We start from the raw sequence: 54,647 nt of genomic DNA, 5'->3' as shown, positions 1-54,647 counted from the left end.
CCTGATCCGATGACCATCCCCGCCCTTGCCCCCCTGCACGACACCGCCCTCGAAGCCTCGCTGCGCGCCCGCATCGACGGCAAGACCAAGCCGCTCGGCGCGCTCGGCCGGCTGGAGGCGCTGATGCTGCGCCTGGGCCTCATCCTCGGCAGCGAGACCCCGAAGCTGGAGCAGCCGCAACTGATCGTGTTCGCCGGCGACCACGGCCTCGCCGCGCGCGGCGTCTCCGCCTACCCGAGCGACGTGACCTGGCAGATGGTCGAGAACTTCCTGGCCGGCGGCGCGGCGGTGAGCGTGCTGGCCCGCCAGCAAGGCCTGGCGCTGACCGTCGTCGACGCCGGCGTGGCGCACGACTTCGCGCCGCGCGCGGGCCTGGTGAACGCGAAGATCGCCCGCGGCACCGCCGACGCGCTGGAACAGCCGGCGATGACGGCGCAGCAGTGCGCCGATGCGATCGCCGCCGGCCGCGAGATCCTGCGCCAGCGGCCCGGCAATGCGCTGCTGCTGGGCGAGATGGGCATCGGCAACACCTCGGCCGCGGCGCTGCTGCTGGCGCGCCTGGCGGGCCTGCCGATCGAGGCCTGCACCGGCCGGGGGACAGGTCTTGACGACGCGCAGCTGGCGCGCAAGACGGCCATCCTCGCGCAGGTGCTGGAGCGCCATGCCGGCGCGGTGGCGCCACTGGACGCGCTGGCCGCCCTCGGCGGCTTCGAGATCGCGACGATGGTGGGCGCCGTGCTGCAGGCCGCGCTGGAGCGCCGCGTGATCGTCGTCGACGGCTTCATCACCGGCGCCGCGGTGCTGGTGGCCGCGAAGCTGCAGCCGGCGGTGCTGGAGCGCTGCGTGTTCGCGCACCGCTCGGACGAGAGCGGCCACGCGCGCATGCTGGACGCGCTGCAGGCCGAGCCGCTGCTGGACCTGGGCCTGCGCCTGGGCGAGGGCTCGGGCGCCGCGCTGGCCTGGCCGCTGCTCGAGTCCGCCTGCCGGATCCTGGCGGAGATGGCCAGCTTCGCCTCCGCCGGAGTCAGCGAGAAGGCCTGACGGTGGTGCAGCAGCTGCGCCTGTTCTTCATCGCGCTGCAGTTCCTGACGCGCTGCCCGGTGCCGCGCTGGGTGGGCTACGAGCCGGCCTGGCTGCAGCAGAGCGCGCGCTGGTTTCCGGCGGTGGGGACGCTGGTCGGCGCGGTGGCCGCGGGCGTGCTGTGGGCCTCGCTGCAGCTCTGGCCGCCGGCCGTGGCCGTGCTGCTGAGCATGGCCGCCAGCGTCTGGCTGACCGGCGGCTTCCACGAGGACGGCTGGGCCGACAGCTGCGACGGGCTCGGCGGCGCGGTCAGTCGAGAACGGGCGTTAGCGATCATGAAAGACTCGCGCATCGGCAGCTATGGCGCGCTGGGGCTGACCTTGATGCTGGGGCTGAAGGCAGCCTGCCTGGTGGCGCTGGCGTCGGTGCAGCCGGCGCTCGCCGTCGCTGTGCTCGTCTTCGCTCATACGGCTTCGCGTGCAGCGGCCGTGACCCTGATGCGGCTGCTGCCCTATGCGGGCGATGTCGAGCATGCCAAGGCCAAGCCGCTCGCGACCCAGGCGGATGGCGTCACACTGGCCGTCGCGCTCGGCTGGGCGCTGTCGATCGGCTTGCTGCTGGTCCCGGGAGCGCGCCTGTGCGCCGCCCTGCTGGCCATCGCTGCCGTCGTGCTGTGGATGCGCCGCTGGCTGCGCCGGCGCCTGGGCGGCTACACCGGCGACAACCTCGGCGCCTGCCAGCAGCTGGCCGAGCTGGCCGCCCTGCTTGCCTTCGCCGCAAGGTGAGCGAGCTGCTGGCCTGGCGTCATCCGCGGCCCGAGGGCGCGGCCGGCCGCTGCATCGGCGCGGGCACCGCCCTGCCGGTGCATTGGCGGCGCGCCAAGCGCCTCGCCCGCCGCATCCAGCGCCGCGCACAACGGGAGCGCCTGCCGCATGTCGCCGCCTGCTCGCCGCTGCGGCGCTGCGCCGACGTCGGGCGCTGGCTGCGCCGCTGGGGGTGGCAGGTCCACCTCGACGCCGGCCTGATGGAACTGGACTTCGGTGCCTGGGACGGCCGGCACTGGGAGCAGATCGACAAGGCGGCCATCGACGCCTGGGTCGCCGACTTCGCCGGGTACGCCCCCGGTGGCGGCGAATCGCTCGCCGCGCTGCTGGGGCGCGTGCAAGGCTGGACACCGCCCCCCGCCTGCCGGATCGTCATCGGCCATGGCGGCTGGATGCTGGCATGGCGCTGGCTGCACCAGCGGGGCCAGGTCTTGCCCACGGCGGCCGAATGGCCGCGGCCCCCCGCCTACGGCGCTTGCTGGAGCCCCAGGCCCTGAGCCGCCTGCTGCAGCAGCTCCCGGCAGCGCTGCAGCTCCGGCCCCACATGCCGGTCGATGCGCCGCACCCAGGGGCTGGTGAGCACCGCCACCGCCTCGCCGTACAGGCCCATCACCGGCATCGAGATGTCGGTGATGCCGTAGGCCTGCTGGCTCTCGCCCAGCCACAGGCCGACGCGCCGCACCTCCTCCAGCGTGGCCTCCAGCTCGGCGCTGCCGATCGGCACCTCGCCGTCCAGCGCCACATGGGCGGCCAGCATCTCGGCCCGGTGCTGCGGGCTCTGGAAAGCCAGCAGGGCATGACCTGACCCCGTGTCGATCAGGCTCACCCGCGCGCCCAGCGGGATGGACATGCCCCAGTTGCCGGGGCTGGGCGTCTGGGCCACCACCGTGAGGTTGCCGCGGTCGTACACGCTCAGGTGGCAGCTCTGCTCGGCCGCCTTGGCGTAGGCGTCCATCAGCGGCTGCGCGCGGGCCACCAGCCGGTCCACCGGCGGGTGGCGGTGTCCCAGCACATAGAGCTTCAGGCTCAGCGAATAACGGTCTCCCTCGACGGAGCGCAGCACGTACTCGCGCGCCACCAGCCGCTCCAGCATCCGGTAGATCTCGCTGGGCCCGCGGCCCATCGCCTTGACGATCTCGGCGCGCGTGAGGCCGTGCGGCTGGCTGGCCAGCAGTTCGAGGATGTCCAGGCCCTTGTCCAGGGCGGGTGCACGGTAGCGGTCGGGTTCGGCAGTCATCGAGGGGGATTGGAAAGCCCATTCCCGCGGCCTTCACCAAGGGTTAGCCCCGAGTCATTTCATCGAACTCGGCCCTACATTATTTTCCTATGAACATTTGATTCATATTTAAACCTGCGAGACAGCGGGCCGGAGACAAGCAATGAGACTGCAAGGCAAGACCGTCCTGATCACGGCCGCCGGCCAGGGCATCGGCCGCGCGAGCGCGCTGGCCTGCGCCCGCGAAGGCGCCCGCGTGTTCGCCACCGACATCAACCCCGACACGCTGGCTTCGCTGAAGGCCGAGGCGCCGTCCATCGAGACCGGCCTGCTGGACGTGCGGGACACCAACCAGATAACGCGTTACGTGGCCGGGCTGCCCGCGCTGCAAGGCCTGTTCAACTGCGCCGGCTTCGTCCACCACGGCGGCATCCTCGATTGCGCGGAGGCCGACTGGGACTTCAGCTTCGACCTCAACGTGAAGGCCATGTACCGGATGATCCGGGCCGTGCTGCCGGCGATGCTGGAGGACATGAAGGCGAGCGGCCGGGCGGCCTCCATCCTCAACATGGCCTCGATGGCGTCTTCGCTGAAGGGCTTCCCCAACCGCTTCGTCTACTGCGCCAGCAAGGGCGCGGTGATCGGCCTGACCAAGGCGATCGCCGCCGACTACGCGAAGCTGGGCCTGCGCTGCAATGCGCTGTGCCCGGGCACCGTGGACACGCCCTCGCTGCGCGGCCGCATCGCCGCGGCGGCGGACCCGGTGCAGGCGGAGAAGGACTTCATCGCGCGCCAGCCGATGGGGCGGCTCGCGACCGTCGACGACATCGCACCGCAGGTCGTCTTCCTGCTCAGCGACGAGTCGAAATTCGTGACCGGACAGGCGGTCGTGGTCGATGGTGGCGTGCTGATCTGATTCGCCATGCAGCGCATCGACGCGCATCAGCATTTCTGGCAGATCGCCCGCGGGGACTACCGCTGGCTGACGCCGGACGTGCCCGCGCTGCAGCCGATCTACCGCGACTTCCTGCCGGCCGACCTGGAGCCCCTGGCCTGGCCGCAGGACGTGGCGCAGACGGTGCTGGTGCAGGCGGCGGACAGCACGGCGGAGACGGACTTCATGCTGTCTCTGGCGGGGCGTCACGCGACGATCGGCGGCGTCGTCGGCTGGGTGGACCTGAGCGAGCGCGATTCGGTCCGCACGCTCCAGCGCTGGGCGCGCGAGCATCCGCGCAAGTTCAAGGGCGTGCGCCCGATGCTGCAGGACCTGGCCGAAGCCAACTGGATCGCCGAGCGCCCGCATGCCGACGTGATCGCCTGCCTGATCGACCTCGGCCTGCGCTTCGACGCGCTGGTGCTGCCCCAGCACCTGCCCGCCCTGCTGCAGTTCGTGCGCCGTCATCCGCAGCTGCCCATCGTCATCGACCATGCCGCCAAGCCGCGCCTGGACGAGGGCTGGGACGCCGTCTGGGCCCATGCCTGGCGGCGCGACATGGCCGCGCTGGCCGCGCACCCGCAGGTGCACTGCAAGTTCTCCGGCCTGCTGACCGAAACCCGCTCGGCGGAGCCGCTCGCCGCGATCCGGCCGGCCTGGGACGACCTGCTGCGCTGGTTCGGCCCGCAGCGGCTGATGTGGGGCAGCGACTGGCCGGTCGTCAATCTGGCCGGCAGCTATGCGGGCTGGATTTCAACGGCCGGTGAATTGATCGCCACCCTGCCGCTGGAGGCGCAGCAGCGCGTCTGGCACGACAACGCAGCGGCCTTCTATGGACTGGAGCCGCGGCCATGAGCCTGGTCCAGATGAGGAACGTCAGCAAGGCCTTCGCCGGCGTGCGCGCGGTCGAGGGCGCGCAGTTCGAGCTGCGGCCCGGCGAGGTCCATGCGCTGATGGGCGAGAACGGCGCCGGCAAGTCCACGCTGATGAAGATGCTCGCGGGCGTCTACCAGCGCGATGGCGGCGAGATCCTGCTGGACGGCAAGGCCATCGACGTGCGCTCGCCGCGCGAGGCGCTGGACCTCGGCATCTGCATCGTCCATCAGGAACTGAACCTGATGAACCACCTGAGCGCCGCGCAGAACATCTTCATCGGCCGCGAGCCGCGCAAGCCCGGCGGCTTCTTCATCGACGCGAGGAAGCTCGACGCGATGGCCGCCACGATCTTCGAGCGGATGAAGCTGCGCATCGAGCCCGGCGTGCAGGTCGGCGCGCTCACCGTGGCGCGCCAGCAGATGGTGGAGATCGCCAAGGCGCTCTCCTTCGACTCACGCGTGCTGATCATGGACGAGCCCACCGCCGCGCTGAACGAGGCCGAGGTGGCCGACCTGTTCGCCATCATCCGCGAGCTGCGCGCCCAGGGCGTGGGCATCGTCTACATCTCGCACAAGATGGACGAGCTCAAGCAGATCGCCGACCGGGTCACCGTGATGCGCGACGGCCGCTACGTGGACACCCGGCCGATGGCCACGACCAGCATGGCCGACGTCATCTCGATGATGGTAGGCCGCGAGCTGGATTCGGCACCGGTCGACCCGCCGGACACCGCGACCAACGAGGTGGTGCTCGAAGCCCGCGGCCTGACCCGCGGCAAGGCACTGCGCGACGTGTCCTTCAAGCTGCGCCGTGGCGAGATCCTCGGCTTCGCGGGCCTGCTCGGCGCCGGCCGCACCGAGACGGCGCGGGCCGTCTTCGGCGCCGACGTCATCGAGGCCGGCGAGATCTTCATGCACGGCAAGCCGGTGAAGATCCGCTCGCCGCGCGATGCGGTGCGCCTGGGCATCGGCTACCTCTCCGAGGATCGCAAGCAGTTCGGCCTGGCGACCGGGCTGGATGTGCAGAGCAACGTCGCGCTGGCCAGCATGAAGCGCTTCCTGGACTTCGGCGCCTTCGTCAACGGCCGGATGATGCGCACCGTCGCCCAGGGCTTCGTCAAGCAGCTGGCCATACGCACGCCCTCGGTGGCGCAGACGGTGCGACTTCTTTCCGGCGGCAACCAGCAGAAGATCGTCATCGCCAAGTGGATCCTGCGCGACTGCGAGGTGCTGTTCTTCGATGAGCCGACCCGCGGCATCGACGTCGGCGCCAAGGCCGAGATCTACCGGCTGCTCGATGCGCTGGCCGCCGAGGGCAAGGCCATCGTGATGATCTCCAGCGAGCTGCCCGAGGTGCTGCGCATGAGCCACCGCATCGTCGTGATGTGCGAAGGCCGGGTGACCGGCGAACTGCCCGGCCGCGGCGCCACACAGGAACAAATCATGGAACTGGCGACAAGACGATGAGCACCCTGCCCGACACAGTCACGGCCCCCGCCGCGGTCCCCGCGGCAGGCCGCTTCCACCTCTCCTCCGCCACGCGCCAGAAGCTGCTCGCCTTCGCCAGCCTGATCGCGCTGATGGTGTACTTCTCCTTCGCATCGGACAACTTCCTGCAGACGGACAACATCGTCTCGATCCTGCAGGCCACCGCGGTCAACGGCGTGCTCGCCATCGCCTGCACCTTCGTGATCATCTCGGCCGGCATCGATCTCTCGGTCGGCACGATGATGACCTTCTGCGCGGTGATGACCGGTGTGGTCCTGACCTACCACGGCATGCCGCTGCCGCTGGGCGTGCTGGCGGCGATCTTCTTCGGCGCGCTGTGCGGCTTCGTCAACGGCTTCGTGATCGCGAAGCTGAAGGTGCCGCCCTTCATCGCCACGCTGGGCATGATGATGATGCTCAAGGGCCTGTCGCTGGTGATCTCGGGCACCAAGCCGATCTACTTCAACGACACGCCGGGCTTCACCGCGATCTCGCAGGATTCGCTGATCGGCGAGCTGATCCCCGCGCTGCCGATCCCCAACGCGGTGCTGATCTTCTTCATCGTCGCGGTGCTGGCCAGCATCGTGCTGAACACGTCCATCCTCGGCCGCTACACCTTTGCCCTCGGCAGCAACGAGGAGGCGGTGCGGCTGTCGGGCGTCAACGTGGTGTTCTGGAAGATCGTCGTCTACTCGCTGTCCGGCGCGATCTGCGGCGTGGCGGGCCTCCTGATCGCCTCGCGCCTGAACTCGGCGCAGCCGGCGCTGGGCCAGGGCTACGAGCTCGATGCGATCGCGGCGGTCGTGATCGGCGGCACCTCGCTCTCGGGCGGCAGCGGCACCATCCTCGGCACCATCATCGGCGCCTTCATCATGAGCGTGCTGACCAACGGCCTGCGCATCCTCTCGGTGGCGCAGGAATGGCAGACGGTGCTCACGGGCGTGATCATCGTGCTGGCCGTCTACACGGACATCCTTCGCAAAGGCAAGACCTGACCCTTTCTGTTTCTCTTGCAGTCCCCGCGCCGGACGGCATCCGGCCAACACCACAACCACCGGAGACTTCGATGAACAAACGCAATCTGCTGACCCTGGCGCTGGCCGCGGGGCTCGGCCTGGCCGGCGGCGCCGCCCAGGCCCAGGACACCTACATCCCGCTGATCTCCAAGGGCTTCCAGCATCAGTTCTGGCAGGCCGTGAAGCAGGGCGCCGAGCAGGCGGCTGCGCAGTACAAGGTCAAGGTCACCTTCGAGGGCCCGGAGACCGAGGCGATGGTGGACAAGCAGATCGACATGCTCTCCGCCGCGCTGGCCAAGAAGCCCGCGGCCATCGGCTTCGCCGCGCTCGACAGCCAGGCCGCCACGCCGCTGCTGAAGAAGGCACAGGCTGCCAAGATCCCGGTGATCGCCTTCGACTCGGGCGTGGACAGCGATGTGCCCGTCACCACCGCCACGACCGACAACAAGGCCGCAGCGGCCCTTGCCGCCGACAAGATGGCCGGCCTGATCGGCGACGAGGGCGAGGTGGCGCTGGTGGTACATGACCAGACCAGCCGCACCGGCATCGACCGCCGTGACGGCTTCGTCAACCAGATCAAGGCCAAGCATCCGAAGATCAAGATCGTGGACGTGCAGTACGGCGCCGGCGACCAGCTGAAGTCCACCGAAATCACCAAGTCGATACTTCAGGCCCACCCGAAGCTCAAGGGCATCTTCGGCGCCAACGAGGGCTCGGCGATCGGCGTGGTCAATGGCGCGCGCGAGACCAAGCGCAAGATCGTCATCATCGGCTACGACTCCGGCAAGCAGCAGAAGGACGCGATCATGAGCGGCGCGATGGCCGGCGCGATCACGCAGAACCCGGTGGGCATCGGCTTCAAGACCGTGGAGGCGGCCGTCAAGGCGCTGAAGGGCGAGAAGCTGCCCAAGATCATCGACACCGGCTTCTACTGGTACGACAAGAGCAATATCGCCGACCCGAAGATCGCCGCCGTCCTGTACGACTGATCCGTTTCCTGTTGTCCTTTCACGGCGGGCGCAGTGTCCGGCGCGCGTCCGCCCTTTTTGTCCAACCTTGAAGTAAGACATCCATGAAGCTCCTCCGCTACGGCCCCAAGGGCCAGGAACGCCCCGGCCTGCTCGACAGCGCGGGCCGCCTGCGCGACCTCAGCGCCCATGTGCGCGACATCGCCGGCCAGGCGCTGACGCCCGCCGGCCTGGCCGCGCTGCGCGCGCTGGACCCGGCGAGCCTGCCGCTGGTGGAGGGTTCGCCCCGCACCGGCCCCTGCGTCGGCGCCGTGGGCAAGTTCATCTGCATCGGGCTCAACTATGCGGACCATGCGGCCGAGTCCGGCATGCCGGTGCCGGCCGAGCCGGTGGTCTTCAGCAAGTGGACCAGCGCGATCTGCGGGCCCGACGACGACGTGGAGATCCCGCGCGGCTCGGTCAAGACCGACTGGGAGGTGGAACTGGGCGTGGTGATCGGCCAGGGCGGGCGCTACATCGAGCCGGCCGATGCGATGAAGCATGTGGCCGGCTACTGCGTGATCAACGACGTGTCCGAGCGCGAGTACCAGCTCGAGCGCGGCACGCAATGGGACAAGGGCAAGGGCTGCGACACCTTCGGGCCGATCGGCCCCTGGATGGTGACCGCCGACGAGATCCCCGACCCGCAGCAGCTGGATCTCTGGCTGGAGGTGGACGGCCACCGCTACCAGAACGGCAACACGCGGACGATGGTCTTCGGTGTCGCTGAACTGGTCAGTTACCTGAGCAGGTTCATGAGCCTGCAGCCGGGCGACCTGATCTCCACCGGCACGCCGCCGGGCGTCGGCCTCGGCATCAAGCCGAACCCGGTCTACCTGCGCGCCGGCCAGCAGATGAAGCTGGGCATCCAGGGCCTGGGCGTGCAGACCCAGAAGGTGGTGAGCGCGACATGACGAAGATCACCTCGATGCGCGTCCACGACGTGCGCTTCCCCACCTCCGAGCACCTCGACGGCTCGGATGCGATGAACCCGGATCCGGACTACTCAGCCGCCTACGTCGTGCTGGGCACCGACACGCCGGGCCTCGAAGGCCACGGCCTGACCTTCACGATCGGCCGCGGCAACGAGATCTGCTGCGCAGCGATCCGCTCGATGGAGCGCCTGGTCGTGGGCCTGGAGCTGGACTGGATCGCCGAGAACATGGGCCGCTTCTGGCGCCATGTGACGAGCGACAGCCAGTTGCGCTGGATCGGCCCGGACAAGGGCGCGATCCACCTCGCCACCGGCGCGGTCGTCAACGCCGCCTGGGACCTCTGGGCCAAGGCGGAGAGGAAGCCGGTGTGGCGCCTGGTGGCCGAGATGTCGCCCGAGGAACTGGTGCGCTGCATCGACTTCCGCTACATCACCGACTGCATCACCCCGGACGAGGCGCTGGCGCTGCTCAAGGAGCGCGCCAAGGGCAAGGATGAGCGGATGGCGGACCTGCTCGCCAATGGCTATCCCTGCTACACGACCTCCGCCGGCTGGCTGGGCTACCCGGACGACAAGCTGCGCCGCCTCGCCCAGGAAGCGGTGGACGCCGGCTTCAACCATGTGAAGCTGAAGGTCGGCCGCGACCTGCAGGACGACATCCGGCGGCTGCGCATCGCCCGCGAGGTGCTGGGGCCGGACCGCAACCTGATGATCGACGCCAACCAGGTCTGGGACGTGGACCAGGCGATCGAATGGCTGGGCCATCTCGCCTTCGCCAAGCCCTGGTTCATCGAGGAGCCGACCTCGCCGGACGACATCGCCGGCCACAGGAAGATCCGCCAGGCGATGCAGGGCCATATGCAGGTGGCCACCGGCGAGATGTGCCAGAACCGCATCATGTTCAAGCAGCTGATCATGGAGGGCGCGATCGACGTGGTGCAGATCGACGCCTGCCGGCTCGGCGGCGTCAACGAGGTGCTGGCGGTGATGCTGATGGCGGCCAAGCACGGGCTCAAGGTCTGCCCCCATGCCGGCGGCGTGGGCCTGTGCGAGTACGTGCAGCACCTGTCGATGATCGACTACCTGTGCATCGCGGGCACGAAGGAGGGCCGCGTGATCGAGTACGTGGACCATCTGCACGAGCACTTCGTCGATCCCTGCGTCATCCGCGGCGCGGCCTACATGCCGCCGGAGCGGCCGGGCTATTCGATCGAGATGAAGCCGGCCTCGCTGGCGCAGTACGCCTTCAAGGGCTGAGGGCGGGATGGACCTGCATCTGCAAGGCAAGGTGGTCCTCGTCACCGGCGGCGCCGCCGGCATCGGCGCGGCCATCGCCGCCGGCCTCGCGCAGGAAGGCGCAGTTCCCGTCGTGCTGGACCGCAAGGCCGCGGCCGACCATGAACACCACCAGCTCGACCTCACCGACGAAGCCGCCTGCGCCGCCGCCGTGCAGGCCACGCTGGCCCGCCACGGCCGCATCGACGGCCTCGTGAACAACGCCGGCGTCAACGACGGTGTGGACCTGTCGGCCGGCCGCGCCGCCTTCATGCGCTCGCTGGAAGCGAACCTGATCCATTGCTATGTGCTGGCGCACCTGTGCCAGGACGCACTGAAGGCGAGCCGCGGCGCCATCGTCAACATCGCCTCCAAGACCGCGCTGACCGGCCAGGGCCGCACCAGCGGCTATGTGGCGGCCAAGGGCGCGCTGCTGGGGCTCACGCGCGAGTGGGCGGCGGCGCTGGCCGGCGACGGCGTGCGCGTCAACGCGGTGCTGCCGGCCGAGGTGATGACGCCGATGTACCAGCAGTGGCTCGCCACCCTGCCCGACCCCGCCGATGCGCTGCAGCGCATCACCGAACGCATCCCCTTCGGCCACCGCATGACGCTGGATCGGGAGATCGCCGACACGGTGCTCTTCCTGCTGTCCGAGCGCTCCTCGCACACCACCGGCCAGTGGCTGCATCCCGACGGCGGCTACACCCACCTGGATAGGGCATTGCGCTGACCGGGCCGGTAGCGGCTTTCCTCGTTCCGTGCACATAATCAGTTATGCCCGTGGAGTGAGGGAGGACCATGACCGACATGGATTTCGCCGACGAGCTGCTGGACGACGAGGAAGCCCCTGCGGTACCCGTCCAGACGCTCGATCCCTGGATCGTGATGATCGTCGACGACGACGCCGCGGTGCACCAGGTGACGCAACTGGTCATGTCCGGCTTCGAGTTCGCCGGCCGCAAGCTCAAGTTCATCGACGCCTACAGCGGCACCGAGGCGCGCGAGCTGCTGAAGGACCGCGACGACATCGCGCTGATCCTGCTCGACGTGGTGATGGAGACCGACCACGCCGGCCTCGACCTGGCCCGCCACATCCGCGACGAGCTGAAGAACCGCCACGTGCGCATCGTGCTGCGCACCGGGCAGCCGGGCCAGGCGCCCGAGGAAGACGTCATCAAGACGTATGACATCAACGACTACAAGGAAAAGACCGAGCTCACCAAGCGCAAGCTGATCACGGTCTTCTACGCCTCGCTGCGCTCCTACCGGGACCTGATGATCATCGAGCAGTCGCGCGCCGCGCTGCGCCGCTCGATCGACGCGATCACCCGCGTCTACGACTCGCAGAGCATGCGCCACTTCGCCTCGGCAGTGCTGGAGCAGTGCTCGCAGCTGCTGGGCTACGAAGGCGGCGGCGGCCTGTGCGCGCAGGTGAGCGCCTATGCGGCCTCGCATGTGGAGGGCAGGCTCAAGGTGCTGGCAGCCACCAGCGAATACTCGCGCCTGGTGGTGGACGACACGATGGGCAGCCTGCCGGCGGAGGTCAAGGCCGCGCTGGATGCCGCGCTCCAGAGCAAGCGCAGCCGCTTCGACGGCAGCCACTTCGTCGGCTACTACCGCAGCAGCAGCGGCAACGAGAACCTGCTGTACATGAATTTCGCCGGCGAGGTCGATGAGACGACTCACGAGCTGCTGGAGATCTTCTGCGCCAACGTGGCGATCACCTACGAGAGCCTGCTGCTGCGCGAGGAAGTGCAGGAAACGCAGCGCTCGACGGTCTACATCATCGGCGAGGCGGTCGAGCGGCGCTCGAAGGAGACCGGCGCCCACGTGCGCCGCGTCGGAGAGCTGAGCGCGCTGCTGGGCGAGGCTTCGGGCATGACGCCGGCCGACGTGGAGTTCATGCGCCAGGCGGCGCCGCTGCACGACGTGGGCAAGATCGGCATCCCGGACCGGGTGCTCAACAAGCCCGCCAAGCTCGACGCCGAGGAGTGGGAGATCATGCAGACCCACGCCCGCATCGGCTACGAGCTGCTGTCCAAGTCCGACAAGCGCATCCTGCACCTGGGCGCCGTCATTGCCCACGAGCACCACGAGCGCTGGGACGGCGCGGGCTATCCGCGCGGCCTCAAGGGCGAGGAGATCCACATCGCCGGCCGCATCGTCGCGCTGGCCGACGTGCTGGACGCGCTGGTCAGCAAGCGCTGCTACAAGGGCGCCTGGGACTTCGACGAGGCGCTGGGCTACCTGGCCGAACAGTCGGGCAAGCAGTTCGATCCGACGCTGGTGAAACTGCTGCTCGAGAATCTCGATCCGGTGCGCGGCATCTACGAGAAGTACCCGGACGCGCCGGCCTCCTGATCAGGCCAGCAGGGCCTTCACCAGGTCCAGCTGCCGGTCGACCTTCTCCGTGCCGAGCTCCAGGCTGGCCTCGATGCGGCTCAGGTGGTCGCACATCGACGCCACCGCCGCCTCGACCTTGCCGGCCTTGCACAGCTTCAGGAAGTCGCCATGCTCGTCGGTCGAGCAGTGGGGATCGTTGGACGAGTGGTAGAGCATGGCGATCAGCGAGCTGCGCGCCACCAGCTCCTGCACCAGCTCGGCCAGCGTCTTGTTGCCGGCCGCCTGGGCCAGCGCCACGTGGAAGTCGCCCAGCAGCCGCTCGCGCGCCGACGTGCCGGTGGCCACCGGCTGGCGCGACAGCGCGCTGCGCTCGAAGCGGATGTGCTGCTCCAGCGCCTGGTAGTCGGCCGGCTTCGCGTTGGCGATGAACAGGCGCACCACCTCGCTCTCCAGCACGCGGCGCACCGCGAAGACCTCGCGCGCATCCTGCACCGAAGGCTGGCAGACGAAGGCGCCCTTGTCCGGGATGATCTCGATCAGCTTGTCCTTGGACAGCGTCAGCAGCGCGGCGCGCACCTTCGTGCGGCTGACCGAGTAGACCCGGCCCAGCGCCTCCTCGCGCAGCCAGGTGCCGGGCGGCAGGCGCTTCTCGACGATGGCGGTGGCGATGTCCTGGGCGATGCTGTCGATGGAGGCGGCGTTGGCCGGGGCCGCGGGAGCGGCTTCCTCTTCAGCGACGGGTTTCTTGGTGCGAGGCATGGCCGGAATTGTCGCCCAGCGTGAAGCCGGACAAGGCGCCCGTGTAGGCCTTGGGCAGCGGTGTGGCCAGTTCGCCGCGCTTGCTGGTGTTCAGCCGCAGGGCGGCCAGAGTCTCGGCGAGCCGCGTGGCGGCCGCCACGCCGTCGACCACCGGCACGCTCAACTGCTGCGTTATGTGAGCGCACAGGTCGGCCATGCCGGCGCAGCCTAGGACGATGACGTCCGAGCCGTCTTCATCGAGCGCGCGCCGGCATTCGTCGACGATGCGCTCGCGCGCCTTCGAGCCCGGTTCCTCCAGCTCAAGCACCGGCAGTTCGCAGGCCCGCACATTGGCGCAGAAGCGCTGCATGCCGTAGGCCTCGGCCAGGTGCCAGGCCTGGCCGATCGTGCGCGAGAGCGTCGTCACCACGCTGAACCGGCTGCCGATCATGCTGGCCAGGTGCATCGCCGCCTCGGCGATGCCGACCACCGGGCCCCGCGCCAGCTCGCGGGCCGCCTTCAGGCCCGGGTCGCCGAAGCAGGCGATCACGTAGGCGTCGCAGCCTTCCTCGCGCTCGCCCTTTGCGATCTCCTGCAGCAGGCCCGGCACGGCCAGCGCCTCGTCGTAATGGCTCTCGATCGAGGCCGGCCCCATCGCCGGGCTGACCGCGATGATCTCGGTGCCGGCGCTCGCCACGCTGCGCGCGCACTGGCCGATCTTGTCGGTCATGCTCCAGGTGGTGTTGGGGTTGATGATCTTGATGCGCATATCACTTCCTTGCGATGGCCCCGTAGATAAGCAAGCCCAGGGCCATGCCGATGAACCAGGCGTAGTTGGCGGCGCCATGGAGAGCCGGGATCAAGACGCACAGGATGGGCACGATGGCGGCCGGCACCAGCGCCTGGATCGCCTTCGGGTTGTAGCCCTTGCTGTACCAGTACTCGCCCTGCTCGCTCATCGAGTACAGCGCGTCCACATTGATCTTCTGCTTGCGCACCAGGTAGAAGTCGGCGATCAGGATGCCGAACAGCGGGCCGATGAAGGAGCCCAGGATGTCCAGCGTGTAGTGGATGACCTCGGGGCTGTTGTAGAGGTTCCAGGGCGTCAGGAAGATGGAGCCGACCGCGGCGATCATGCCGCCGGTGCGCCAGGAGATGTGCTGCGGCGCGACGTTGGAGAAGTCGAAGGCCGGCGAGACGAAGTTGGCCACGATGTTGATGCCGATGGTGGCGATCATGAAGGTCAGCGCGCCCAGCACGACGGCGGTGGTGCTGTCGATCTTGCCCACGGTGTGCACCGGATCGGTGATCAGTTCGCCGAACACCGGCAGCGTGGCGGCGGTGGTGATCACGGTCAGCAGCGAGAAGAAGATGAAGTTGATCGGCAGACCCCAGAAGTTGCCCTTCTTCACCGCCAGGAAGCTCTTGCCGTAGCGGGAGAAGTCGCCGAAGTTCAGCATCGGGCCGCTGAAGTAGCTCACGACCAGCGCGATCGCCGAGATCATCACCGGCAGCGCGTCCCAGCCCTGGAACTTCACGCCGCCCAGGTTCAGGTCGATATTGCTCCAGCCGGCCTTCCAGACCAGCCAGCCGCAGAGCACCGTCATCACCACGTACACCGCCGGCCCGGCCCAGTCGATGAACTTGCGGATCGCTTCCATGCCGTGCCAGAACACGAAGGCCTGCAGCACCCACATGAACATGAAGGCGCCCCAGCCCAGCGTGGACAGGCCGGCGAAGCCGTGCTGCTGCACATCCGCATAGGGTGCCAGCGCGGGCAGCATGTGTAGCGCCAGCACCATGAAGGCGGCGGAGGCGAGATAGGTCTGGACCCCGTACCAGGCCACGGCGATCAGGCCGCGGATGATGGCCGGGATGTTGGCGCCCAGCACGCCGAAGGGCGCCCGGCAGACCACCGGATACGGCACGCCGGTCACCTGGCTGGGCTTGGCCACCAGGTTGCAGAAGAACTGCACGATCACGATGCCCACCAGCAGCGCCACCAGCACCTGCCAGCTCGACAGGCCCAGCGAGAACAGGCTGCCCGCGGTGATGTAGCCGCCGACGCTGTGCACATCGGACATCCAGAAGGCGAAGATGTTGTACTGGCCCCAGGTCTGGGTGGCCAGCGGGGCGAGATCCTCGTTGGTCAGGCGCGGGTGGTAGCCGGGCTTGATGACGGCGTTCGACGCCGCATGGGTGGAGACGCTGGCCGGCGCCGCGTGCCCGTTTGCCGGGGCCTGACTGACAGCTGTGTTCATCGCATGATCCTCTCGTCCGAGGGTTGGAAAACTAATGCATCCGAAATTTGTATACAAAGATAGAACACAAATTTCGGGCGCGCCAGTGCCAACCACTCGGGAGAAACCCGAGCGAGCGATGACTACAGACTTACTTGGCCGCCGTCAGCCGGAGGTACTTGCCCATCAGAGTCTCCCGACTCTCGATGTGCTCCGGATTGGTCGGAATGCAGGCCACGGGGCACAGCATCACGCACTGCGGCTCGTCGAAATGGCCGACGCACTCGGTGCACTTGTCCGGCGCGATCTGGTAGAACTCCGGCCCCATCGAGATGGCGTTGTTCGGGCACTCGGGCTCGCAGACGTCGCAGTTGATGCATTCGTCGGTGATCATCAGGGCCATGATCAGGACTCCCGCCGGGCCGCCCCAAGGGAGGCCTGCGCCCCCTTGGGGGGCAGCGAACGAAGTGAGCGTGGGGGCATCATCTCAGCCCTCCTCTTTCACCCGTTCGTGCAGGCGCTGAAGCACCGGCGGCGAGACGAACTGCGACACGTCGCCGTCCAGCCGCGCGATCTCGCGCACGAAGGTGCTGGAGATGAACTGGTACTGGTCCGAGGGCGTCAGGAACAGGGTCTCCACCTCGGGCATCAGCTTGCGGTTCATGCCGGCCATCTGGAACTCGTACTCGAAGTCGCTGACCGCGCGCAGCCCGCGCACCACCACCTTGCCGCCCCGCTCGACGATGAAGTTGCGCAGCAGGCCCTCGAAGGGGATCACGTCCACATTGCCGTAGCCGGCGCAGAGTTCGCGGGCCATGGCCAGGCGCTCGTCGATGCTGAACATCGTCTTCTTGTGGTGGCCCACCGCCACCGCGACGATCAGCCGCCCGAACAGGCCGCTGGCGCGGCGCACCAGGTCTTCGTGGCCCAGGGTCATCGGGTCGAAGGTGCCGGGGTAGACGGCGGTCAGCGGGCTGGGCGTGGTGGAACTCAAGGGGGGAACTCCTGGGCAGGGATGTGAATTATCGGGCCTGAAGGCAACCGGCCGCTGCGCCATGGGTACTCAGCAGCGCCGCAATCGCGGTGCCCACAAGAGGAGACGACCCATGCGCACTTCCCTTTCCCTGCTGGCCGGCGCCTTGCTGGCCGCCGGGCCGGCCCTGGCCCATACCGACATCTACACGACCACGCTGCACCCGACCAGCGGCACCTTCGCGTCCGGCAGCGGCTCGGCGACGATCACGATCGACTGGGACGACGCGACGATGCGCGTGCAGGCTGACTTCGCCGGCCTGTCCAGCCCGGCCACCGCCGCCCACATCCACTGCTGCACGACGAACCCCGGCATCGTCAGCGGCGCCATCGTCGCGACGACGACGCCGACCTTCCCCGGCTTCCCCACCGGCACCAGCGGCAGCTACGACGTGACCTTCAGCCTGGACAACGCCGCCACCTTCAACAGCGCCTTCATCAGCAACACCGTGTTCGGCGGCAACGGCAGCCTGCCCGGCGCGGTCACCGCCTTCGGCATCGGCCTGAACGCCGGCAAGGCCTATCTGAACATCCATACGGCCAACGTGCCCAGCGGCGAGATCCAGGGCTTCCTGGCGCTGGCGCCGGTGCCGGAGCCGGCCACCTATGGCCTGATGGCGCTCGGCCTGCTGGGCGTGGGCGCCGCAGTGCGCCGCCGCGCCTAGCTAGGCAGTAGCGGCCTGGCGCGCGAACAGCTGGAAGTGCACCGCGCCGGCGCGGCCGGACTTCCAGCGCTCGAAGCCCGTGGGCGGCTCGAGCAGTTCCGGCGCCTCCAGGTAGATCAGGCCGCCGTCGGCCAGCAGCGGCGCGGCGGCCTGCAGGGCCGGCTCGAACAGGTCCTGCCCGAATGGCGGGTCGAGCATCACCATCTCGAACTGGCCGGGCGTGGCGCGCCGCATCCACGCCAGCGCGTCGGTGCATTCGATGCCGAGGTTCTCGGCCTTCAGCCGCACGGCGCTCGCCTTGAGGCTCTTGGCCAGGGCCGGATCACGCTCCAGCAGCAGCACCTTCTCGGCGCCGCGAGAGGCGGCCTCGAAACCCAGCGCGCCACTGCCGGCAAAGGCATCCAGCACGCGCCAGCCGGACAGATCCTGGCCCAGCCAGTTGAACAGCGTCTCGCGCACGCGATCGGGCGTCGGGCGCAGGCCCGGCCTGTCGGCGACCGGGAGCTTGGAGCGCTTCCACTGGCCGCCGATGATCCTCACCTCACTCATTGGCGAACCGGGATGCCTCGCGCCGACATCAGGGCTTTTGCTTCGCCCACCGTGTGCTCGCCATAGTGGAAGATGCTCGCGGCCAGCACCGCATCGGCGCCCCCCTTCTGCACGCCATCGGCCAGGTCGTCCAGCGAGCCGACGCCGCCGGAGGCGATCACCGGCACGCTGACCGCGTCGCTGACCGCGCGGGTCAGCGCCAGGTCGAAGCCGCTCTTGGTGCCGTCGCGGTCCATGCTGGTGAGCAGGATCTCGCCGGCGCCATAACGGGCCATCTTGACGGCCCACTCGACCGCATCCAGGCCGACGTTCTTGCGTCCGCCGTGGGTGTAGACGTCCCAGCCGGATCCGTCCGCCCGGCGCTTGGCATCGATCGCCACGACGATGCACTGCGCGCCGTACTTGTCCGACGAGGCCCGGATCACGTCCGGGTTCGCCACCGCCGCCGAGTTGAAGCTGACCTTGTCGGCACCGGCATTCAGCAAGCGCCGCACGTCAGCCACCTCGCGCACGCCGCCGCCCACCGTCAGCGGAATAAAGACCTGCGAGGCCACCGCTTCGATGATCGGCAGGATCAGGTCGCGTCCGTCGGAAGTGGCCGTTATGTCGAGGAAGGTGAGTTCGTCGGCACCCTGCTCGTTGTAGCGGGCGGCGATCTCCACCGGATCGCCGGCGTCGCGCAGCTCGGTGAAGTTGATGCCCTTGACGACCCGGCCGCCGGTGACGTCCAGGCAGGGAATGATGCGTTTGGCGAGCACTGCTGCGATTACCCGCCGTTGAGTTCGTCGGCCCGTGCCTGCGCGGCGGCCAGGTCCAGGTCGCCGGTGTAGATCGCGCGGCCGCAGATCACGCCCTCCACGCCCTCGTGCTCGACGGCGCACAGCGCCTCGATGTCGGCCATGTTGGACAGGCCGCCCGAGGCGATCACCGGGATGCTCAGCGCGCGGGCCAGCTTGACGGTGGCGTCGATGTTGATGCCGGTCAGCATGCCGTCGCGGCCGATGTCGGTGTAGATCACGCCCTCGATGCCGTAGTCCTCGAACTTCTTGGCCAGGTCGATCACCTCATGGCCGGTCAGCTTGCTCCAGCCGTCGGTGGCGACCTTGCCGTCCTTGGCGTCGAGGCCGACGATGATGTGGCCGCCGAAGGCGGTGGCCGCGTCCTGCAGGAAGCCGGGGTTCTTCACCGCGGCGGTGCCGACGATGATGAAGGACAGGCCGTCGTCCAGGTAGCGCTCGATCGTGTCCAGGTCGCGGATGCCGCCGCCCAGTTGCACCGGGATCTCGCTGCCCACCTCGCGCAGGATGGCCTTGATCGCCGTCTCGTTGACCGGCCTGCCCGCGAAGGCGCCGTTCAGGTCGACCAGGTGCAATCGTCGAGCGCCCGCGTCCACCCAGCGCCTCGCCATTTCGGCCGGGTCCTCGCCGAAGGTGGTGGATTCATTCATGTCGCCTTGTTTGAGGCGCACGCAACGACCGTCTTTCAGGTCAATGGCAGGAATCAGCAGCATGGCCGAATGGGTGTCAGTCAGGATTGAGGGTTAGGGACGAAAAGCGGCAGACCGGGATGGAGGTGGAGATCCTCAAGGCTTCCAGTGCAGGAAGTTTCGGTACAGGGCGAGGCCCAGCGCAGCACTTTTCTCGGGGTGGAATTGGGTGGCAAAAATGTTATCCCGCGCCACCGCGCAGGTAAAGCGCTCTCCGTACTCGGTATCGCCAGCCGTGTGGTGCGGCTCCGACGGTAGCGCGTAGTAGCTGTGCACGAAATAGAACCAGGACTCGTCGGGCACGCCGGCCCAGACCGGGTGCGACCGGGCCTGGCGCACGCGGTTCCAGCCCATCTGCGGCACCTTGTAGCGGCTGCCGTCGGGCTGGGTCATGCCGTCGAGCTGGAAGCGCCTGACCACACCCGGGATGAGGCCCAGGCCCGGCGTGTCCTGCTCCTCGCTGTGGTCCAGCAGCATCTGCATGCCGACGCAGACGCCCATCAGCGGCTTGTTGGCGGCGGCGTCGAGCACGGCCTCCTTCATGCCCGAATCGGCCAGCTCGCGCATGCAGTCGCGCATCGCACCCTGGCCCGGCAGCACGACGCGCTCGGCGGCGAACACGTCCTCGGCCTTCTGCGTGATGACCACGTCCACGTCCGTGCCCGCGGCCGCGTGGATCACCGCCTGCGAGACCGAGCGCAGGTTGCCCATGCCGTAGTCGACGACGGCGACGGTCCTGACGTGTGCCCCTCGCCGAACGAGTACGTTCGGCGGTCCCCCGAGGGGACCCGGGCCTACTTGGGACGGCCCGGCGCTCGGCCCGGTGCTCACAGCGATCCTTTCGTCGAAGGAATAACGCCGAGACTGCGCGGATCCAGCGTCATCGCCATGCGCAGCGCGCGGCCGAAGGCCTTGAACATCGTCTCGGCCTGGTGGTGGGCGTTGTGGCCCTTCAGGTTGTCCACGTGCAGGCTCACCAGCGCGTGGTTGACGAAGCCCTGGAAGAACTCGTAGGTGAGCTGCGTGTCGAAGGCGCCGACGCTGCCGGAGGTGAACTTGCAGTCCATCTCCAGGCCGGGGCGGCCGGAGAAGTCGATGACCACGCGCGAGAGCGCCTCGTCCAGCGGCACGTAGGCGTGGCCGTAGCGGGTCAGGCCCTTCTTGTCGCCGACCGCCTGGGCCACCGCCATGCCCAGCGTGATGCCGACGTCTTCCACCGTGTGGTGGCCGTCGATGTGCAGGTCGCCCTTGGCCTCGATCTCCAGGTCGATCAGGCCGTGGCGGGCGATCTGGTCCAGCATGTGGTCGAAGAAGCCAATGCCGGTGTTCAGCTTGGACTCGCCGCTGCCGTCCAGGTTGACGCGGACGCGGATCTGCGTCTCCTTGGTGTTGCGGCTGACTTCTGCAATGCGGGGGGCGTTCATAGCGATTCCTTCAGGGCGGCCAGCATCGCCGCGTTTTCCTCTGCCGTGCCGATGGTCAGGCGCAGGCAGTTGGCCAGCAGCGGGTGCAGGCCGGAGACATTCTTGATCAGCACGCCCTTGGCCTTCATGCCGGCGAAGCAGCGGGCGGCGTCCGGCACGCGCACGAGGATCATGTTGGCCTCGCTCGGGAAGGCCTTCACGCCGGGCAGTTGCGCCAGCGCCGCGGCCACATGGCCACGCTCGTTGCGGATCGCCTGGGCCTGGCGCGCGTATTCGTCCGCATGCGCCAGCGCGAACAGGCCGGCCTCGGCATTGAGCACGCTGATGTTGTAGGGCGGGCGCAGCTTGTCGATCTCGCCGATCAGCGCGGCCCGGCCCATCAGATAGCCGATGCGCACACCGGCCAGGCCGAACTTGGACAGCGTGCGCATCACCAGCACGTGCTCATGCTTCTTCATCAGCGCCATCGAGTCGCGGGCGGCGAAGGGCTGGTAGGCCTCGTCCATCACGACCAGGCCCGGCGCGGCCTCGACGATCGCCTCGATGGTGGCGGCGTCCCAGAGATTGGCGGTCGGGTTGTTCGGGTAGGCGAGCCAGATCACCGCCGGGCGGTGCTTGTCGATGGCAGCGAGCATCGCCTCGCGGTCCAGCTCGAAGTCGGCCGTCAGCGGCACGCCGGCGAAGGCGATGCCCTGCAGCTTCGCGCTCATCTCGTACATCACGAAGCCGGGCACCGGCGCCAGCACCGTGTTGCCGGGCAGGTCGGCGGCCAGGGTCAGCAGGCTGATCAGTTCGTCCGAGCCGTTGCCCAGCATCAGCTCGAAGCCTTCGGGCAGGTCGACATGCGTCTTCAGCACCAGCCGCAGGTCCTCGGCGCGCTGGGCCGGATAGCGGTTGATCGCGGCTTCGGCCAGGCGGGCGCCCAGCTCGGCGCGCAGCGCATCGGGCAGCGCGAAGGGGTTCTCCATCGCGTCGAGCTTGATCAGGCCGCGGCTGTCCTGCACCGCGTAGGCATGCATGCCCTGCACGTCGGCGCGGAGGAAGGTCTGCATGCGTTCAGTCAGCGGGGGCATCGAGGATATCCAGTGCAGCGATGAAAGGATTGATGATCTGCACGCCGTCCACCGACAGGCCGTGCTGCATGTCTTCGGAGAGCACGAAGCGGCAGCCCAGGTGCTGGGCCGAGGCGACGATCAGCGCGTCCCAGTAGTTCAGCTGGTAGCGGCTTTCGATGGCCCACGCGGTCTCGACGGTGGCATGGTCGATCTGCCAGGGCCGCCAATGCTGGTAGCGCCGCACCTCGGCGCGCGCATCGCCCGCCGAAATGGCCGTGGAGAACTTCTTGCGTGCGTTGCTGTAGAACTCGTTGAGCACCTGCACGCTGATGCGGCCGCAGCGGCGCGTCCAGCAGGCCGTGATCCAGGCCTGAGCCGTGTCCCGCTTGGCTGGCTCCTTCTCGTCGAAGCAGTACAGCAGGACATTGGTGTCGACCAGGACCGTGGCGCTCAACGACGGCTCCGGTCGTAGATCTCCTCGCGGGTCGGATAGGGCCCGTCCGAGCTGTGGCCCCAGCTCTTGAACTCCAGCGCCTCGCGCATCGCGCGCTCATAGGCGTCGTCGTGCCGCATCTTCTCCGCCAGCATCTCGCCCACCAGCCGCGACACGCTGGTGTTGCGCCGGGCCGCCTCCAGGCGGGCCCAGTCGGCGACGCTGTCTTCCATGGAGATGGTGACGTTCTTCATGGGCCGAAAGATAACACGAAGTTCGTGTTACACGAACTTCGTGTTCATTTCTGACTTATGACTAGGCGCCGAAATGTGATGCCGCCCAGCCTCCGACGCCCCACACAATCCCGCCGATGAAGACCCGCCTGACTGCTCTCGTTGCGGCCCTGCTGCTGGCCGCCTGTGCCCTGCCGCCGCCGCCGCGCGCAACCCTTGACCCCGTTCCGCTGGCCGAGGCCGACCAGGCCGTGCAGGCGATGATCGACTCGAAGCAGATGCCCGGCGGCGCGCTGTGGATCGAGCAGATCGGCGTGGGAAGCTACCACCGCGCCTACGGGCAGCGCGCCGTCGAGCCCCTGCCCGAGCCGCTGGACGAGCAGACGATCTTTGACGCCGCCTCGCTGACCAAGGCCGTGGTCACCTCCACGCTGGTCCAGGTGCTGCGCGAGCAGGGCAAGCTGGACGTCGAGGCGCCGATCGCCCGCTACCTGCCCGATTGCACCGCGCTGGGCCCGAACATCACCGTGCGCCAGTTGCTGACCCACAGCTCCGGCCTGCAGCCCGACCTGCCCGGCAACGGCGACCAGATCAAGAACGGCCCCTGGCACGGCATCGCCGATGCGCTGCGCCTCACCTGCGCGCTGCCGCCGCAGGCGCCGCCGGCCACGCAGTTCAAGTACTCGGACCTGAACTTCGTCCTGCTGGGCATCATCGTCGCCCGCCAGGCCGGCGAGCCGCTGCAGGACTTCGCCCAGCATGCGCTGTTCGAGCCGCTGGGCATGAAGCACAGCGGCTACCTGCCGCTGGAACGCTTCCCCGCGGCACGCATCGCCCCGACCGAACGCCAGCCCGATGGCTCGATGCTGCGCGGTGTCGTCCACGATCCGACCGCCCGCACCATGGGCGGCGTGGCCGGCCACGCGGGCCTGTTCACCACCACCGCGGACCTGGCGCGCTTCGCCCGCATGCTGCTGAATGACGGCGTTATGGATGACGGCCGCCGCCTGCTCAGCCACGAGAGCGTGGAACTGCTGACGCTGCCGCAATCACCCGCCGGCCTGCCCCAGCGCGGCATGGGCTGGGACGTGGACACCGCCTTCTCCCGTCCCCGCGGCGAGCTGTACCCGAAGGGCGCCAGCTTCGGCCACACCGGCTTCACCGGCTGCGCCTTCTGGCTGGACCCGGGCAGCAAGAGCTTCTACATCCTGCTGGCGAACCGGGTGCATCCGGGCGGGCCGACGAACACGCTGCCGCTGTATGCGCAGCTGGGGACGCTGGCAGCCCGCGCAGCCGGGTTGGCGGCTCGCTGAGCGACACTGCGCGGCATCATGGCGCTGCGCGACCTCGACCCGGACAAGCCACACGAAATTGCCCTCGTCGCAGAGCGCATGCAAGCGACGCTGATTGAGGTCGAGGGGGTGCCGCTCTACGACTTCGAATGGCTGGCTGCCCGCGTGCGCTGGCATTTCGAGCCGGGCCGCGTCGCGCGCGTCGTACTTGGCCTTGACGAGCATGGCGACATCGTCGGGCACACCTTGTTCCGCATCGAACCCGACCCGGACGGCGGCTCGTTCGGTCTCGTCACGACCAGCTATGTGCTTCCCTCAGCCCGGCGCAGTGGCCTGGCCAGCGCATTCCTGCGGGAAGCCCTGGTCTGGTTCCGCGAGCAGGGTCAGCCGCTTGCCGCCACCTGGACCTCGGCCGCCAACGCGCCGCTGATCGCGCTCTACGCACGACATGGATTTGCCGAGGATCAGCGCGGGCCGAACGACCTGACCGGGACGATGATGGTGCGACTGGCGAAGCCGCTGCGCTGAGGGCTCAGCGCTTCAGCCGCATCTCCGCCGCCCGCGCGTGGCCCTGTAGGCCCTCGCCGTAGGCCAGCTCCGCGGCAATCGGGCCGAGCTTCTGCGCACCCGCCTCGCTGACCTCGATCAGGCTGCTGCGCTTCTGGAAGTCGTACACCCCCAGTGGCGACGAGAAACGCGCCGTGCCCGAGGTGGGCAGCACGTGGTTCGGCCCGGCGCAGTAGTCGCCCAGCGATTCGCTGGTGAAGGCGCCGAGGAAGATCGCGCCGGCGTGGCGCAGCAGCGGTTCCCACTGGTGCGGGTCCGCGCTGCTGACTTCCAGATGCTCCGGCGCGATGCGGTTGGAAATCTCGCAGGCCTCGTCCATCGAGCGGGTCAGGATCAGCGCGCCGCGGCCTTCCAGCGAAGCGCGGATCACCGCCTCGCGCGGCATCGTCGGCAGCAGCCGCTCGATCGCCTCGTGCACTCGGGCGATGTAGGCCGCATCGGGGCACAGCAGGATGCTCTGCGCCATCTCGTCGTGTTCGGCCTGGCTGAACAGGTCCATCGCCACCCAGTCGGGCGGCGTCGTGCCGTCGGCCAGCACCAGGATCTCGCTGGGGCCGGCGATCATGTCGATGCCGACCTGGCCGAAGACGTTCTTCTTGGCGCTGGCCACGTAGGCATTGCCGGGGCCGGTGATCTTGTCGACGCGCGGCACGGTCGCCGTGCCGTAAGCCAGCGCCGCCACGGCCTGCGCGCCACCGACGGCGAAGGCGCGATGCACGCCGGCCACATAGGCCGCGGCCAGCACCAGCGGGTTCTTCTCGCCACGCGGCGTGGGCACCACCATCACGATCTCGGGCACGCCGGCGACGTGGGCGGGAATCGCGTTCATCAGCACGCTGCTCGGATAGGCCGCCTTGCCGCCCGGCACGTAGATACCCACGCGGTCCAGCGGCGTGACCTTCTGGCCCAGCAGCGTGCCGTCCTCGTCGCGGTAGCTCCAGCTGAGGCCGCAGGCCTGCTTCTGGCGCTCGTGATAGCTGCGAACCCGGGCGGCAGCGGATTCGAGTGCCGAACGCTGCGCCGGCGTGATCGCATCGAAGGCGGCCTTCAGTTCCTCGCGGGTCAGTTCCAGCGCGGCCACGGAAGCCGCATCGACGTGATCGAAGCGCGCCGTGTACTCCAGCACCGCTGCATCGCCACGGGCGCGCACGTCGGCCAGGATCTCGGCCACCCGCGTCTCGATCGCCGTGTCGGTCTCAGCCGACCAATGCAGCACCCGCTGGAATTCGGTTTCGAAGTCGGCGGCGGCGGTGCTGAGGTGGCGGAGATTCAACATGTACGAGCAAGTAATGCGTTACTTCGGGATGGCGGCGGCGAAGGCGTCGATCAGTTGGCGCAGCGGCTCGCGCTTGAGCTTCAGTGCGGCCTGGTTGACGACCAGGCGGGAGGAGATGTCCATGATCCGCTCCACCTCGACCAGCTTGTTCGCCCGCAGCGTGCTGCCGGTGGACACCAGGTCGACGATGGCCTCGGCCAGCCCGGTCAGCGGGGCCAGTTCCATCGAGCCGTAGAGCTTGATCAGGTCCACGTGCACGCCCTTGTCGGCGAAGTGCTGGCGGGCGATCTCGGTGTACTTAGTGGCCACGCGGATGCGCGAGCCCTGCTTCACCGCGGCGGCGTAGTCGAAGTCCGCGCGGGTGGCCACGCTCATCCGGCACTTGGCGATGTTCAGGTCCAGCGGCTGGTACATGCCCTGCAGGCCATGCTCGATCAGCACATCGCGGCCGGCCACGCCGAGGTCGGCGCCGCCGTACTGCACATAGGTCGGCACGTCGCTGGCGCGCACCAGCACGACGCGCACGTCGGGCTGGTTGGTCGCCAGGATCAGCTTGCGGGACTTCTCCGGATCCTCGAGCACCTCGATGCCGGCGGCGCGCAGCAGCGGCAGGGTCTCCTCGAAGATCCGGCCCTTGGAGAGGGCCAAGGTAATCGTCATTGGGTCGCCCCGTGCTCGGCAGGGGTCAGCGTCTTCATCGACAGCGCATGGATCTGCTCGCGCATGCGCTCGCCCAGGGCGGCGTAGACGCGCTGGTGGCGCTTGATACGGGTCAGACCTTCGAACTCGGCGGAGACGATGGTGGCGAAGAAGTGGCGTCCGTCGCCCTCCACCGACAGGCTCTGGCAGGGCAGGCCGGCTTCGATGTAGGACTGGACTTCGGCGGGAGTAGGGTCGGCCATGATTCCGGGATTCTACTTAGGAGCGGATCTTGTAGCCCCGGCGCAGCAGCTCCAGCGCGAGGATGGCCAGCGCGACAAAGGCCGCGCCGACGATGGAAAGGCTGATCCACGGCGACACATCGCTGACCCCGAAGAAGCCGTGGCGGAAGCCGTCGATGATGTAGAAGAACGGGTTCGCATGACTGACCGCCAGCCACAGCGGCGGCAGCGAATGGATCGAATAGAACACGCCCGACAGGAAGGTCATCGGCATCACGATGAAGTTCTGGAAGGCGGCGATCTGGTCGAACTTCTCGGCCCACAGGCCGGCGATCAGGCCCAGCGTGCCCATGATGCCGGCGCCCAGCAGCGCGAAGGCGAGGATCCAGCCCGGCTCGGCCAGGCCCGGCGGCGCGAACCAGACGGTCACGATCAGCACGCCCAGGCCCACCACCAGCCCGCGGATCACCGAGGCGCCCACATAGGCCATGAACCAGGCCCAGTGGGACAGCGGCGTCACCAGCAGGAACACCAGGTTGCCGGTGATCTTGCTCTGGATCAGCGAGGAGGAGCTGTTGGCAAAGGCGTTCTGCAGCACGCTCATCATCACCAGGCCGGGGATCAGGAAGGCGGTGTAGCCGACCGTGCCGTAGACCTTGACGTGGTTCTCCAGCGTGTGGCCGAAGATCAGCAGGTACATCACCGCGGTGAGCACCGGCGCCGCCACCGTCTGGAAGCTGACCTTCCAGAAGCGCAGGACCTCCTTGTAGAACAGCGTCCGCGCGCCTTCGAGGTTAAAGCTAAAGGCGGCGCTCATGCGGTCGCTCCATTCATGATTTCGATGAACACGTCTTCCAGGTCGGCGCGGCCGATCTCCAGGTCTTCGATGGGCACGCTCGCGGCGCGCAGCGTGGCGAGGATGGTCTCCACCTCGGCGGCGTCATGCGCGGTGATCTGCACGATGCGGCCGGTCACGCGGGACTGGCCGGTCAGCGAGGCGGGCAGCGCCGCGTCGGTCTTGAAGCGCAGCATCGTCGAGGCGGTGCCCTTCAGCAGCTCCGAGGTACGGTCCAGCGCCACGATCTTGCCGAGCTTGAGCATCGCGATGCGGTGGCACAGCGCCTCGGCCTCCTCCAGGTAGTGCGTGGTCAGCAGCACCGTGTGGCCCTCGCGGTTGAGCCGCGCGACGAACTGCCACAGCGTCTGGCGCAGTTCCACGTCCACACCGGCGGTCGGCTCGTCCAGCACGATCACCGGCGGCCGGTGCACCAGCGCCTGGGCCACCAGCACCCGGCGCTTCATGCCGCCGGAGAGCTGGCGCATATTGGCATGGGCCTTGTCGGCCAGGCCGAGGTTCTCCAGCAGTTCGTCGATCCAGGCCTCGTTGCCATGGACGCCGAAGTAGCCGCTCTGGATGCGCAGCGTCTCGCGCACGCTGAAGAAGGGGTCGAACACCAGCTCCTGCGGCACGATGCCCAGCGCCTTGCGGGCGGCGGCATAGTCGTCGATGACGTCGTGGCCCAACACCTTGACCGCCCCGCCGCTGGCCTGCGCCAGGCCGGCCAGGATGCTGATCAGGCTGGTCTTGCCGGCACCGTTGGGGCCCAGCAGGCCGAAGAACTCGCCCGGCTGGATGTCGAAGGAGACGCCGTCGAGAGCCTTGACCCGGCCCCCTCGATATGTCTTGCTGACGTTCTGGAACGAAATGGCGGGTGGGGTCGATTGCATGGCGGCGGATTGTAGGGAGCCGAGCCAAACCCGCGCTGGCGTGGGTTTGTCCCTCCCCATCCGAGTGGGTGCCGGGGCAAATTCCCACGTCCGGCCGGATTGACACCCGCCCCGGTGCCGCTTGAACATGACGTTATGTCGCCGTGCCGTCCTCCCCTCCCGATGCCGCTCCCGCGGCGTGCCTGAGAAGCTGGACACCCGCCGATGCCGCAGCCTCAGGCCCGTCGCAGGTGGTCGCTCCGGCAGCAGCTGATCCTCGGTGTCGTGTTGGTGCAGGTCCTGCTGATGGCCTTCTTCATCATCGACCTGCTGGGCTGGCTGCCCCCCGGCGCGAGTCCGCCCGGCCCGCTGCGCATCGGCCTTCACCTGCTGCTGGCCGTGCTGCTGGGCGCCGGCCTGGCCTGGCTGGTCAGCCGATCGATGACGCGCAGCCTCGACGACATGCTCAGCGTCGCCCAGCGCATGCGCGCCGGCCAGCTCGACGCGGCCGCCACCCCGCCCGACGCCGTCAACAAGGTGGACCGCATGGCCGCCGCCTTCAACGTGATGCTGGAGACCCTGGTCGACCGCGAACGCTCGCTGAAGGAGGCCAATGCCGCGCTGGAAGCCCGCGTGGCCGAGCGCACCGCCGAGCTGGCCGAGAGCGAGGCCGTCACCCGCTCCATCCTGGAACATGCCAACGACGCCTTCGTGCAGATGGACCAGCACGGCCGCGTCACCGCCTGGAACGACATGGCGCACCGCACCTTCGGCTGGCGCCCGGCCGAGGCGATCGGGAGGCCGCTGGCCGAGCTGATCATTCCGCCGCCGTTGCGCGAGGCCCACCAGCAGGGCCTGGCCCGCTACCTGGCCACCGGCGTCTCGACGCTGCTGGTGGACCGGCGCGTGGAGCTGACGGCCTGCGCGCAGGACGGGCACGAGCTGCCGGTGGAGATCTCGCTGCGGGTGCGCCGGCGCGGCGACGCCTGCTTCTTCGACGCCTTCGTGCGCGACATCACCGAGCGCAAGCAGATGGAGCTGGCGCTGGAGCTGCAGGCCACCACCGACGCGCTGACCGGCCTGGCCAACCGCCGCAGCCTGCTCAAGAGCCTGCCGCTGGCGATGCGCCGCGCCCAGCGCACCGGCCGCGCGCTGGCGCTGATCTTCCTGGACCTGGACGGCTTCAAGAGCGTCAACGACAACTTCGGCCATGAGGCTGGCGACCGCGTGCTGATCGAGTTCGCCAGGCGCCTGCGCGTGTCCGTGCGCGAGACCGACACGCCGGCGCGGCTGGCCGGCGACGAGTTCGTCGTGATCCTGGAGAACCTGGTCTCCAGCAGCAACGACGGCGGCCACGTGGCGCAGAAGATCCTGATCGCCTCGCAGGTGCCCTACGAGGTGCGGCCCGGCCAGTGGCTGCCGCTGTCAGCCAGCATCGGCGTCAGCGTCTACGCCCCCGAGGAGGGCGACGGCGTCAGCGCCGAGGACCTGCTGGCCCGCAGCGACGAGGCGATGTACCGCTCCAAGCACCGCGGCAAGGGGCGGGTCAGCGTCTGGGCCGACCTCTAGGAACCTCCTCACTCCGTATGAATCGCCGACGCCACAGGGTGGGGCGAATAGCGCCCGATGGGCTACCGTGGCGCCCGTTGTACGCCGGAGTTCGTCGAGATGCCCCTGTTGTCCACGCCGCCGCAGCCCTGGGCGCCGTTCCCCTACCTGCATCCGCGCTTCCTGCATGACGACCCGATGCTGCGCCGCCACTGGCCGCGCCTGCATGCCGGCGACGCCGAGCACTGGCCGCGCCAGCCGGCCCTGGTCCAGGCGTGGCGGCTGCTGCACGCGGGCCAATTGCATGCGGCCTTCGAGGCCGGCCTGGCCGCGGCCGAAGCCGGCAGCCACGCGGGCCTGACCGTGGCCAACAAGGCCCAGGCCAGCCAGGCCTTCTACGTGGAGCGCCAGCCCCGCGTGCGCCACCGGATGTACCTGGCCGTGGCGGAGCGCGCCGCACGCCAGCAGGTGCTCGACCCCGAATGCCCCAATGCCTATTTCTGGCAGGCCTGGGCACTGGGCCGCTATGCCCAGGGCATCGGCGTGGCCAAGGGCATCGGCCATGGCCTGGGCCCGCGCATCCGCGCCGCGCTGGCGACGACGATCGAGCTGGCGCCCCAGCACGCCGGCGCCCACCTGGCGCTGGGCCTGTTCCACGCCGAGATCATCGACAAGCTGGGCCGCCTGCTGGCCCGCACCCAGCGTGCCGACGCCGCCATCGGCCTGGCCATGCTGCAGCGCGCCGCGGTGCTCGATGCGCACAGCCCGCTGGCCAAGCTGGAGCTGGCGCAGGCGCTGCGCATGCTGGACGGCGCCAGCGAGCGGCGCCAGCAGGAGATCGACGGCCTGGAGGTGGACGCCGCGGCCACGGCGCCGCTGGATGCGCTGGAATGCTTCGGCGTCGAGGCCGCCCGCGCCCGCATCGACGCCGACGACGTTTAAGATGCAAGGCTAGTCATCACTACATTGGAGCACCCGATGAGCCTGCAGGATCAGTTCGAAGCCGCCGTCGCCGAATCGAAGCAGTTGCCCGAGAAGCCGGACAACCAGACGCTGCTGAAGATCTACGCGCTGTACAAGCAGGGCAGCGTCGGCGACGTGGAGGGCGAGCGCCCGGGCATGACGGACTTCGTCGGCCGCTTCAAGTGGGATGCCTGGAGCGAGCTGAAGGGCACGGCGAAAGAGGCCGCCCAGCAGCAATACATCGACCTCATCGAATCCTTGAAGTAACGCGTTACTTCGACGCCGCCACCGGGCCGTCGGCCAGCTCGCGCCGCCGCTCCGCCTTCGGCAGCCTCGCCAGGCGCTTGGCCTCGGCGTAGAAGCGCGGCCAGTCCTGGCCCTCGCGCTCGAACAGGGCCTCGAAGGCGGGCACCAGCTCACCGTAGGCCGACAGCAGCGCGAAGCTGGCGTTGTTGGCGCGGGCGAACCAGCCGTCGTAACCGGCATAGCCGCCCCATTCGTCGGTCTTGAGCCTGGCGTAGTCCTCGCGCAGCGCGGCCATCGTGCGGGCCTTGGCGGCGCGCTTGGCCTCGTCGCTGTCGGCGGCGTCATACACGGCCTTCAGCTTCTCGCGGTACCCGTCGGTCAGCGCGCGGAACTGCAGCCGGCGCCGGTTGCCGCGCTCGTAGACCTCGCGCGCCTGCGCGCTGCCGTTGGCGCTCAGCCAGCGCTCGGCGCCGATGCGCTCCACCGCCGTGGCGAAGGACTCGTTGAAGGTCGTGTCGTCCGAGGCATAGGCCACCTGGTGGGCCAGCTCGTGGAACATCATCCGCGCCAGCTCGCCCTCGGGGTAGTCGATGAAGGTGTTCAGGAGCGGGTCGCCGCCGAACCAGTTGCTCCAGCCCAGCGTCGAGTAGGCGGGCACCGGGCCCACCATCACCTCGAGCTGCTCCTCCTGCCTGAGCGCCTGCGCATACGCGTTGGCGGCCTCATGGTCGAAGTAGCCGCGGTAGGCCACGCAGCCCATCACCGGATAGCACCAGGTCTTCGCCTTCAGGCTCAGCTCGGGCGCTGCGATCACGTTCCAGACGGCCGCCGTGCGGTGCAGGTCCGCATAGCGGCGGTAGCTGTTGTTGTCGGGCAGGTGCAGCTCGCGCGTCGCGAAGTCGCGGATGCGCTGGCTCAGGGCCAGCTGCTCGCGCAGCGCCGGGGCCAGGTCTTGCCGGGACAGCACCTTGTCGACCGGCTCGGCCGCCGACATCAGCCGCAGGTGCCCGCCGACCGACTGGCCGAGATAGCTGAACTGCGCACAGCCGCCCACCGCCACCAGCAGCCCCGCCGCCACGACCCAGCGCAGGCGCCTCACGCTGGAGCGACCTCCACCAGGCAATCGTAGAAGCTCGGCGCCTTGCCCATGTCGGTCAGGCGCTGGTGGGTCAGCTCGTTGACGTTGGTGCCCTCCGCCCCCAGCTTGCGCCACCAGACCCCCAGGCCGTTGACCACGCCGGGCCGCGCCCGCCCGCTGACATGCAGCCGGCTCAGGTAACTGCCGCGGTCGTTGAACACGCGCACCATCGCGCCGTCGGCCAGGCCGCGGGCCGCCGCGTCGTCCGCATGGATCTCCACCAGCGGCTCGCCCTCGATGTCGCGCAGGCTCTTGACGTTGACGAAGCTGCTGTTGAGGAAGTTGCGCGCCGGCGGCGAGATCATCGCCAGCGGGTAGCGGGCGGCCAGCTCGGGCGTGGAGGTGGCGCTCTCGTAGTTGGGCACGTAATCGGCGCCACGGGCGTCGGCCCGGCCGCTGCCGGTCAGGAAGCCGCCTTCGGCGAACGGCGCCTCGCGCAGCGGCAGCGACTGCCAGCCGCGCTGCTGCAGCGCGTCGAAGTCGATCGCGTCGGTGAAGGCCTGGCGGGCCAGTTGCTCGTCGCTGTCGAGGAACGCGGCGTCGTCGAAGCCGCAGGCCGCGGCCAGCTCGCGGAAGATCTGCGTGTTGCTCTTGGCCTGGCCCAGCGGCGCCACCGCCGGCTCGTTGATCAGCACGTCGGTGTGGCCGTAGCTGGTGTGTACGTCCAGGTGCTCCATCTGCGTGGTGGCGGGCAGCACGTAGTCGGCCAGGTCGGCCGTGTCGGTCATGAAGTGCTCGAGCACGACGGTGAACAGGTCCGCACGGGCGAAGCCCTTCACCACCTTGGGCGACTCGGGGGCCACCGCCACCGGGTTGCTGTTGTAGACGATCACCGCCTCGATGCGCGGGCCGAACTCCGGCGAGCTCTCGCGGTTCAGCTCGTCGCCGATCGTGCTCATGTTGATCACGCGGGGCGCCTTGACCGTCATCAGGTCCGGGCGCTCCAGCATGGGGTTCTTGTAGGGCGCGAACCAGCCGGAGCTCGACAGCAGCAGACCGCCGGCTCGGTGCTTCCAGGCGCCGGTCAGGCAGGGCAGCAGCGCGATCAGGCGCACCGCATTGCCGCCGCCGCGCACGCGCTGCATGCCGTAGTTCAGGCGGATGGCTGCCGGCGCCGTGGTGGCGTAATCGCGCGCCAGGCCGCGCACCTCGTCGGCGCTGATGCCGCAGACCTCGGCCACCCGCTCCGGCGGCCAGGCCAGCGCCTTCTCGCGCAGTTCGTCCCAGCCGTCCACGTAACGGCTTATGTAATCGGTATCGAGCCATCCGTTCGTAGTCAGCTCGTGCATCAATCCCAGCGCCAGCGCGCCGTCGGTGCCGGGCAGCAGCGCGATGTGCTGGTGGCATTTGTCCGCCGTCTCGGTCTTGCGCGGGTCGATGCAGATCAGCTTCGCGCCCTCGCGCTTGGCCTTGTTGGCATAGGTCCAGAAATGCAGGTTGGAGGCGATCGAGTTGCTGCCCCAGATCAGGACCAGCCGGCTCTCCGCGAAGTGCGGCAGGTGCATGCCGAGCTTGTGTCCGTAGGTGGCCGTCAGCGCGGCGGCGCCGGCGGAGGCGCAGATCGTGCGGTCCAGCTGCGAGGCGCCGATGCGGTTGAAGAAGCGGCCCGCCATCGCCTCGCCCTGCAGCATGCCCATCGTGCCGGCGTAGCTGTAGGGCAGGATGGCCTGGGGATCGCGGGCGGCTATGCGCCCCAGTCGCGAGGCGATGTCGCTCAGCGCCGCTTCCCAGCTCACCGGCTCGAAGCGCGGCGGCTCGTCCTTGCGGCTGACGCGCCTGAGCGGCTGCAGCAGGCGCTCCGGGTGGTAGGTGCGCTCGGCATAGCGCGAGACCTTGGTGCACAGCGCGCCGTGGGTACTGGGGTGATCGGGCTGGCCCTGCACCTTGACGACCCGGCCGTCCTCGACGGTGATGCGCAGCGCGCAGGTGTCCGGGCAGTCGTGCGGGCAGGCGCCCTTGACGACGCGGGAGCCCGGCGAAGGCGGCGAAGAGGTAACAGCAATGTTCATGCGTGAACTATTCCATGGCAGGGCGTGGCGCGGTTTTCCGGGGCATTTCCGGGACCGCACAATCCCGCGATTATCAAGAATCGTTGGGAGAGTCGCACTTGCGCAGACGTGAAGCCATCGCCGCCCTGGGGTCCCTGGCCTTGCCCCTCGCCGGACGCGCCCAGGGCGCCCGCAACAAGATCGTGCTGGGCCAGTCCTGCGCGCTGAGCGGCCCGGCCGCCCAGCTGGGCAAGCAGATGCAGATCGGCGCCAAGCTGTACTTCGACGCGCTGAACGCCGCCGGCGGGGTCAACGGCAACCTGGTCGAGCTGCACACGCTGGACGACGGCTACGAGCCCGACCGCTGCAAGGCCAACACCGAGAAGTTCATCGAGGAGGACGTGCTGGCCCTGTTCGGTTATGTCGGCACGCCCACCTCGCTGGCCGCGCTGCCGATCATCAACCAGCACCGCATGCCCTTCTTCGCGCCGCTGACCGGCGCCGAGGCGCTGCGCGACCCGCTGAGCCGCAACGTCTTCCATGTGCGGGCCTCCTACTTCGAGGAGACCGGGCTGATCGTCAAGCAGCTCACGCAGCTGGGCCTGAACCGCATCTCGGTCTTCCACCAGAACGACAGCTACGGCAAGGCCGGCCTCGAAGGCGTGGAGCGCGCGATGAAGCCGCTCTCGCTGAAGCCGCTGGCCACCGGCACCGTCGAGCGCAACACGGTGGACGTGAACAAGGCGGTGGCCGCGCTGGTGGGCAACCCGGCGGCGATGCCGGAGGCGATCGTGATGATCAGCGCCTACAAGAGCTGCGCCGCCTTCATCCGCGCGGCCCGCAAGGCCGGCTACGGCGGCGTGTTCTACAACGTCTCCTTCGTCGGCACCCAGGCGCTGCTGGACGAACTGGGCAAGGACGCCAACGGCGTCGTCGTCAGCCAGGTGATGCCCTACCCCTTCGGCACCGTGACCGGCGTGGCGGAGGAGTACCAGGCCGCCGTGCAGAAGGCCGGAGGTTCGGCTTCAGGCCTGCGCCTGGACTACAACGGCATCGAAGGCTACGTGGCCGCCAAGACCTTCACCGAAGGGCTGCGCCGCGCCGGCGCCCGGCCCACGCGCGAGAGCCTGGTCGCCGCGCTGGAGACGCTGCAGCCCTACAACCCGGGCGGCTTCCCGCTGCGCTTCTCGGCGGCGAAGCACGTGGCTTCGAATTTCGTCGAGCTGTCCATGCTCACCGGCGACGGCAAAGTCAAGCGTTGACCTGGCCGCGCGGCCTGCTTCTTGCGTGACACTGCGCGGTGTCACGACCCGTCGCAGGCCATGTTCGATCAACACCCGCTTCGCAACCAGCTCCACAACGAGATCCACGAGCGCCCGCCCGAGCCGATGACGGCGCCGCTGGCGATCTCGCACATCGTCATGCTGGGCGAGCGCGAGGCCAGCCGCGAGCACCTGGCCCGGCTGCTGCGCGACCACCGGCTGGCCGTGCCCGATGGGCAGACCAACCACCTGCGCGCCGACATCGGCCCGCTGCGCCTGCGCTGGGAACTGCATACCGAGTTCAGCAGCTGGACCGTGATGCGCCCGCTGGCCGCCGGCGAGCCCTTCGACGCCAGCCGCCCGCCCACCGCCGCCGAGGCGCTGCCGCAGGACTGGCTGGCCGCCCTGCCCGGCCAGGCCCTGAGCGCCCTGCACCTGTGGGCGCTGGACGGTGGAAGCGCCACGCTGCAGGACCACGCCCGCCAGCTGCTGCAGGAGGATCGCACGGTCGGTTCGGCGGTCGGCGGCGGCGAGGGTCAGGTCTTGACCGACTTCGCCATCCATCCCGACGGCTTCTCCCGCATGCTGCTGCTGCGCGGCGTGCTCGGGCCGCGGCGGCTGGGCCGCATCGTCCAGCGGCTGCTGGAGATCGAGACCTACCGCATGGCCGCCCTGCTGGGCCTGCCGCAGGCGCGCGAGGCCGGCGCCGTGCTCTCGCGGGCCGAGCGCGAGCTGGCCTCGCTGGCCGAGGCCGTGCGCAGCGCCCGGCCCGAGGACGAGCCGCAGATGCTGGACCGGCTCACCCGGCTGGCCGGCGAGGTGGAGAGCGAATACGCGGCCACCCATTCGCGCTTCTCGGCCAGCGCCGCCTATTTCGGCCTGATCGACAAGCGGGTGCGCGAACTGGGCGAGCAGCGCCTGCCGAACCTGCAGACGATCGAGGAATTCCTCGACCGGCGCCTGAGCCCCGCCCGCGCCACCTGCGAATGGGCGGCGCGCCGGCAGGACGCGCTCTCGCAGCGCATCTCGCGGGTCAGCAACCTGCTGCGCACGCGCGTCGAGATCGAGCAGCAGCTCGGCAGCCAGGCGCTGCTGGCGGCGATGAACCGGCGCCAGGACCTGCAGCTCAAGCTGCAGGCCACCGTCGAAGGGCTGTCCGTGGCCGCCATCAGCTACTACATCGTCGGCCTGGTGAGCTACGTCGCCAAGGGCGCGCAGAAGCTCGGCTGGCCCTTCAGCGGCGAGGCCACCAGCGCGGTGGCGGTGCCGCTGGTGGTGCTGGCCGTCTGGTACTCGATGCGCAGCGTGCACCGTCGCATCGTCGGACATCACTGATTCCAGGCGCAGCCGAAGCCGCTACGCTCGACCCATACCCCAACTCTCCTGCGCACATCATGAGCACTCCCATCCCCGCCACGCTGATCCCCGGTGACGGCATCGGCCCCGAGATCATGGACGCCACGCTGGCCGCGCTGGACGCGCTGGGCAGCCCCTTCGAATGGGACCGCCAGATCGCCGGCCTCGGCGGCGTGCAGGCCCATGGCGACCCGCTGCCCAAGGCCACGCTGGACAGCATCCGCCGCACCCGGCTGGCGCTGAAGGGCCCGCTGGAGACGCCCTCCGGCGGCGGCTACCGCTCGTCCAACGTGCGGCTGCGCGAGGAGTTCCAGCTCTACGCCAACGTCCGCCCGGCCCGCACCATCATCCCCGGCGGCCGCTTCGACGACATCGACCTGCTGGTCGTGCGCGAGAACCTCGAGGGCCTGTACATCGGCCACGAGCACTACGTGCCGATCGACGGCGACCCGCACGCCGTGGCCATGGCCACCGGCGTCAACACCCGCCAGGGCAGCCGCCGCATCCTCGAATACGCCTTCGAGCTGGCCATCGCCCAGGGCCGCAAGAAGGTCTCGATCGTCCACAAGGCCAACATCATGAAGGCGCTGACCGGCATCTTCCTGGAGACCGGCCAGCAGCTGTACCAGGAGAAGTACAAGGGCAGGTTCGAGCTGGACACCGTCATCATCGACGCCTGCGCGATGAAGCTGGTGCTCAACCCCTGGCAGTTCGACGTGCTGGTGACGACCAACCTGTTCGGCGACATCCTGTCGGACCTGGTGGCCGGCCTGGTCGGCGGCCTGGGCATGGCGCCGGGCGCCAATATCGGCGCCGATGCGGCGATCTTCGAGGCCGTGCATGGCTCGGCGCCGGACATCGCGGGCAAGGGCATCGCCAACCCGACCGCGCTGCTGCTCGCCGCGGCCATGATGCTGGACCACTGCAAGCTGCCGGACCTGGCCGCGCGGTTGCGCAAGGCCATCGACGACACGCTCAACGTCGACCAGGTCCGCACCGGCGACCTGCGCGGCACGGCGAGCACGGCGGCCTATACGCAGGCGCTGGTGAGCCGCATCAGGAACGGCTGAGCGCGCCAGCGAGTATTCCGGGCCGAGCGCCGGGCCGCCCCAAGCCGGCCCACTGCGCCCGGTTGCGGGTCGATCCCGCAACCGGGCGCGTCCCCTCGGGGACCGACCAGGCCCGCCCGCGTCCAGCGCGGCGGGACTGGGCGAGGGGCTTCACTTCAAGTAGCTGCGCAGCGCGGAGACGACCGCTTCGAGGTCGCGCTCGCGCTCGTGCGGCTCCGCATCCGCGCCGAGATGGTCGCGGATGTGGCCTTCCAGCACCTGGGCCATCAGCCCGTTGACGGCGCCGCGCACGGCGGCGATCTGCTGGAGGATGGCGATGCAGTCGGCATCGGACTCCAGCGCGCGCTCCAGCGCCTCGGCCTGGCCGCGGATGCGGCGCACGCGGGTCAGCAGCGGCTTCTTGTCGGTGATCGTGTGGCTCATCGTGGGGTGATTCTAGGCCTCGCTGGATACTGGGGTAGAGTATCCGCATGAACGCCGCCGACACCGCCCCGGACGCCCATTCCCACGTCTTCGACGAAGGCAACCCGCTGGCGCAGCGCAACACGCTGCTGGCGGTGCTGCTGACCGCCGTGATGATGGTGGCCGAGATCGCCGGCGGCTGGGTCTTCAACTCGATGGCGCTGCTGGCCGACGGTTGGCACATGTCCTCGCACGTCATCGCGCTGGGCCTGTCCTTCCTGGCCTACACCTTCGCGCGCCGCCTGGCGGGGCACCAGCGCTTCGCCTTCGGCACCTGGAAGATCGAGATCCTGGGCAGCTACACCAGCGCGGTCCTGCTGCTGCTGGTGGCGCTGGGCATGGTCTGGGAATCGGGGCAGCGGCTGCTGGCGCCGGCGACGATCCGCTATGACGAGGCGATCGTCGTGGCCGCGATCGGCCTCGCGGTGAACCTCGCCTGCGCCTGGCTGCTGCGCGATGCGCACGAGCATCACCATGGGCATGGCCATGACCACGGGCACGTTCACCATCATCATCACGACCTGAACCTGCGCTCCGCCTACATCCACGTGCTCGCCGACGCCGCCACCTCGGTGCTGGCCATCGTCGCGCTGTTCGGCGGCAAGCTCTGGGGCGCTGCCTGGCTGGATCCGGCCATGGGCCTGGCCGGCGCCGTGGTCGTGGCGGCCTGGGCCGTCGGACTGCTGCGCGATTCGGCCCGCGTGCTGCTCGATGCCGAGATGGACGCGCCGGTGGTCGAGGAGATCCGCGAGGTGATCGCCGCCGGTGCGATCCCCGCCCGCATCTGCGACCTGCACGTCTGGCGCGTCGGCGCCGGCAAGTACGCCTGCATCGTCTCTCTGGCCACGCCCGATGCCACGGCCACGCCAGAGGACTTCAAGCGCCAGTTGGCCGTCCACGAGGAACTCGTCCACATCACGGTGGAGCTGAATCGGCGGCAGTAGACTTGTCTCCTACCGATTGCAGGAGCCGAGGCCGCCCATGAAGTTAATCGAATCCATCCTCGCCGACGCGTCGACGATCCAGGCCATGCGCCGCGACATCCACGCACATCCGGAGTTGTGTTTCAAGGAGGAGCGCACCTCCGACGTGATCGCCAAGGCGCTGAGCGACTGGGGCATCGAGGTCCATCGCGGCCTGGGCACCACCGGCGTCGTCGGCATCGTGAGGAACGGCACGTCGACCCGCGCCGTCGGCCTGCGCGCCGACATCGACGCGCTGCCGATGACCGAGCACAACACCTTCGCCCACGCCAGCAGGCACCAGGGGAAGATGCACGCCTGCGGCCATGACGGCCACACGGCCATGCTGCTCGCGGCCGCCAAGCACCTGGCCAAGCACCGCAACTTCGACGGCACCGTCTACCTCGTCTTCCAGCCGGCCGAGGAAGGCGGCGGCGGCGCCCGCGAGATGATCAAGGACGGCCTGTTCGAGAAGTTCCCGATGGAGGCGATGTTCGGCGCCCACAACTGGCCAGGCATGAAGGCCGGACAGTTTTCGCTGGCCCCGGGGCCGGTGTTCGCATCGAGCAACGAGTTCAAGATCGTGCTGCACGGCAAGGGCTCGCACGGCGCCATGCCGCACCTGGGCCTGGACCCGGTGCCCGCCGCCTGCCAGATGGTGCAGGCCTTCCAGACCATCATCACCCGCAACAAGCGGCCGATCGACGCCGGCGTGATCTCGGTGACGATGATCCATGCCGGCGAGGCCACCAACGTCGTGCCCGATTCGGTCACGATGGAAGGTACGGTCCGCACCTTCACGCTGGAGGTGCTGGACCTGATAGAACAGCGCATGCAGGAAGTGGCCGAAGGCATCGCCGCCACCTTCGGCATGACGGTGGACTTCAAGTTCAAGCGCAACTATCCGCCGACGATCAACCATGCCGCCGAGACCGCGTTCGTGCGTGAAGTCCTCACCGACATCGTCGGCGCCGACAACGTGCAGAACTTCGAGCCGACGATGGGCGCCGAGGACTTCAGCTACTACCTGCTGGAGAAGCCCGGCTGCTACTTCCTGATCGGCAACGGCGACGGCAGCCACCGCATCGGCGGCCATGGCATGGGGCCCTGCATGCTGCACAACCCGAGCTATGACTTCAACGACGAGCTGATCCCGCTGGGCGGCTCGATGTGGGTCAGGCTGGCCGAAGCATGGCTGGCACAGCCGAGGCCCTGATGGAACAGCATTTCTCGCACAGCTACGCCGAGGCGCGCGCCAGGTTCCTGGCCGCCGCCGACGCCGCCGGCCTCGACAACGAGCCCCACTGGCATCCGCTGCTGGGCCGCGACGGCGAGCGGCTGGCCATGGACGTGGTCCGCCAGGGCCCGCGCAAGGCCGAAAGGCTGCTGATCCTCAGCAGCGCCTGCCATGGCGTCGAAGGCTTCGCCGGCTCGGGCATCCAGGTCGCGCTGCTGAGCGATCCCGCCTGGATGGCCGCCGTCGCGGGGTCGGGTGTTGCCGTGCTCTACGTCCACGGGCTGAATCCCCACGGCTTCTCCTGGCTGCGCCGGGTCACGCAGGAAGGCGTGGACCTGAACCGCAACTTCCACGACTTCCACCGGCCGCTGCCGCACAACGCCGGCTATGACGAGATCGCCGCGGCGCTGCTGCCGCGCCACTGGCCGCCCTCGGCCGCCGACGAGTCCGTGCTGGACGCCTATGCCGCGAAGCACGGCAAGCGCGGCCTGCAGGCCGCCATCTCCGGCGGCCAGTACGCCCACGAGACCGGCCTCTTCTACGGCGGGCGCGCGCCCACCTGGAGCAACGTCACGCTGCATCACGCGCTGGAGGAACAAGGCCGCGGCGCGACCCGCATCGGCTGGATCGACCTGCACACGGGCCTGGGCCCCAGCGGCCACGGCGAGCGCATCTTCGCCAGCCGTAACGACGAGGCTGCACTGACCCGCGCCCGCGCCTGGTGGGGCCCGGAGGTGACCTCGATCTACGACGGCAGTTCCAGCTCGGCCCTGTTGCAGGGCCTGATGTGGAACGTGGTCTTCGATGCCTGCCCCGGGGCCGAGTACACCGGCATCGCGCTGGAGTACGGCACGCTGCCGATCGACGACATGATCGGCGCGCTGCGCGCCGACCACTGGCTGGAAGCGCATCCGGAGGCCGACCCGGCGCTGGCCGCGTCGATCAAGCAGCAGATGCGCGATGCGTTCTACGTGGACACGCCGGAGTGGAAGCGGCAGCTGGTCGAGCAGGCCGGCGTCGCTGCACGGCAGGGGCTGGCGGGGCTGCTCGCATAATCCGTCCGCCATGGACGAACAACAGATCATCGAAGACACCCGGGCCTGGCTGGAGAAGGCCGTGATCGGCCTGAACCTCTGCCCCTTTGCCAAGAGCGTGCACGTCAACCAGCGCGTCCGCTACGTGGTCAGCGCGGCCGAGACGCCCGAGGACCTGCTGAAGGACCTGGCCCGTGAGCTGCTCGCGCTGAACCGCGCCGACCCGGACGAGACCGAGACCACGCTGGTGATCCATCCGCAGGTGCTGCGGGACTTCCTCGACTTCAACGATTTCCTTGGCGCCGCCGACGCGCTGATCGAGGACCTGGAGCTGGACGGCGAGCTGCAGTTCGCCAACTTCCACCCGCAGTACCAGTTCGCCGGCACCGAGCCGGACGACATCACCAACTACACCAACCGCTCGCCCTACCCGACGCTGCACATCCTGCGCGAGACCAGCATCGAGCGGGCCACCGAGACGATGGAAGACACCGACTCGATCTTCGAGAAGAACATCGAGACGATGGAGAAGCTGGGCATCGAGGGCTGGGTCGCCCTCGGCCTCAAGGCGTAGTCGGTCAGGGCAGGGAAAAGCGCCAGGTCAGGCCCAGCAGCAAATCGCGGGTGCGCACCGGCGCCGGCCCCAGGCTGGACTGCCAGCCCACGTCCACGTCCAGCCCCGGCCGCAGCGTATAGATCGCGCCGCCGAGCAGCATGCCGGGCCAGGCGCGGCGCGCGGGATCCGGGCTGGCGTGAGCGCCTCCGTCCACCGTGAGGATCAGCGCATCGCTGACCTGCCACATCCAGGCCGCCGAGGCCCCGGCGATGCTGCGGCGCTGGCCGGTGTCGTTGGGGTTCTGCGTGAAGCCGACATTCACATGCGTCGTGAACGGCGCCATGTCGATGGTCAGCGCCAGCAGGCCATGGGCGGCCACCCGGCCGTGCGCCATGCCCAGGCCCTGCCCGCTGGTGGCCAGCGTGGCGCCGGCGCGCACCGCCAGCGACCAGGGCGCGCTGCCCCAGAAGCGCCATTTGGCGTCCAGATTGGTGTCGCCGGCGGCGCGGCGCACGGGGCCGCCGGGATCGCGATGGGTCAGCCACGAAGGCTGGACGATCAGGTCCAGCGTGGGCGTCAGGCCGTAGGAGAGCTGGGGCTGCCAGGAGAAGTCGCGGCTGCCGTCGGCGCTGCGCGTGCGGTCCAGGCCGTTCTCCAGCTCGACATTGCCCTCGCCCTGCGTGCCGGTGTCCTCGGTCTGCAAGGGATGGGCGGCATGGGCGGCGCCGGCCAGCAGCACGAGGGTTCCAGGGATCAGGGCGAGACGGCGCAGGCGCATGGCCGGCAGTTTATGTGCGGTGGGTGACCGCGGCATGAATCGTCATCACACGGCCACGCCGGCGATCGATACTGTCCCGATGATCCGGTTGCGCCGCACCCTCGTCCTGGCCGCCCTGCTGGGCACGGGCATCGCCGGGGCCGAGGCGCCGCCGCTCAGCGGCGCCGGCGCCAGCTTCCCCGCCCCGCTCTACGCCCGCTGGGCCGCCGCCTGGCAGCAGCAGGCGGGCGGCGGCGCGATCCGCTATGCCTCGGTAGGCTCGGGCGCCGGCGTGGCGCGCATCGCCCACGGCGAGGTGGATTTCGGCGGATCCGACCAGCCGCTGCCGCCGGAGGAACTGAAGCGCCTGGAGCTGGTCCAGTTCCCGGTGGCGATCGGCGGCGTGGTGCCGGTGGTGAACCTGGCGGGCGCCGGCGCGCTGCAGCTGAGCGGCGCCGTGCTGGCCGACATCTACCTGGGCCGCATCCGGCGCTGGGACGACCCGGCGATCGCCGCGCTGAACCCCGGCCTCACGCTGCCCAGCTCCCGCATCACCGTGGTCCACCGCGCCGATGCCTCGGGCACCTCGCGCCTGTGGAGCGAGTACCTCGGCCGGGCCAGCAATGCCTGGCAGGGCGGCGCCACGCTCTCGCCCCGCTTCCCGCTGGGCCTGGGCGAGCTGGGCAAGGAGGGCGTGGCCTCGGCGGTGCAGCGCACCCGCATGGCGATCGGCTATGTGGAATACGCCTATGCGATGCAGCACCGGCTGCAGACGGCCGCGCTGCGCAGCCGCGACGGCACGAGCCGCGCCGCGAGCCAGGCCGCCTTCGAGGCCGCCCTTGCCGGCGCCGAACCGACGGATTCGCTGCTGGACCGGCCGGGCGCCTGGCCGGTCGTCGGCACCACCTTCATCCTGCTGCCGGCGCGGGCCAGCACCCGCACGCGCGAGGTGCTGAAGTTCTTCGGCTGGGCACTGCGGCACGGGCAGGGCATCGCCCGCGAGCTGGACTATGTGCCGCTGCCGGAGGCGGCAGTGGGCCGGATCGAGCAGGCCTGGGCGGCGCAGTACGGCGTGCCCGACTGAAGAAGAAGATCAGCGCCGTTCGAGCAGGACGGCCGCCGCGTCCGCCGGCGCGATGACGGCGCCGTCCTTCACCGCGAGCGTGGCGCCCGAATAGGCATCGTGCAGCGTCTCGCCTTCGGCGAACACGCGCCCGACCGGCAGCCGGGCGCCGGCCTTCACGCCCAGCGCCACCACGACCGCATCGCCGGCCGCACGGTCGACGCGGGCGAAGACATAGGGCGCGGCGGCGAGCCGCTCGTGCTCGCCGCGCGCCAGCGCCACATGGGCGGCGCGGAAGCTGCCGAGCTTGCGCCAGTGCGCCAGCACGGCCTCGTCCACGCTGTCCCAGTTCATGTCCGAGCGCGTGGCTTGCTGCGTATCCCCAGACGGCGCCGGGCCCGGCATCCGCGCGGTCTCGTCGCCATAGAAGACCTGCACGCCACCCGGCGCCAGCAGCAGCGCGTTGGCGCCATCGATCAGGCGCCGGCGCGGGAACAGGCTGGTGTCGTGCGAGGACAGGTAGTTGAGCATCTGCGCCGCGTGGCCGGCCTGCAGCTTCGCATAACGCGCAAACAGAGCGTCAAGCCGCGACGGGTCGTTGGCCGCATCGCCCTGGAACTCGAAGTTGATCATCGCGTCGAAGCCGCCGGCCTCGTCGACCGCGCCGCGCTCGGGCCCGTGGCCCCAGAACTCGCCGGTCATCCAGAAGGGCGCGTCGTCGATCTTCTGCTGCGGGTGCAGCGCCTTCCACTCGGCCAGCGCCGCGGTGGCGGCGACCTTCAGCTCCTTCCAGGCCGCCGGCTCCACATGCTTGACCGTGTCGCAGCGGAAGCCGTCGATGCCGTACTCGCGCACCCAGTCGCTCAGCCACCTGACGAGGTAGCCGCGGACGGTGGTGTCGGGCAGGTCGACGGCCTTCGTGCCCGGCTTCTCGCGCAGGAACTTCGGCAGCTTGACGAACTCCCTGCTCTCGGTGCGGAAGTCCGGCAGGTAGGCGAGCTGCTTGGTGAGATCGTCGCTGCCGCCGTCGACATAGCCCGGCAGGCCGGCGCGCACCCAGGGGCGGCCCCACCAGTCCTTGAATCGGTCGCTGTTGTAGTCGATGAAGGCGTGGTAGTTCGCCAGCGTCGCCTCGGCGCGGGCCTTGGGCCAGAGCACCGGGATCTTCAGCTCGTCGGCGGTCTGGATGTCGAGGTAGCCGGGGTGGTTCATCACCACGTCGAAGAGCACGCGGATGCCCTGGGCATGGGCCGTGTCCACCATCTCGCGCAGTTCCTCGGGCGTGCCCATATTGGCGTCGAGCTTCGTGTAGTCCAGCGCGTAGTAGCCGTGGTAGGCGTAGTGCTTGAAGGCCTTGTCGCCGCCCACCACCCAGCCGTGGATCTGCTCGTAGGGCGCGGTGATCCAGAGCGCGTTGACGCCGAGCTGCGTGAACCAGCCGGCCTTGAGCTTGTCGGTGATGCCCTTGAGGTCGCCGCCGTGGAAGGTGCCGACGTCGGTGGCCTGGGTCTTCTCGCGCTGCCGGCCGTAGCCGTGGTCGTTGTCCGGATTGCCGTTGGAAAAACGGTCGGTGATCAGGAAGTAGACGATCGGGTTGTCGGCGAAGGGCGCGGCCTGCACGCCGGCGGCCGCCAGGGCCAGCAGCAAGGCCGCCAGCGTCTTCGCCATCACTCGCCCGGCTTCCCGTTCAGCGGCTTGATCGCATGCCCCCGCCCCGGCAGCGCGCGCAGGTACTTGAAGGTGCCGGTGGCGTGGGCGCAGAGCTTGCCGTGTTCGTCCAGCACCGAGCCCTCGGTGAAGGCCATCGTCGTGCTCCGGTGAAGTAACCTGCCAGTTGCACGGAGCCGGCCTTCGCCGGGCCGCATGAAGGACGTCTTCATCTCGACGGTGACGACGCCGGGTCCGAAGTCCGGCGTGCCGTCCTCGTGGATCTTGCGGTTCACCGAACGGGCCGCGTGGGCCATCGCCACGTCCAGCAGCGTCATCACGACGCCGCCGTGGGCCACGTTCCAGGAGTTCAGATGCGCCTCGGCCAGGTCCAGCGCCAGCTCGGCCTCGCCCTGGCCGACGCTGACCAGTTCGAAGCCCAGGCGCTCGACGAAGGGGATGTGGACCGGGAACTTCAGCGTCATCGCCTCATCCGCCCACCAGCGCGCTCACGCCGCCGTCCACCGCGAGGATCTGCCCGGTAATGTGCTTGCCGGCCGCGCTGGCGAACAGCAGCACGGCGCCCTTCAGGTCCTCGTCGTCGCCGAGCCGGTTCAGCGGGGCATGCGAGGCCATGGTCTCGGCGCCGACCGTCGCCAGCAGGCCCTTGGTCATCTTGCTCGGGAAGAAGCCCGGCGCGATCGCGTTGACGGTGATGCCATGGGCGCCCCACTCGCCCGCCAGCGCACGGGTGAAGTTCACCGCCGCGCCCTTGCTGGTGTTGTAGGCGATCGTCTTCATCATGGCCGGGTTGCCGCCCAGGCCGGCGATCGAGGCGACGTTGATGATGCGGCCCTTCTTGCGCGGGATCATCGACAGCTTGCCCACCGCCTGCGCCATCACGAAGAGGCTGCGGATGTTCAGGTCCATCACCTTGTCCCAGGCCTCGAGCGGGTGGTCCTCGGCCGGGGCGCCCCAGGTGGCGCCGGCGTTGTTGACGAGGATGTCGATCTGGCCCAGGCGCTCCAGCGTCTGCTCGACCAGCGAGCGGGCCTCGCCCTCCTGGGACGCATCGGCCGCGATCCAGCGGGCGTCGATGCCGCGGTCCTGCAGGTGGGCCATCGCCTCCTCCAGGTCGGCGGCCTTGCGCGAGCTGAGCATGATCTTGGCGCCGGCCTCGCCGAGCGCCTCGGCCATCTGCAGGCCCAGGCCGCGGGAGCCGCCGGTGACGAGCGCCACCTGGCCGCTGAGGTCGAACAGGTCTTGGACGCGTTTGCTGGCAGTCATGTTCAGGAGTCCTTTGGTTTGAGCCGCGAGCGCAGCCAGATGAGGAAGACGCCGGCGCCGGCGGCGATGCCGCCCTTGACCATCAGCACCGAGCCGAGCACCGGCGCGTCCTGGCGCGTGATGAACAGGCCGACGATGACGGTCAACAACCCGCCGTAGATCAGGATCCACACGAAGCGCTCGATCCAGACGATCGTCTTCGGTGAAACCGCCTTCATGCCTGCTTCAGAACCAGCCATCCTGCATCTCCCTGCACAAGGATTCGCGGCTGGACACGACGCCCAGCCAGGCATCGATCTTAGGCAGTTCGTAGGCGAAGAAGTATGAAGCGGCGGCGCGCTTGCCCTTGGCGAAGTCGGAATCGCCATTGGCGGCCATCGAGACGTCCAGCCACAGCCAGGCCAGCACGACGTGGCCGAAGGCCTGCAGGTAAGGCGTGGCGTTGGCCAGCGCCTCTTCCGGCTGGCCGGTGGACCAGGCGCTCTTGGTGGCGCGGCCGACCTTGGCCAGCGCCGCGGCGAGCTGGTTCGCGCGCTCGGCCAGTGCCGGCTGCTGCACCGCCTTCTCGATCGTGTCGTTGACGTGAGCGGCCAAGGCCTGCAGCGCGGCGCCGCCGTTCATCGTGACCTTGCGGCCCAGCAGGTCCAGGCCCTGGATGCCGTGCGTGCCCTCGTGGATCATGTTCAGGCGGTTGTCGCGCCAGTACTGCTCGACCGGGAAGTCGCGCGTGTAGCCGTAGCCGCCCAGCACCTGGATCGCCAGCGAGTTGGCTTCCAGGCACCATTCGCTGGGCCAGCTCTTGGCGATGGGCGTGAGCACCTCCAACAGCAGCGCGGCCTCGGCGGCGTCCTCGGGCGTGCCGGTGCGCTGCTCGTCGACCAGGCGGGCGCACATCAGCTCCAGCGCGAGGCCGCCTTCCACATAGCTCTTCTGGGCGAGCAGCATGCGCTTGACGTCCGCATGCTCGATGATCTTCAGCTGCGGCGCGGCGGCGTCCTTGCCGGTGGAGGTGACCGCCCTTCCCTGCGGGCGTTGGCGGGCATATTCGAGGCTGGCCTCATAGCCGGCATAGCCCAGCATCACCGCGCCCAGGCCCACGCCGATGCGGGCCTCGTTCATCATGTGGAACATGCACTTCAGGCCCTCGCCGGGCTTGCCGACGAGATAGCCCACGGCGCCACGCTTCTCGCCGAAGTTCAGCAGGCAGTTGGTCGTGCCGCGGTAGCCGAGCTTGTGGTTGAGGCCGGCCAGTTGAACATCGTTGCGCTCGCCGGTCAGCTCGCCGTCGGGCCCGACCATCTGCTTCGGCACGATGAACAGCGAGATGCCCTTGACGCCGGGGATCAGCTTGCCGTCCGGCCCGGGGATCTTGGCCAGTACCAGGTGGACGATGTTCTCGGTGATCTCGTGCTCGCCGCCCGAGATCCACATCTTGTTGCCCTTGAGGCGGTAGCGCGGGCCGAGCGGGTCGGCCTCGTCTTCCAGCTCGGCGCGGGTGGCCACGTCGCTGAGCGAGGAGCCCGCCTGCGGCTCGGACAGGCACATCGTGCCGAACCACTGGCCGGCCAGCTCCTTGGTGGCGAAGACGGCCTTCTGCTTCTCGGTGCCGTGGACCAGCAGCAGGTGGGCATTGCCCTTGGTCAGCATCACATAGCCGCCCATGGCGATGGCGGCCTTGGAGAAGAAGCTGTTGGCCGCCATCTCGACCACGCAGGGCAGCTGCATGCCGCCCTGCTCGTAGTCGCAGGAGGCGGCCAGCATGCCGGTCTCCACATAGGCGGCCAGCGCGTCGTGCGTGGCCTGGGGCAGCGTGACGCGCTGGCCGTCGAAATGAGGTTCCTGCGTGTCCATCAGCCGGTTGAAGGGCGCGTACTTCTCGCGCGCCAGCTTCTCGCACATGTCCAGCACGGCGGCATAGGTCTCGTCGCTGTGATCGGCGAAGCGCTGGCGCGGGGTCAGGTCTTGCCCGATCTTGAGCCAGTCGTTGAGGAAGAAATCCAGCGTTTCACGCATCGCTATGCCTTGGTGACGGCCATGGTGCCGGATGCCTTGACGACGAGCTGACGCTCACCTTCAGCGGATACCGCGAACACCTCGGCCTCGGTGAACATGATCTGCCGCCCGGGCTTGAGCACCCAGGCCTCGCAGACGAGCTTGGCGCCGCGCGCGCCGCGCAGCAGGTTGGTCTTGAACTCGGCGGTGAGGATCCAGTGGCCCTCGGGCGTCATCGTCTGCGCCGCCGCGCCCATCGAGTGATCGGCCAGCGCCGCCATCACGCCGGCGTGGACGACGCCGGTGTGCTGCAGGTGGCGGGGCTGCAGCATGAGTTCGGTCGTGACCTTGCCCGGCGAAACGCCGGTCGGCTCGACACCCAGATCCATCATGAACGGCGCCGCGCGGAAGAAGCCGCGCAGGGTGTCGAGCGTGAGCTCCACGATCAGAGCACTTCGAACACGCCCGCCGCGCCCATGCCACCGCCGATGCACATCGTCACGCAGACCTTCTTGGCGCCGCGGCGCTTGCCCTCGATCAGCGCATGGCCGGTCAGGCGCTGGCCCGACACGCCGTAAGGGTGGCCCACCGCGATGGCGCCGCCGTTGACGTTGAGGCGGTCCATCGGGATGCCCAGCGTGTCGGCGCAGTAGAGCACCTGCACGGCGAAGGCTTCGTTCAGCTCCCACAGGTCGATGTCGGCCACGGCCAGGCCCAGCTTCTTCAGCACCTTGGGCACGGCGAAGACCGGGCCGATGCCCATCTCGTCGGGCTCGCAGCCGGCCACGGCGAAGCCGAGGAAGCGGCCCAGCGGCTTCAGGCCGTGAGTCTCGGCGTACTGCTCGCTGACCACCACGCAGGCGCCGGCGCCGTCGCTGAACTGGCTGGCGTTGCCGGCCGAGATCAGGCCGCCCGGCAGGGCCGAGCGCAGGTCCTTGATGCCCTCGTAGGTCGTGCCTTCGCGCAGGCCTTCGTCCGCGCTGATCGTCACTTCCTTGGTGGTGATGCCGCGCACCTTGTCGACGACGCCCATCGTCGTGGTGACGCTGATCATCTCGTCGTTGAACTTGCCGGCCGCCTGCGCGGCGCAGGCCTTCTGCTGGCTGCCGGCGCCGTAGTGGTCCATGCGTTCGCGGCTGATGTTGTAGCGCTTGGCGACCTGCTCTGCCGTCTGCAGCATGCTCCAGTAGATCTCCGGCTTGTTCTTCAGCAGCCAGGGATCGGTGTACATGTGGCGGTTGGCCTCGTTCTGCACACAGGAGATGCTCTCGACACCGCCGGCGACGTAGACATCGCCCTCGCCGGCGATGACCCGCTGCGCGGCCATCGCGATGGTCTGCAGGCCGCTGGAACAGAAGCGGTTGACGGTGGCGCCGCTGACGGTGATCGGCAGGCCGGCGCGCAGCACGATCTGGCGGGCGATGTTGCCGCCGGTCGCGCCCTCGGGCGTGGCGCAGCCCATCAGCACATCCTCGATGGCGCCGGGCTCGACGCCAGCGCGCTCGACGGCGGCCTTGACGGCCTCGCCGCCCAGCGTGGCGCCGTGGGTCATGTTGAAGGCGCCCTTCCAGCTCTTGGCGAGAGGCGTGCGGGCGGTGGAGACGATGACGGCTTTGCTCATGGTGTGTACTCGCTGAATCTTGACGTTATGGGGTGGCGGATCAGGTGAAGGACTTGCCTTCAGCGACCAGCTTCTTGATCAAGGGCGCCGGCTCCCAGAAGGAGGCGTCGTCCAGCGGGTTCTTGGCAAAGCGCTTCATCGCCTGCACGACGTTGAAGAGGCCGACCTGGTCGGCGTAGCACATCGGGCCGCCGCGGAACAGCGGGAAGCCGTAGCCGGTCAGGTAGACCATGTCCACGTCGGAGGCGCGCTGGGCGATGCCTTCCTCCAGCAGGTGCGCCGCCTCGTTGACCAGCGCGAACACCAGGCGCTGGACGATCTCCTCGTCGCTCACCTTGCGCGGCACGATGCCCTTGTCGGCGCGGTACTTGTCCAGCATGTCGACCACCACCTGCGAAGGGATCGCGTCACGCTTGCCCGGCGCGTAGTCGTACCAGCCGGCCTGGGTCTTCTGGCCGAAGCGGCCCATCTCGCAGAGCAGGTCGGCCGTCTTCGAGTAGTGCATGTTCGCGCGCTCGACGGCGCGGCGCTTGCGGATGGCCCAGCCGATGTCGTTGCCGGCCAGGTCGCCCATGCGGAACGGACCCATCGCGAAGCCGAACTTCTCGACCGCCTTGTCCACCTGGGCCGGCGTGCAGCCCTCGTCCAGCAGGAAGCCGGCCTGGCGGCTGTACTGCTCGATCATGCGGTTGCCGATGAAGCCGTCACAGACGCCCGACACCACCGCCGTCTTCCTGATCTTCTTGGCCAGCTGCATCACGGTGGCCAGCACGTCCTTGGCGGTCTTCTCGCCGCGCACCACCTCCAGCAGCTTCATCACGTTCGCCGGGCTGAAGAAGTGCAGGCCGACGACATCCTGCGGCCGCTTGGTGAAGGCCGCGATCTTGTTCAGGTCCAGCGTGGAGGTGTTGGAAGCCAGGATCGCGCCGGGCTTCATCACCTCGTCGAGCTGCTTGAACACCATCTCCTTGACGCCCAGTTCCTCGAACACCGCCTCGATGACCAGGTCGGCATCGCCGATATCGCCATAGTTCAGCGTCGGAGTCAGCAGCGCCATGCGCTCGGCGTACTTGTCTTCCTTCAGCTTGCCCTTCTTGACCTGGGCCTCGTAGTTCTTCTTGATGGTCGCGATGCCGCGGTCCAGCGCGTCCTGCTTGGTCTCCAGGATCGTGACCGGGATGCCGGCGTTCAGGAAGTTCATCGAGATGCCGCCGCCCATCGTGCCGGCGCCGATGACAGCGACCTTGGCGATGTTGCGGACCGGCGTGTCCTCGGGCACATCGCCGATCTTGCTGGCGGCGCGCTCGGCGAAGAAGGCGTGGCGCAGGGCCTTCGATTCCGGCGTCTGCATCAGCGCGACAAAACCTTCGCGCTCGGCCTTGATGCCGTCCTCGAACTTCATCGTCGCCGAGTTCTGCACCGTCTCCAGGCACTTCAGCGGCGCCGGGAAGTTCTTGGCCATGCCGGCCACCATGTTCTTCGCGAAGCCGAAGAAGGCATCCGGGTTGGCGACGCGGGCCTTCAGGTCACGGACCTTGGGCAGCGGGCGGGCGTCGGCGATCTCCTGCGCGAAGGCGACGGCGGCATCCAGCACGCCCTCATCGACGACCTTGTCGAACAGCTTCTGGCCGGGGACCATCGCCAGCAGCTCGGCATTGACCGGCTCGCCGCTGACGATCATGTTCAGCGCGGGCTCCACGCCCAGGGCGCGGGGCAGGCGCTGCGTGCCGCCGGCGCCCGGGAGCAGGCCCAGCTTGACCTCGGGCAGCGCGACCTTGGTGCCCTTCTGCGCCACGCGATAGTGGCAGCCCAGCGCCAGCTCCAGGCCGCCGCCCATGCAGACGCTGTGGATCGCGGCGACCACCGGCTTGCTGCAGTTCTCGGCAATGGCGATCAGGCTGCCCAGGTTGGGCTCGGCCAGCGCCTTCGGGCTGCCGAATTCCTTGATGTCCGCGCCGCCGGAGAAGGCCTTGCCGGCGCCGGTGATGACAATGGCCTTGATCGCCGCATCGTTCTCCGCCTTTTCGATCCCTTCGGCCGCGCCCTTGCGGGTGTCGTAGCCAAGGCCGTTGACCGGCGGGTTGCTGAGCGTGATGACGGCAACGGTGCCGCGAACTTCATAGGTGGCTGTCATGCTGGCTGTCCCCTTGGTGGAATAGAACGATCGTTCGATTCTAGGCAGCAAATCTGCCGAAGGGATGTCTCAGCAGAGACAGGGCTATGGCCGACGTTCCGGGGACGGGCTTTCCATCAGGCGCCGCAGTTCGCCGCTGGCGCGCATCTGGGCCAGCCGGGCATTGAGCGCCTCCACGAAGGTCGCCAGCTCGGGCCGCAACTGCAGCGAGCGCTGCGACACGCCCAGCCAGGCGTTCTGCGACGCGATCACCACCGGTGGCTCGAGCCGGCGCGGCATGCGCGGCGCCCAGCGCGGGTCCGCCAGCGCGGCCTGGTAGCTGTGCTCGATGTCCTTCAGGTCGTTGCCGTAGCAGTCGATCTCGCCGGTGGCCAGCGCCGCCAGCGCGTCGCGCCCGTCGCGGTACTCCAGTTGCCGCACCAGCTCGCGCGCAAATCCGGCAGAGAGCTGGTGGCTCAGCAGATAGGCCCGCGTGGTGCCGACACGCAGGCCCGAGAAACCCTCCGGCCAGCGGCTGGCGGGCCCGATGGTCACGCCGGTTACGCAGCTCAGCACCACCTGTTCCATATGCAACGGGCCGGCGAACAACTGCATCCAGTCGCGGTCCACCTCGCGGTAGGGCGGCAGCAGGGCATCGACCCGGCCTTGCCGCGACTCCTGCAAGGCCCGCGCCCAGGGGCGCAGCACCAGGCGCAGACGCCAGCCGGGAAGGCCACGCATCGCCTCGCCCATCAGGCGCACGTAGAGGCCGGCGGCCTGGCTGTCCTGGGCATAGGTGTAGGGCGGATGGGCATCGTCGACGGCCACGGTGACCACGCGCGGCTGCGCCGCGGCGAGCAGCGTCGCGCTCGCCAGGGCCAGCCCGGCCAGCACCCTGCCCGCGTGAACAACATCCATGACGATGCGCTCCATGCCTCGGCATGTTGCGCTGACTTTGGGCGTTATGCACCCCATACCCGAGGGGCAAGACTTGACCCTCCGGCGGTGGGCTTGTGTTACAAATCCGACACAAGATTTCCAGGGGAGGACAAGATGGACATTCGTAAGACCGCCACGGCACTGGCGGCCCTGCTGCCGCTGGCCACAGGCGCCGCCCAGGCCACCGAGATCACGCTGCCGGCGGGCTACACCGCCGCCTACGGGGCGGTCTACAACCCGGCCACCGACACGAGCTATGTGGCCATTGCCGCTGACTCGCAGAGCGTCACCTTCTCCGATGCCTGGCTCGCGATCAACGACATCGCCGCCCAGGGCGGCCCGCAAGGCTGGCTCGCGACGATCTATTCGGCCCAGGAGAACAGCGCCATCGCCAACGGCTTCGCCGCCCGCGGTCTGGACCTGTGGGGCTACCGCATCGGCGCGGTGCGCGGCAACACGCGCGACGCCTTCGGCGCCATCATCCCCGACTACAGCGGCGGCTGGTTCTGGAACGGCAACACCAGCGAACCGATGGGCTACGCCAACTGGGCGCCGGGCGATCCGGACAACCTCTGGGGCAACCAGTTCACCGCCCGCTTCCAGCACGACGGCCAGTGGGACGACACCTCGGCCGACGCCGGCTTCGATGCGCTGAACAACGTCCACTACAACCTCGGCTTCGTCGCCGAGTTCGCCGGCAACGTGAGCGTCAGTGCCGTGCCCGAACCAGGCAGCTACGCGCTGATGCTGGCGGGCATCGCGGCCGTCGGCTGCATCGCCCGCCGGCGCTCGGGCCGCTAAGCGCCCTTGCGGCCGAACAGCCCGGCCAGCCAGCCCTTGAACACGGTCCACATCAGGGCCAGGGCGTTCAGTTCCTTGACCGGCGCGGCGGGCGC

General features: G+C 69.0%; 59 protein-coding genes and 1 pseudogene (1 of these 60 running past the window's edge). 28 read left to right on the top strand and 32 right to left on the bottom strand.

What is annotated here, in order from left to right; genetic code table 11:
* The 4 genes in view from B0W88_RS01285 to B0W88_RS01270 are tightly spaced (at most 5 nt apart) and all read left to right on the top strand, a layout consistent with a single transcriptional unit that may run on beyond the window.
* Positions 1-13: the 3' end of a cobyric acid synthase gene (locus B0W88_RS01285; protein WP_077032831.1), read on the top strand. 1,430 nt of this gene lie to the left of the window's left edge; the window shows 13 of its 1,443 coding nt (coding positions 1,431-1,443); its start codon lies off the left edge, out of view; it ends in the stop codon at positions 11-13.
* Positions 10-1,041 (top strand): nicotinate-nucleotide--dimethylbenzimidazole phosphoribosyltransferase, encoded by a 1,032-nt coding sequence (gene cobT / locus B0W88_RS01280; protein ID WP_077032830.1) that lies wholly within the window; start codon positions 10-12, stop codon positions 1,039-1,041. The genes B0W88_RS01285 and cobT overlap by 4 nt, the downstream gene beginning before the upstream one ends.
* 5 nt (positions 1,042-1,046) lie before the next feature.
* Entirely contained in the window at positions 1,047-1,805 is a 759-nt protein-coding gene (locus tag B0W88_RS01275) for an adenosylcobinamide-GDP ribazoletransferase (protein WP_369973833.1), read from the top strand.
* Entirely contained in the window at positions 1,802-2,341 is a 540-nt protein-coding gene (locus tag B0W88_RS01270; RefSeq protein ID WP_077032828.1) for a histidine phosphatase family protein, read from the top strand. Before B0W88_RS01275 ends, B0W88_RS01270 begins: the two co-directional genes overlap by 4 nt.
* Here B0W88_RS01270 and B0W88_RS01265 read toward each other — a convergent pair.
* Positions 2,311-3,081: an IclR family transcriptional regulator gene (locus B0W88_RS01265; protein WP_077032827.1), complete on the bottom strand. Its 771-nt coding sequence runs from the start codon at positions 3,079-3,081 to the stop codon at positions 2,311-2,313. The genes B0W88_RS01270 and B0W88_RS01265 overlap by 31 nt on opposite strands.
* A gap of 142 nt (positions 3,082-3,223) precedes the next feature.
* Here B0W88_RS01265 and B0W88_RS01260 point away from each other — a divergent pair, with 142 nt between their 5' ends.
* The 9 genes from B0W88_RS01260 (at position 3,224) to B0W88_RS01220 (ending at position 12,950) form a co-directional block, all read left to right on the top strand.
* The gene (locus tag B0W88_RS01260) at positions 3,224-3,976 is read left to right on the top strand and encodes an SDR family oxidoreductase (RefSeq protein ID WP_077032826.1); all 753 of its coding nucleotides are present in this window, start codon (positions 3,224-3,226) and stop codon (positions 3,974-3,976) included.
* A gap of 6 nt (positions 3,977-3,982) precedes the next feature.
* Positions 3,983-4,849 carry an amidohydrolase gene (locus B0W88_RS01255; RefSeq protein ID WP_077032825.1) on the top strand — a complete coding sequence of 289 codons (867 nt, stop codon included), beginning with the start codon at positions 3,983-3,985 and terminating at the stop codon, positions 4,847-4,849.
* Complete coding sequence (locus B0W88_RS01250; protein ID WP_077032824.1) at positions 4,846-6,336, top strand: sugar ABC transporter ATP-binding protein; 1,491 nt, start codon at positions 4,846-4,848, stop codon at positions 6,334-6,336. The genes B0W88_RS01255 and B0W88_RS01250 overlap by 4 nt, the downstream gene beginning before the upstream one ends.
* A complete protein-coding gene (locus tag B0W88_RS01245) occupies positions 6,333-7,352 on the top strand; it encodes an ABC transporter permease (RefSeq protein WP_083748483.1) in 1,020 nt (339 codons plus the stop codon). The genes B0W88_RS01250 and B0W88_RS01245 overlap by 4 nt, the downstream gene beginning before the upstream one ends.
* A gap of 71 nt (positions 7,353-7,423) precedes the next feature.
* Positions 7,424-8,362: an ABC transporter substrate-binding protein gene (locus B0W88_RS01240; RefSeq protein ID WP_077032823.1), complete on the top strand. Its 939-nt coding sequence runs from the start codon at positions 7,424-7,426 to the stop codon at positions 8,360-8,362.
* A gap of 83 nt (positions 8,363-8,445) precedes the next feature.
* Complete coding sequence (locus B0W88_RS01235; RefSeq protein WP_077032822.1) at positions 8,446-9,294, top strand: ureidoglycolate lyase; 849 nt, start codon at positions 8,446-8,448, stop codon at positions 9,292-9,294.
* Positions 9,291-10,571 (top strand): L-fuconate dehydratase, encoded by a 1,281-nt coding sequence (locus tag B0W88_RS01230; protein WP_077032821.1) that lies wholly within the window; start codon positions 9,291-9,293, stop codon positions 10,569-10,571. Before B0W88_RS01235 ends, B0W88_RS01230 begins: the two co-directional genes overlap by 4 nt.
* 7 nt (positions 10,572-10,578) lie before the next feature.
* Positions 10,579-11,319, top strand: a complete 741-nt coding sequence (locus B0W88_RS01225) for an SDR family oxidoreductase (RefSeq protein WP_077032820.1) — start codon at positions 10,579-10,581, stop codon at positions 11,317-11,319.
* Between the two features lie 68 nt (positions 11,320-11,387).
* Positions 11,388-12,950 carry a DUF3369 domain-containing protein gene (locus tag B0W88_RS01220; protein WP_077032819.1) on the top strand — a complete coding sequence of 521 codons (1,563 nt, stop codon included), beginning with the start codon at positions 11,388-11,390 and terminating at the stop codon, positions 12,948-12,950.
* Here B0W88_RS01220 and B0W88_RS01215 read toward each other — a convergent pair whose 3' ends face one another.
* The 5 genes from B0W88_RS01215 to coaD form a co-directional block, all read right to left on the bottom strand.
* Positions 12,951-13,691 carry a GntR family transcriptional regulator gene (locus B0W88_RS01215; RefSeq protein WP_077032818.1) on the bottom strand — a complete coding sequence of 247 codons (741 nt, stop codon included), beginning with the start codon at positions 13,689-13,691 and terminating at the stop codon, positions 12,951-12,953.
* On the bottom strand, positions 13,663-14,439 hold the full coding sequence (locus B0W88_RS01210) for an aspartate/glutamate racemase family protein (RefSeq protein ID WP_077032817.1): 777 nt from the start codon (positions 14,437-14,439) through the stop codon (positions 13,663-13,665). Before B0W88_RS01210 ends, B0W88_RS01215 begins: the two co-directional genes overlap by 29 nt.
* A gap of 1 nt (position 14,440) precedes the next feature.
* Positions 14,441-15,931, bottom strand: a complete 1,491-nt coding sequence (locus B0W88_RS01205) for an NCS1 family nucleobase:cation symporter-1 (RefSeq protein WP_077032816.1) — start codon at positions 15,929-15,931, stop codon at positions 14,441-14,443.
* Between the two features lie 130 nt (positions 15,932-16,061).
* Positions 16,062-16,313, bottom strand: a complete 252-nt coding sequence (locus B0W88_RS01200) for a YfhL family 4Fe-4S dicluster ferredoxin (RefSeq protein ID WP_077032815.1) — start codon at positions 16,311-16,313, stop codon at positions 16,062-16,064.
* A gap of 84 nt (positions 16,314-16,397) precedes the next feature.
* Positions 16,398-16,904: a pantetheine-phosphate adenylyltransferase gene (coaD, locus tag B0W88_RS01195; protein WP_255378638.1), complete on the bottom strand. Its 507-nt coding sequence runs from the start codon at positions 16,902-16,904 to the stop codon at positions 16,398-16,400.
* A 112-nt stretch (positions 16,905-17,016) separates the two neighbouring features.
* Between coaD and B0W88_RS01190 the strand changes: the two genes are divergently transcribed.
* Entirely contained in the window at positions 17,017-17,607 is a 591-nt protein-coding gene (locus tag B0W88_RS01190; protein WP_077032814.1) for a CHRD domain-containing protein, read from the top strand.
* Here B0W88_RS01190 and rsmD read toward each other — a convergent pair whose 3' ends face one another.
* The 8 genes and pseudogenes from rsmD to B0W88_RS01150 all read right to left on the bottom strand — a co-directional run bounded on the left by rsmD (position 17,608) and on the right by B0W88_RS01150 (position 22,808).
* Entirely contained in the window at positions 17,608-18,156 is a 549-nt protein-coding gene (gene rsmD, locus B0W88_RS01185) for a 16S rRNA (guanine(966)-N(2))-methyltransferase RsmD (protein WP_077032813.1), read from the bottom strand. It abuts the gene before it with no gap.
* Positions 18,153-18,914, bottom strand: coding sequence for an imidazole glycerol phosphate synthase subunit HisF (gene hisF, locus B0W88_RS01180; RefSeq protein WP_077032812.1), 762 nt, complete (start codon positions 18,912-18,914; stop codon positions 18,153-18,155). Before hisF ends, rsmD begins: the two co-directional genes overlap by 4 nt.
* An 8-nt stretch (positions 18,915-18,922) precedes the next feature.
* Entirely contained in the window at positions 18,923-19,666 is a 744-nt protein-coding gene (hisA, locus tag B0W88_RS01175) for a 1-(5-phosphoribosyl)-5-[(5-phosphoribosylamino)methylideneamino]imidazole-4-carboxamide isomerase (RefSeq protein ID WP_077032811.1), read from the bottom strand.
* Between the two features lie 72 nt (positions 19,667-19,738).
* Positions 19,739-20,380: pseudogene (hisH, locus tag B0W88_RS01170) on the bottom strand (imidazole glycerol phosphate synthase subunit HisH); the annotation flags it as partial.
* Between the two features lie 89 nt (positions 20,381-20,469).
* Positions 20,470-21,066 (bottom strand): imidazoleglycerol-phosphate dehydratase HisB, encoded by a 597-nt coding sequence (hisB, locus tag B0W88_RS01165; protein WP_077032809.1) that lies wholly within the window; start codon positions 21,064-21,066, stop codon positions 20,470-20,472.
* Entirely contained in the window at positions 21,063-22,139 is a 1,077-nt protein-coding gene (gene hisC / locus B0W88_RS01160; protein ID WP_077032808.1) for a histidinol-phosphate transaminase, read from the bottom strand. Before hisC ends, hisB begins: the two co-directional genes overlap by 4 nt.
* Entirely contained in the window at positions 22,123-22,575 is a 453-nt protein-coding gene (locus B0W88_RS01155) for a PIN domain-containing protein (RefSeq protein ID WP_077032836.1), read from the bottom strand. Before B0W88_RS01155 ends, hisC begins: the two co-directional genes overlap by 17 nt.
* Entirely contained in the window at positions 22,572-22,808 is a 237-nt protein-coding gene (locus B0W88_RS01150) for a CopG family transcriptional regulator (protein WP_077032807.1), read from the bottom strand. The genes B0W88_RS01155 and B0W88_RS01150 overlap by 4 nt, the downstream gene beginning before the upstream one ends.
* A 116-nt stretch (positions 22,809-22,924) precedes the next feature.
* On the opposite strand from B0W88_RS01150, the gene B0W88_RS01145 reads away from it, so the two are divergent.
* Positions 22,925-24,100: a serine hydrolase gene (locus B0W88_RS01145; protein ID WP_077032806.1), complete on the top strand. Its 1,176-nt coding sequence runs from the start codon at positions 22,925-22,927 to the stop codon at positions 24,098-24,100.
* A gap of 18 nt (positions 24,101-24,118) precedes the next feature.
* Positions 24,119-24,607 carry a GNAT family N-acetyltransferase gene (locus B0W88_RS01140; RefSeq protein ID WP_077032805.1) on the top strand — a complete coding sequence of 163 codons (489 nt, stop codon included), beginning with the start codon at positions 24,119-24,121 and terminating at the stop codon, positions 24,605-24,607.
* Positions 24,608-24,611: 4 nt separating this feature from the next.
* Here the strand turns inward: B0W88_RS01140 and hisD are convergent, their stop codons facing one another.
* From hisD to B0W88_RS01115, 5 genes are read right to left on the bottom strand one after another with little or no spacing between them, the layout of a single operon-like run.
* A complete protein-coding gene (hisD, locus tag B0W88_RS01135) occupies positions 24,612-25,922 on the bottom strand; it encodes a histidinol dehydrogenase (protein WP_077032804.1) in 1,311 nt (436 codons plus the stop codon).
* 18 nt (positions 25,923-25,940) lie between these two features.
* Positions 25,941-26,582: an ATP phosphoribosyltransferase gene (hisG, locus tag B0W88_RS01130; protein WP_077032803.1), complete on the bottom strand. Its 642-nt coding sequence runs from the start codon at positions 26,580-26,582 to the stop codon at positions 25,941-25,943.
* Positions 26,579-26,824 carry a BolA family protein gene (locus B0W88_RS01125; protein ID WP_077032802.1) on the bottom strand — a complete coding sequence of 82 codons (246 nt, stop codon included), beginning with the start codon at positions 26,822-26,824 and terminating at the stop codon, positions 26,579-26,581. Before B0W88_RS01125 ends, hisG begins: the two co-directional genes overlap by 4 nt.
* Before the next feature lie 16 nt (positions 26,825-26,840).
* Positions 26,841-27,620: an ABC transporter permease gene (locus B0W88_RS01120; protein ID WP_077032801.1), complete on the bottom strand. Its 780-nt coding sequence runs from the start codon at positions 27,618-27,620 to the stop codon at positions 26,841-26,843.
* Positions 27,617-28,531 (bottom strand): ABC transporter ATP-binding protein, encoded by a 915-nt coding sequence (locus tag B0W88_RS01115; RefSeq protein WP_077032800.1) that lies wholly within the window; start codon positions 28,529-28,531, stop codon positions 27,617-27,619. Before B0W88_RS01115 ends, B0W88_RS01120 begins: the two co-directional genes overlap by 4 nt.
* Positions 28,532-28,735: 204 nt before the next feature.
* Between B0W88_RS01115 and B0W88_RS01110 the strand changes: the two genes are divergently transcribed.
* The 3 genes from B0W88_RS01110 (at position 28,736) to B0W88_RS01100 (ending at position 31,288) form a co-directional block, all read left to right on the top strand.
* The gene (locus B0W88_RS01110) at positions 28,736-30,079 is read left to right on the top strand and encodes a diguanylate cyclase (RefSeq protein WP_077032799.1); all 1,344 of its coding nucleotides are present in this window, start codon (positions 28,736-28,738) and stop codon (positions 30,077-30,079) included.
* Positions 30,080-30,178: 99 nt separating this feature from the next.
* Positions 30,179-31,000 carry a hypothetical protein gene (locus tag B0W88_RS01105; protein ID WP_083748481.1) on the top strand — a complete coding sequence of 274 codons (822 nt, stop codon included), beginning with the start codon at positions 30,179-30,181 and terminating at the stop codon, positions 30,998-31,000.
* A gap of 36 nt (positions 31,001-31,036) precedes the next feature.
* Positions 31,037-31,288 (top strand): acyl-CoA-binding protein, encoded by a 252-nt coding sequence (locus B0W88_RS01100; RefSeq protein WP_077032798.1) that lies wholly within the window; start codon positions 31,037-31,039, stop codon positions 31,286-31,288.
* A 4-nt stretch (positions 31,289-31,292) separates the two neighbouring features.
* Here B0W88_RS01100 and B0W88_RS01095 read toward each other — a convergent pair whose 3' ends face one another.
* Both B0W88_RS01095 and B0W88_RS01090 read right to left on the bottom strand, forming a co-directional pair.
* Complete coding sequence (locus tag B0W88_RS01095; RefSeq protein WP_077032797.1) at positions 31,293-32,366, bottom strand: aminopeptidase; 1,074 nt, start codon at positions 32,364-32,366, stop codon at positions 31,293-31,295.
* Positions 32,363-34,414 carry a molybdopterin-dependent oxidoreductase gene (locus tag B0W88_RS01090; RefSeq protein WP_077032796.1) on the bottom strand — a complete coding sequence of 684 codons (2,052 nt, stop codon included), beginning with the start codon at positions 34,412-34,414 and terminating at the stop codon, positions 32,363-32,365. Before B0W88_RS01090 ends, B0W88_RS01095 begins: the two co-directional genes overlap by 4 nt.
* 98 nt (positions 34,415-34,512) lie before the next feature.
* On the opposite strand from B0W88_RS01090, the gene B0W88_RS01085 reads away from it, so the two are divergent.
* From B0W88_RS01085 to B0W88_RS01075, 3 genes are read left to right on the top strand one after another with little or no spacing between them, the layout of a single operon-like run.
* Positions 34,513-35,655: an ABC transporter substrate-binding protein gene (locus tag B0W88_RS01085; RefSeq protein ID WP_233151588.1), complete on the top strand. Its 1,143-nt coding sequence runs from the start codon at positions 34,513-34,515 to the stop codon at positions 35,653-35,655.
* Positions 35,656-35,715: 60 nt separating this feature from the next.
* Positions 35,716-36,990: a DUF3422 family protein gene (locus B0W88_RS01080; RefSeq protein ID WP_077032794.1), complete on the top strand. Its 1,275-nt coding sequence runs from the start codon at positions 35,716-35,718 to the stop codon at positions 36,988-36,990.
* 59 nt (positions 36,991-37,049) lie between these two features.
* Positions 37,050-38,081, top strand: a complete 1,032-nt coding sequence (locus B0W88_RS01075) for an isocitrate/isopropylmalate dehydrogenase family protein (protein ID WP_077032793.1) — start codon at positions 37,050-37,052, stop codon at positions 38,079-38,081.
* 150 nt (positions 38,082-38,231) lie between these two features.
* On the opposite strand, the gene B0W88_RS01070 is transcribed toward B0W88_RS01075, so the two are convergent.
* Positions 38,232-38,504, bottom strand: a complete 273-nt coding sequence (locus B0W88_RS01070) for a metal/formaldehyde-sensitive transcriptional repressor (protein WP_077032792.1) — start codon at positions 38,502-38,504, stop codon at positions 38,232-38,234.
* Positions 38,505-38,551: 47 nt separating this feature from the next.
* On the opposite strand from B0W88_RS01070, the gene dmeF reads away from it, so the two are divergent.
* The 4 genes from dmeF to B0W88_RS01050 are packed head-to-tail and all read left to right on the top strand — an operon-like array spanning position 38,552 to position 42,350.
* The gene (gene dmeF / locus B0W88_RS01065; RefSeq protein WP_077032791.1) at positions 38,552-39,487 is read left to right on the top strand and encodes a CDF family Co(II)/Ni(II) efflux transporter DmeF; all 936 of its coding nucleotides are present in this window, start codon (positions 38,552-38,554) and stop codon (positions 39,485-39,487) included.
* A 37-nt stretch (positions 39,488-39,524) separates the two neighbouring features.
* Positions 39,525-40,721: a M20 aminoacylase family protein gene (locus B0W88_RS01060; protein ID WP_077032790.1), complete on the top strand. Its 1,197-nt coding sequence runs from the start codon at positions 39,525-39,527 to the stop codon at positions 40,719-40,721.
* A complete protein-coding gene (locus tag B0W88_RS01055) occupies positions 40,697-41,797 on the top strand; it encodes a M14 family metallopeptidase (RefSeq protein WP_083748480.1) in 1,101 nt (366 codons plus the stop codon). Before B0W88_RS01060 ends, B0W88_RS01055 begins: the two co-directional genes overlap by 25 nt.
* 10 nt (positions 41,798-41,807) lie before the next feature.
* A complete protein-coding gene (locus tag B0W88_RS01050) occupies positions 41,808-42,350 on the top strand; it encodes a DUF1415 domain-containing protein (RefSeq protein ID WP_077032789.1) in 543 nt (180 codons plus the stop codon).
* Positions 42,351-42,354: 4 nt separating this feature from the next.
* Here the strand turns inward: B0W88_RS01050 and B0W88_RS01045 are convergent, their stop codons facing one another.
* Positions 42,355-43,110, bottom strand: coding sequence for a hypothetical protein (locus B0W88_RS01045; protein ID WP_144006528.1), 756 nt, complete (start codon positions 43,108-43,110; stop codon positions 42,355-42,357).
* 34 nt (positions 43,111-43,144) lie between these two features.
* On the opposite strand from B0W88_RS01045, the gene pstS reads away from it, so the two are divergent.
* The gene (gene pstS / locus B0W88_RS01040) at positions 43,145-44,173 is read left to right on the top strand and encodes a phosphate ABC transporter substrate-binding protein PstS (protein ID WP_233151587.1); all 1,029 of its coding nucleotides are present in this window, start codon (positions 43,145-43,147) and stop codon (positions 44,171-44,173) included.
* Between the two features lie 9 nt (positions 44,174-44,182).
* On the opposite strand, the gene B0W88_RS01035 is transcribed toward pstS, so the two are convergent.
* The 9 genes from B0W88_RS01035 to B0W88_RS00995 form a co-directional block, all read right to left on the bottom strand.
* Positions 44,183-45,820 carry an alpha-amylase family glycosyl hydrolase gene (locus B0W88_RS01035; RefSeq protein ID WP_077032786.1) on the bottom strand — a complete coding sequence of 546 codons (1,638 nt, stop codon included), beginning with the start codon at positions 45,818-45,820 and terminating at the stop codon, positions 44,183-44,185.
* Entirely contained in the window at positions 45,820-46,284 is a 465-nt protein-coding gene (locus tag B0W88_RS01030; RefSeq protein ID WP_077032785.1) for a PaaI family thioesterase, read from the bottom strand. Before B0W88_RS01030 ends, B0W88_RS01035 begins: the two co-directional genes overlap by 1 nt.
* Positions 46,285-46,288: 4 nt before the next feature.
* Complete coding sequence (locus B0W88_RS01025) at positions 46,289-47,086, bottom strand: SDR family oxidoreductase (protein ID WP_077032784.1); 798 nt, start codon at positions 47,084-47,086, stop codon at positions 46,289-46,291.
* A 2-nt stretch (positions 47,087-47,088) separates the two neighbouring features.
* Complete coding sequence (locus B0W88_RS01020) at positions 47,089-47,304, bottom strand: hypothetical protein (protein ID WP_083748478.1); 216 nt, start codon at positions 47,302-47,304, stop codon at positions 47,089-47,091.
* A 7-nt stretch (positions 47,305-47,311) separates the two neighbouring features.
* Entirely contained in the window at positions 47,312-49,099 is a 1,788-nt protein-coding gene (locus B0W88_RS01015) for an acyl-CoA dehydrogenase (protein ID WP_369973832.1), read from the bottom strand.
* Positions 49,100-49,101: 2 nt separating this feature from the next.
* Complete coding sequence (locus B0W88_RS01010; RefSeq protein ID WP_233151586.1) at positions 49,102-49,521, bottom strand: PaaI family thioesterase; 420 nt, start codon at positions 49,519-49,521, stop codon at positions 49,102-49,104.
* A gap of 2 nt (positions 49,522-49,523) precedes the next feature.
* Positions 49,524-50,699: an acetyl-CoA C-acyltransferase gene (locus tag B0W88_RS01005; protein ID WP_077032781.1), complete on the bottom strand. Its 1,176-nt coding sequence runs from the start codon at positions 50,697-50,699 to the stop codon at positions 49,524-49,526.
* 40 nt (positions 50,700-50,739) lie between these two features.
* Complete coding sequence (locus tag B0W88_RS01000) at positions 50,740-52,833, bottom strand: 3-hydroxyacyl-CoA dehydrogenase NAD-binding domain-containing protein (protein WP_077032780.1); 2,094 nt, start codon at positions 52,831-52,833, stop codon at positions 50,740-50,742.
* 84 nt (positions 52,834-52,917) lie between these two features.
* Positions 52,918-53,730 carry an ABC transporter substrate-binding protein gene (locus tag B0W88_RS00995; RefSeq protein ID WP_233151585.1) on the bottom strand — a complete coding sequence of 271 codons (813 nt, stop codon included), beginning with the start codon at positions 53,728-53,730 and terminating at the stop codon, positions 52,918-52,920.
* A gap of 135 nt (positions 53,731-53,865) precedes the next feature.
* On the opposite strand from B0W88_RS00995, the gene B0W88_RS00990 reads away from it, so the two are divergent.
* Positions 53,866-54,552, top strand: coding sequence for a C-type lectin domain-containing protein (locus tag B0W88_RS00990; protein ID WP_077032778.1), 687 nt, complete (start codon positions 53,866-53,868; stop codon positions 54,550-54,552).
* Positions 54,553-54,647: the final 95 nt, after the last annotated feature.

The sequence above is a fragment of the Pelomonas sp. KK5 genome (assembly GCF_001984095.1).
Classification (GTDB): Bacteria; Pseudomonadota; Gammaproteobacteria; order Burkholderiales; family Burkholderiaceae_C; genus KK5.
Note: the sequence above shows the minus strand (reverse complement) of the source record. Positions and strands in the feature narration are given on the sequence as shown.

Coding starts and splice junctions, on each gene's coding strand:
- pstS (WP_233151587.1), top strand. CDS start 43,145: ATGAATCGTCATCACACGGCCACGCCGGCGATCGATACTGTCCCGATG.
- B0W88_RS01100 (WP_077032798.1), top strand. CDS start 31,037: ATGAGCCTGCAGGATCAGTTCGAAGCCGCCGTCGCCGAATCGAAGCAG.
- B0W88_RS01105 (WP_083748481.1), top strand. CDS start 30,179: ATGCCCCTGTTGTCCACGCCGCCGCAGCCCTGGGCGCCGTTCCCCTAC.
- B0W88_RS01255 (WP_077032825.1), top strand. CDS start 3,983: ATGCAGCGCATCGACGCGCATCAGCATTTCTGGCAGATCGCCCGCGGG.
- B0W88_RS01260 (WP_077032826.1), top strand. CDS start 3,224: ATGAGACTGCAAGGCAAGACCGTCCTGATCACGGCCGCCGGCCAGGGC.
- B0W88_RS01250 (WP_077032824.1), top strand. CDS start 4,846: ATGAGCCTGGTCCAGATGAGGAACGTCAGCAAGGCCTTCGCCGGCGTG.
- B0W88_RS01030 (WP_077032785.1), bottom strand. CDS start 46,284: ATGACGCTGAAGTTCCCGGTCCACATCCCCTTCGTCGAGCGCCTGGGC.
- B0W88_RS01070 (WP_077032792.1), bottom strand. CDS start 38,504: ATGAGCCACACGATCACCGACAAGAAGCCGCTGCTGACCCGCGTGCGC.
- B0W88_RS01110 (WP_077032799.1), top strand. CDS start 28,736: ATGCCGCAGCCTCAGGCCCGTCGCAGGTGGTCGCTCCGGCAGCAGCTG.
- cobT (WP_077032830.1), top strand. CDS start 10: ATGACCATCCCCGCCCTTGCCCCCCTGCACGACACCGCCCTCGAAGCC.
- hisD (WP_077032804.1), bottom strand. CDS start 25,922: ATGTTGAATCTCCGCCACCTCAGCACCGCCGCCGCCGACTTCGAAACC.
- hisG (WP_077032803.1), bottom strand. CDS start 26,582: ATGACGATTACCTTGGCCCTCTCCAAGGGCCGGATCTTCGAGGAGACC.
- B0W88_RS01140 (WP_077032805.1), top strand. CDS start 24,119: ATGGCGCTGCGCGACCTCGACCCGGACAAGCCACACGAAATTGCCCTC.
- B0W88_RS01060 (WP_077032790.1), top strand. CDS start 39,525: ATGAAGTTAATCGAATCCATCCTCGCCGACGCGTCGACGATCCAGGCC.
- B0W88_RS01075 (WP_077032793.1), top strand. CDS start 37,050: ATGAGCACTCCCATCCCCGCCACGCTGATCCCCGGTGACGGCATCGGC.
- B0W88_RS01125 (WP_077032802.1), bottom strand. CDS start 26,824: ATGGCCGACCCTACTCCCGCCGAAGTCCAGTCCTACATCGAAGCCGGC.
- hisA (WP_077032811.1), bottom strand. CDS start 19,666: ATGCTGCTGATTCCTGCCATTGACCTGAAAGACGGTCGTTGCGTGCGC.
- B0W88_RS01115 (WP_077032800.1), bottom strand. CDS start 28,531: ATGCAATCGACCCCACCCGCCATTTCGTTCCAGAACGTCAGCAAGACA.
- B0W88_RS01245 (WP_083748483.1), top strand. CDS start 6,333: ATGAGCACCCTGCCCGACACAGTCACGGCCCCCGCCGCGGTCCCCGCG.
- B0W88_RS01215 (WP_077032818.1), bottom strand. CDS start 13,691: ATGCCTCGCACCAAGAAACCCGTCGCTGAAGAGGAAGCCGCTCCCGCG.
- B0W88_RS01020 (WP_083748478.1), bottom strand. CDS start 47,304: ATGAAGGCGGTTTCACCGAAGACGATCGTCTGGATCGAGCGCTTCGTG.
- B0W88_RS01055 (WP_083748480.1), top strand. CDS start 40,697: ATGGCTGGCACAGCCGAGGCCCTGATGGAACAGCATTTCTCGCACAGC.
- B0W88_RS01265 (WP_077032827.1), bottom strand. CDS start 3,081: ATGACTGCCGAACCCGACCGCTACCGTGCACCCGCCCTGGACAAGGGC.
- B0W88_RS01190 (WP_077032814.1), top strand. CDS start 17,017: ATGCGCACTTCCCTTTCCCTGCTGGCCGGCGCCTTGCTGGCCGCCGGG.
- B0W88_RS01050 (WP_077032789.1), top strand. CDS start 41,808: ATGGACGAACAACAGATCATCGAAGACACCCGGGCCTGGCTGGAGAAG.
- B0W88_RS01045 (WP_144006528.1), bottom strand. CDS start 43,110: ATGCGCCTGCGCCGTCTCGCCCTGATCCCTGGAACCCTCGTGCTGCTG.
- B0W88_RS01240 (WP_077032823.1), top strand. CDS start 7,424: ATGAACAAACGCAATCTGCTGACCCTGGCGCTGGCCGCGGGGCTCGGC.
- B0W88_RS01145 (WP_077032806.1), top strand. CDS start 22,925: ATGAAGACCCGCCTGACTGCTCTCGTTGCGGCCCTGCTGCTGGCCGCC.
- B0W88_RS01035 (WP_077032786.1), bottom strand. CDS start 45,820: ATGGCGAAGACGCTGGCGGCCTTGCTGCTGGCCCTGGCGGCCGCCGGC.
- B0W88_RS01120 (WP_077032801.1), bottom strand. CDS start 27,620: ATGAGCGCCGCCTTTAGCTTTAACCTCGAAGGCGCGCGGACGCTGTTC.
- B0W88_RS01230 (WP_077032821.1), top strand. CDS start 9,291: ATGACGAAGATCACCTCGATGCGCGTCCACGACGTGCGCTTCCCCACC.
- rsmD (WP_077032813.1), bottom strand. CDS start 18,156: ATGAGTGAGGTGAGGATCATCGGCGGCCAGTGGAAGCGCTCCAAGCTC.
- hisB (WP_077032809.1), bottom strand. CDS start 21,066: ATGAACGCCCCCCGCATTGCAGAAGTCAGCCGCAACACCAAGGAGACG.
- B0W88_RS01210 (WP_077032817.1), bottom strand. CDS start 14,439: ATGCGCATCAAGATCATCAACCCCAACACCACCTGGAGCATGACCGAC.
- B0W88_RS01225 (WP_077032820.1), top strand. CDS start 10,579: ATGGACCTGCATCTGCAAGGCAAGGTGGTCCTCGTCACCGGCGGCGCC.
- B0W88_RS01090 (WP_077032796.1), bottom strand. CDS start 34,414: ATGAACATTGCTGTTACCTCTTCGCCGCCTTCGCCGGGCTCCCGCGTC.
- B0W88_RS01080 (WP_077032794.1), top strand. CDS start 35,716: ATGTTCGATCAACACCCGCTTCGCAACCAGCTCCACAACGAGATCCAC.
- B0W88_RS01205 (WP_077032816.1), bottom strand. CDS start 15,931: ATGAACACAGCTGTCAGTCAGGCCCCGGCAAACGGGCACGCGGCGCCG.
- B0W88_RS01000 (WP_077032780.1), bottom strand. CDS start 52,833: ATGACAGCCACCTATGAAGTTCGCGGCACCGTTGCCGTCATCACGCTC.
- B0W88_RS01150 (WP_077032807.1), bottom strand. CDS start 22,808: ATGAAGAACGTCACCATCTCCATGGAAGACAGCGTCGCCGACTGGGCC.
- B0W88_RS00990 (WP_077032778.1), top strand. CDS start 53,866: ATGGACATTCGTAAGACCGCCACGGCACTGGCGGCCCTGCTGCCGCTG.
- B0W88_RS01005 (WP_077032781.1), bottom strand. CDS start 50,699: ATGAGCAAAGCCGTCATCGTCTCCACCGCCCGCACGCCTCTCGCCAAG.
- hisC (WP_077032808.1), bottom strand. CDS start 22,139: ATGCCCCCGCTGACTGAACGCATGCAGACCTTCCTCCGCGCCGACGTG.
- B0W88_RS01025 (WP_077032784.1), bottom strand. CDS start 47,086: ATGACTGCCAGCAAACGCGTCCAAGACCTGTTCGACCTCAGCGGCCAG.
- B0W88_RS01220 (WP_077032819.1), top strand. CDS start 11,388: ATGACCGACATGGATTTCGCCGACGAGCTGCTGGACGACGAGGAAGCC.
- B0W88_RS00995 (WP_233151585.1), bottom strand. CDS start 53,730: ATGGATGTTGTTCACGCGGGCAGGGTGCTGGCCGGGCTGGCCCTGGCG.
- B0W88_RS01200 (WP_077032815.1), bottom strand. CDS start 16,313: ATGGCCCTGATGATCACCGACGAATGCATCAACTGCGACGTCTGCGAG.
- B0W88_RS01235 (WP_077032822.1), top strand. CDS start 8,446: ATGAAGCTCCTCCGCTACGGCCCCAAGGGCCAGGAACGCCCCGGCCTG.
- B0W88_RS01015 (WP_369973832.1), bottom strand. CDS start 49,099: ATGCGTGAAACGCTGGATTTCTTCCTCAACGACTGGCTCAAGATCGGG.
- dmeF (WP_077032791.1), top strand. CDS start 38,552: ATGAACGCCGCCGACACCGCCCCGGACGCCCATTCCCACGTCTTCGAC.